The following is a 57,671-nucleotide window of genomic DNA, read 5'->3' as shown; positions in this document are numbered from 1 at the left end:
CAGCGACACCGGGCCGCCCTGGAAGACCACGCCGGGCTCGCCGGTGAGATCGGCCCAGCCCTCCAGGATGTCGCCCACGTCCACCGGGGTGGGGCGGTTGAGGACGACGCCGAGCGAGCCCTCCTCGTCGTGGTCGAGAAGGAGCACCACCGCACGGTCGAAGTTCGGGTCCGCCAGGGCGGGCGTTGCCACGAGCAGCCGCCCTGTGAGCGAGGACACCTCGGTCATGCCAGACATGATCTCGCATCTTCCCTTCGCATGGGGAGCCAATCGATGCCGGGGAGTGAATGCAGCTCAGGGCGCAACGGCGCGCGGCCGAGCGCACGGCCGGGGCGGTGACGGGACGTGGCCGACGGGGAACGGTTCGTGTTGTGACACAGCTATGACCTAGCTGGGCGGTCCTTGGGCTTACGGGAGGGGGGTAATCGGCGATTACCCTGTCTCTCCGGCCCCTGCGCAAAGTGATCGGCCGACCCCTGCCCGACTCATCGGAACGCGAGATACATGACCGTCAACGACGATGTCCTGCTTGTCCACGGCGGCACCCCGCTGGAGGGCGAGATCCGTGTCCGCGGCGCGAAGAACCTCGTGCCCAAGGCCATGGTCGCCGCCCTGCTGGGCAGTGCGCCGAGCCGACTGCGCAACGTTCCGGACATCCGTGACGTGCGCGTCGTACGCGGCCTGCTCCAGTTGCACGGGGTGACGGTCCGTCCGGGTGAGGAGCCCGGCGAACTGGTCCTCGATCCGACGTACGTGGAGAGCGCGAACGTCGCTGACATCGATGCCCACGCCGGTTCGAGCCGCATCCCGATCCTGTTCTGCGGCCCTCTCCTGCACCGTCTCGGCCACGCCTTCATCCCGGGCCTGGGCGGCTGCGACATCGGCGGCCGGCCCATCGACTTCCACTTCGACGTGCTGCGGCAGTTCGGCGCGACGATCGAGAAGCGCGCGGACGGCCAGTACCTGGAGGCTCCGCAGCGGCTGCGCGGTACGAAGATCCGGCTGCCGTACCCGTCCGTCGGCGCGACCGAGCAGGTGCTGCTGACGGCCGTACTCGCCGAGGGCGTCACCGAGTTGTCCAACGCGGCCGTCGAGCCGGAGATCGAGGACCTGATCTGCGTACTGCAGAAGATGGGCGCGATCATCGCGATGGACACCGACCGCACGATCCGCATCACCGGTGTGGACAAGCTGGGCGGTTACACCCACCGTGCCCTCTCGGACCGCCTGGAGGCCGCGTCCTGGGCGTCGGCGGCGCTGGCGACCGAGGGCAACATCTATGTCCGCGGCGCGCAGCAGCGCTCGATGATGACCTTCCTCAACACCTACCGCAAGGTGGGCGGTGCGTTCGAGATAGACGACGAGGGCATCCGCTTCTGGCACCCCGGCGGCCAGTTGAAGTCCATCGCCCTGGAGACGGACGTGCACCCCGGCTTCCAGACGGACTGGCAGCAGCCGCTGGTCGTGGCCCTCACGCAGGCCACCGGCCTGTCGATCATCCACGAGACGGTCTACGAGTCCCGTCTGGGCTTCACCTCCGCGCTGAACCAGATGGGCGCCCACATCCAGCTCTACCGCGAGTGCCTGGGCGGCTCCGACTGCCGGTTCGGCCAGCGCAACTTCCTGCACTCCGCGGTGGTGTCCGGCCCCACCAAGCTCCAGGGCGCCGACCTGGTCATCCCCGACCTGCGCGGCGGCTTCTCCTACCTGATCGCCGCGCTGGCCGCCCAGGGCACGTCCCGCGTCCACGGCATCGAACTGATCAACCGCGGCTACGAGAACTTCATGGAGAAGCTCCAGGAACTGGGCGCGAAGGTCGAACTCCCGGGCAAGGCCCTCGGCTGACCCCACCCCCACCACCACCCGCCCCCGGCCCGAGCAGCCCGCTCCCGGCCGGGGGTCCGGGGGTCGTCCCCCGGGCAGGCACAGCATGGAGAAGCTCCAGGAACTGGGCGCGAAGGTCGAACTCCCCGGCAAAGCCCTCGGCTGACCCCACCCCCACCACCCGCCCCCGGCCCGAGCAGCCCGCTCCCGGCCGGGGGTCCGGGGGTCGTCCCCCGGGCAGCCCGCCCGGCCGGGGCGAGCCCGGGGCTTCCCCCGGGCAAACGCGGCGTGGAGTGGCCCGCCGCTCCCGGTGAGGGGCGGGTGGCGGGGTTGCAGGGCGTCAGGAGCGGCGCATGTTAATGGGGCGGCACCCGGAGTCCGGGTGCCGCCCCATTGGCGTTCTACAGGCCGTACACCGTCCCGTGGCATACGGACGGCAAGGTCACTGGCCCTTGGCCGCTTCCTTGAGCTTGCTGCCCGCGGAGACCTTCACGCTGTAACCGGCCGGGATGTTGATGGGCTCACCGGTCTGCGGGTTACGAGCGGTACGAGCGGCACGGTGGGTGCGCTCGAAGGTCAGGAAGCCAGGGATGGTGACCTTCTCGTCGCCCTTGGCGACGATCTCGCCGACGGTCTCGGCGAACGCGGCCAGCACGGCGTCGGCGTCCTTGCGGGTCACCTCGGCACGGTCGGCCAGCGCGGCCACCAGCTCACTGCGGTTCATGTTCTTACTCCCGTGTTCTTCTTGCCGTTGAGGCGTGCCACGCGGCAGAGCCGCATGTCGGGCACGGCCATGCCGATGCTGCCAGGGTCCTCGGAGAGTCCCCGGACCCGGGTCCGTCGTCAGACCCTCGCGCCCAGGGACGCATCCTGCCCCTACCTGCGGCGGGAAAGCCAATCCGGCACCCGTAGGAGTCGCGAGAACACCCTAGGGAGTCACACGAAAAGAGTGCCCGAACGTGGCCGACACCCTAGACGGCGACTCCGGGTGCCGGGTTCCACGACGCGCCGGTACGACGCCCCGCCGTGGGGATGCTCACAAGGCTATGCACATCACCCACGGCCACGCATACCCGCCCCGCGGCCTACGACGCCGCGCCCACCGACTTGGCCGCCTCCCGCACCGCGCCGGCCACGGCGCCCGCGACCTTGTCGTTGAACACGCTGGGGATGATGTAGTTCGGGTTCAGCTCGTCCTCGGTCACCACGTCGGCCAGCGCCTGCGCGGCGGCGAGCATCATCTCGGTGTTCACCGTGCGGGACTGCGCGTCCAGCAGACCGCGGAAGACACCCGGGAAGACCAGCACGTTGTTGATCTGGTTGGGGAAGTCGGAGCGGCCGGTGGCCACAACTGCGGCCGTCTGGCGAGCGATTGCCGGGTCGACCTCGGGGTCCGGGTTCGCGAGCGCGAACACGATCGCACCCTCGGCCATGGCCGCCACGTCGTCCCCGTCGAGGACGTTCGGGGCGGAGACGCCGATGAAGACGTCGGCGCCGTGCACGGCCTCCTTCAGGGTGCCCGTGAGGTTCTCGGGGTTGGTGTTGTCGGCGATCCAGCGCAGCGCCGAACCGACCGGGGCGTCCACCAGGTCCTCGCGGCCGGCGTGCACGACACCCTGGATGTCGGCGACGACGGCGTTCTTCACACCGGCGGCGATCAGCAGTTTGAGGATGGCCGTACCGGCCGCGCCCGCGCCGGACATCACGACGCGGATGTTCTCAATTGCCTTGCCGGTACAGCGAAGTGCGTTCTTCAGGGCGGCGAGGACGACGATCGCCGTGCCGTGCTGGTCGTCGTGGAAGACGGGGATGTCGAGGGCCTCGCGCAGCCGCGCCTCGATCTCGAAGCAGCGGGGCGCGGAGATGTCCTCGAGGTTGATGCCGGCGAACCCGGGGGCGATCGCCTTGACGATCTCGACGATCGCGTCGGAGTCCTGGGTGTCCAGGCAGATCGGCCAGGCGTCGATGCCGGCGAAGCGCTTGAAGAGGGCCGCCTTGCCCTCCATGACGGGCAGCGCGGCCTTCGGGCCGATGTTGCCCAGACCCAGCACGGCGGAGCCGTCCGTCACGACCGCAACGGAGTTGCGCTTGATGGTGAGGCGGCGGGCGTCCTCGGGGTTCTCGGCGATCGCCATGCACACGCGGGCCACGCCGGGCGTGTAGACCATGGAGAGGTCGTCACGGTTGCGGATGGGGTGCTTCGACGCCATCTCGATCTTGCCGCCGAGGTGCATGAGGAAGGTACGGTCCGAGACCTTGCCCAGCGTGACGCCCTCGATGCCGCGGAGCTCCTCGACGATCTCGTCGGCGTGCGCGGTCGACGTGGCCGCGATGGTGACGTCGATACGGAGCTTCTCGTGGCCGGACGCGGTGACGTCGAGGCCGGTAACCGAGCCTCCGGAGGACTCCACAGCGGTGGTGAGCTGCGAGACTGCGGTTCCGCTCGCGGGCACCTCCAGCCGGACCGTCATCGAGTAGGAGACGCTGGGCGCCGTTGCCATGGCCGACTTCCTCTGCTTTCACCGTGTCTAGGGCAATGCCGTCCGATCGTCGCACCTACCGTCGAGTAGGCGTTAGCCAGGCCGCATTGAGAACGTTTTGTTCTCAACAAAAGAGGCCCACATCACATCGGATGTGGGCCTCTCGAACGTTCAGTGACACCGACCCGCCATGCTCGCCTCGCGGCAAGTGGTCGCTCGTAGCGACGAAGGTTGGGCCCGGGGGCTTGGATCGGGCCGGTGCCACACCCAGGCTAACAAACGGATCCCGCAAGGCCATTCCCGTACGGACGGTTCACAGGAAACCGGGACACGGGCAGCCCGGGACGGGGCGCCGGCCGCTCAGTCCCGGAGCAGATCCGGCACCCCGGCCGCGTCCGGCTGGTCCCGCTCCCCGGAGACCACCGTCAGCTGCTGGGTGGCCCGGGTCAGCGCGACGTACAGCACCCGCAGCCCGGCCGGCGACTCGTCCGCGATCTCCGCGGGTGAGACGACCACCGTGGCGTCGTACTCCAGGCCCTTGGCCTCCAGGCTGCCCAGCGCCACCACCCGGTCGCCGAGCCCGGCCAGCCAGCGGGCGGCCTCCCCGCGCCGCTGCATGGCGACGACCACGCCGACCGTGCCGTCCACCAGGTTCAGCAGCCGCTCGGCCTCCGCGCGCACGGTCTTCTCCAGCGAGTCGCGCACGACGCTGAAGCGGGGCTCGACGCCGGTGGACCGTACGGCCGACGGGGACTGGGAGCCGGGCATGGCGAGGGCGAGGACCTTCGCGGCCAGTTCGGCGATCTCCGCCGGGTTGCGGTAGTTCACGGTCAGCTGGAAGCGGCGGCGCGGGCGGGTGCCCAGGGCCTCGTCGCGGGCCTCGGCCGCCTCGTCCGGGTCGGACCAGGAGGACTGGGCGGGGTCGCCGACGACCGTCCAGGTGGCGTGCCGGCCCCGGCGGCCGACCATGCGCCACTGCATCGGCGTGAGGTCCTGTGCCTCGTCGACGATGACGTGCGCGTACTCGGTGCGTTCCTGCGCCAGCCGCTCGGCCCGCTCGCGCTGCGACTCCTCGCGGACCGGCATCAGCTCCTCAAGGCCGGTGAGCTGGTCCAGCGGGTCCAGGTCGCGTCTCTTCTTCGGCCGGGCGGGGGCGCCGAGGACGGCCTGGAGCTCGTCGAGCATCGCGATGTCGTGCACGGTGAGGCCGTCCCGCTTGAGGGAGCGGGCGACCTTGCGGACCTCGCCGGGGTTCAGGATCCCCCGGGCCCAGCGGCCGAGCCGCCGCTCGTCCGCCATGGCCGCGAGGACGGCCTTCGGGGTCAGCTCGGGCCACCACGCGTCGAGGAACGCGAGGAAGCTGTCCTCCGTGCTGACGTCCTCGTCGAACGAGGACCGCAGCTCGGCGGCCAGCTCGGGGTCCGTGTGCCGGGTGCCCGCCCCGGACTGGGCCCACAGGGCGTCGAGGAGCAGCTTGCGGGCGCGGGGGCGGAGCAGGTTGACGGGCGCGGTGCCGCCCAGGGCCGTATGGCGGATACGCTCCAGCGCGCCCGCCTCCAGCTCCAGCCGCCGCCCGAAGGCGACCACGCGGAGCCGGTCGGGCGGACCGGCGGGGGTGTCCTCGTCCCCGAAGGCGAGCTGCCCCTGAGCGGCGGCCGTGTGCGCGCCGCCCGTGCCGCCGGCCGGCCCCAGTTCCAGAGCCCCCCGGGCCGCCTTCCGCAGCACCTTCAGCATCCGGTACGAGCCCTTGGCGCGGGCCACGGACGGGGAGTCGTACAGGGTGGCCTCGACGCCCTCGACCAGTGAGCCGATCGCGCGGATGGCGACCTGTCCCTCCTCGCCGAGCGAGGGCAGCACGCCCTCGGTGTACGCCACGAGCAACGGGGTCGGCGAGACGATCAGGATGCCGCCCGCGTACCGGCGCCGGTCCTGGTAGAGGAGGTACGCGGCCCGGTGCAGGGCCACGGCCGTCTTGCCCGTGCCCGGTCCGCCCTCGACGTAGGTCACGGAGGCGGCGGGGGCGCGGATCACCAGGTCCTGCTCGGCCTGGATGGAGGCGACGATGTCCCGCATGGTGTGCGTACGGGCCTGCCCGAGGGCGGCCATCAGGGCGCCGTCGCCGATCACCGGCAGCTCGCCGCCGTGCAGGGTGGCCTTCAGCTCGGGGCGCATCAGGTCGTCCTCGACACCGAGGACCCTGCGCCCCTTGGAGCGGATGACGCGCCGGCGGACGACCCGGCCGGGGTCGACCGGGGTGGAGCGGTAGAAGGGGGCCGCGGCGGGCGCCCGCCAGTCGATCACCAGGGGCGCGTAGTCCTGGTCGAGGACGCCGATGCGGCCGATGTGCAGGGTCTCGGCGATGTCGGCCGTACCGTCCTCGCGGACGGCTCCCTCGGCGGGCTCGACCGCGGTGTACGCGCCGTCGGGGCCCTTCTTGCCGTCCTTGCCGAGCAGCAGGTCGATCCGGCCGAACAGGAAGTCCTCGAACTCGTTGTTCAGCCGGTTCAGGTGGACACCCGCCCGGAAGACCTGCGCGTCGCGCTCGGCGAGCGCGCCGGGGGTGCCGACCTGGCCGCGCTTGGCCGCGTCGTGCATGAGGAACTCGGCCTCGTGGATCTTCTCCTCGAGGCGCCGGTACACCCGGTCCAGGTGTTCCTGTTCCACGCTGATCTCTCGGTCGCGCAGGGAGTCCTGCGCCGAGTCCTGAACCGAGCCGACCGCGGTTTCCTGTTGAGCCTGAGCGGCCACCGGGCCCCCTTCTGACGTGCTGGGCAGCCGTCAACCGTACGCGAAGAGGCCCCCTCTAGGCGAGGGGCCCGCCCGGCCGACCACCCCGGAAACACACGGGCCCGGCACGCGCACCCGCGACAACGCCGCGAATGCGCACACCGGGCCCCGAACACCCGTGCAGGAACAGGCCTACGCGTCGACCTGAACCAGCTTCTTGCCGTCGAAGGTCATGATCTCGAAGTGATCGATCTCGTTCGTCTTGAAGGCGGCGCCGCCCTGGGCGTAGAGCGGTTCCTTGGCCATCTCCGTCTTGGCGTTGGGGATGCCGTAGCCCTCGTTCGGGACCGACCAGGAGGTCATCGTCTCGCGCTCACCGTTCTTGCCGACGGCGATGAGCGAGCACTTCAGCGGGCCCTTGACGTTGCTGATCTGGACGACGCCCGCGGTGCCCCAGGGCTTCTCCTTCATCGCCACGGTCGCGGTCACCTTGGTGCTCGCGTCCGTCGCCGTGACCCTGTCGGACATCGTGTTGAACGTGTCCTTGGCGGTGGCCGACAGCGTCGTGCCCTGCTGGGCCGAGTCACTGCCGCCGTTCACCGCCATCACGGCCACCGGCCCGGTGATGATCAGCGCGACGGCCGCGGCGAGCATGAAGAAGCTCTTGCGGCGCTTCTGGGCGTGGCGCTCGGCGACCTCGTCGACGAGGTTGTCCATCAGCCGCGGCGTGGGCTTGGCGGACAGGGATTCGCCGATCGCGGGTGTCCCTGCCCCGGTGCCCGGCAGGTCCGCGAGGGCGGCCAGCATCGGCTCCATCCCGGCGAGCTCGTCGAGCTGCTGGGCGCACCACTCGCAGGTCGCGAGATGTGCTTCGAAAGCGGTTGCTTCCGCGTCGTCGAGGATGCCGAGGGCGTAGGCGCCGACGGTTTCATGCTCGTTGGGCACCGGGCCCTGCCTGGGGCTCATGGGTCCAGACATACCCGGACCTCCCGCTCCGAATCCCCCGTAGACACTCATCACGCCGTCACCCCCCGCTCTTCCAGTGCGAGCTTCATCGACCGCAGGGCATAGAACACCCGAGAGCGGACCGTGCCGCTGGGAATGCCCAGCGTCTCAGCCGCCTCGTTGACGGTACGCCCCTTGAAGTACGTCTCGACGAGGACCTCCCGGTGGGCAGGGGTCAGGTCGTCGAGCGCGTCCGACAGCGTCATCAGCCACAGCGCCTTGTCGATCTCGTCCTCCGCGGGGATGACCTCCAGCGGCGACGGATCGACCTCCTGCGGCCGGGCCTGCCGGCTGCGGTGACCGTCGATGACGATGCGGCGTGCGACCGTCACCAGCCAGGGGCGTACCGATCCGGTCGCTCGATTGAGCTGGCCGGCGTTCTTCCAGGCACGGATGAGCGTCTCTTGCACGACGTCCTCGGCGCGTTGCCGATCACCGGCGACCAGCCGAAGGACATACGCAAGGAGTGGTCCGGCGTGCTCGCGATACAGAGCACGCATCAGCTCCTCATCTGGTTCCGAGGGCTGGGACATGCGATGTCGGGCCCTCGATCCACGTTCATTGGCCACGGCCGCATCCTTGCGCACGCCCACCTCCGGTGTCCGGGGGTTCCCCCAGTCGGTCGCTCGCCCACACGTACGGATGTGGCCCGCGGTGTGTTCAAACCCGAGTGACATATTTCTCTGGGGTGACGTGACGAGGGGGACATGCACACACATTCCCACCGCATGATCTTTACATTTCCGACACATCGTCGAGGAGAACGGGGGCCGACCGGAGCTGCCCGCGCCGCGCCGGAGGTAAACGCGGTGTTGTCGAAATCACTTCGACGCCAGACCGGTGCTTAACGCCCAGAAAACACCTACCGGACACTCAGGCTCGGGCAAGTGCCGCCCGCCGACGGTGCCTTGCGACCCGTTCCCGGTTCCCGCAGACCTCGCTCGAACACCATCGCCGGCGCCGCCCGCGGGACGTGTCCACGTACATGATGGGGCAGTTGTCCCCCTCGCACTCCCGCACCGCCGCCCACGCGACCGGATCGGTCAGCAGTTCCACGGCGTCCCGGGCGACCGCCGCGAGCAGCGCCGCGCAGCACGGCGGACCGTCCAACTCCCGTACGAGTGCGCCGCTCTCCGTACGCACCGCGCGCGGGGCCGGGGGCGCGGGCCGGGCGAACTCGTTGAGACGGGCGAGCGCGAGGTCGTACGACCGGCTGTCGGTGCCGGGCCCGGACGTACCGGAGTCGGCGTCGGCGCGCATCAACCGCTCGACGCACCCCCGCAGTTCACGGAAGCTCGCGAGCCAGGAGCCGTCGGCGTGCGCCAGCGGGGTGCCCGGCGGTACGAGTCCCGAGCCCGTGACCCAGGCGCGCAACGGCTCGACGGAGTAGAGCCGTTCGCCGGGGTGAGTGGTGGAGAGGAGATCCAGGGAGATCCGCCCCGCGTCGAACCGCAGCTCGTACCGGTCCGTGGCCGTACCCAGTGCCATGTGCCTGTCACCGCCTTGGGCTGGGGAACCGTTCCCTCTCCCACAGTGCCTGCCCGCGCGCGGGGCCGGAACCCCTCGTACCGGCGGCGGACACGTCCCGTCTTCGTTCCCGGGCCCTCCCACCCCGTCCCACGGGGTGCCCGTCCGGCCCCTGAGCGGCGGGGACGACGGTGGCGGGCGCACGGTCCGTCCCGTTCCGGTCCAGATCCGCCGTCAGGCCTCGCCGCCCCCGCTCACGGCCGGGACTCTTTGTCCTGCGAAACGCACCGAGAGCCGCCCCAGGGGAACCACGGGGGACGGCGGTTCAGAAGGGAACAGTTCATGAGCGTGCGCACCAAGACCGTCGCCATGGCGACGGCCGCGCTGCTGGGCGCGGGAGCCATCGGCATCGCGCTGGCGCCGGCGGCGAACGCCGCCCCGTACCACGGCATCGACGGCGGCGGCGCCGTCACCGACGACTGGCAGGACGAGGAGAACCTCGGCGTCGACGACTACGCCGAGAGCAACGCCACGGCCCTGTGGCAGACCATCCTGTACGCGGACGGCGCCCAGTGGCAGGACGACGACGGCGACTGGCACAACTTCAAGAAGGGCCAGATCGACGGCTCGTTCGGCCCGGAGACCGAATCGGCCACCCAGTGGTGGCAGGAGCACTACCACCTCAGCGACAACGACGGCGTGGTCACCGACGACAGCTGGACCTTCGCCCAGCGGTGGCTCTCCGGCCCCTCCTCGGGCGGCGGCGTCCACTACGCGGGGGACGCACGGCCCGTCGACTTCAAGCGGGTCAGCGGCAAGTACCGGGTGCGGATCAAGGGCACCGGTCCCTGGAAGAACGCCTACTACGACCAGCGCGGCTGAGTTCCGAACGGTCCCGGGGGCGGCCGGCCGTACGGTCGTCCGACCCCCGGGGCAGCACCCACAGCAGCCCCGCCACCAGCAGCACGATGACGGCGAACGCGACCAGCGCCGCCGTCCGCCACCGCCCGCGCCCGCCGCCGGGCGGCTCGGGACCTGTCGCGAAAGCCTCGTCCTCCGACGGCTCGGCCGGCCCGGCGGGCATCGCCGCCTCGGGCGGCGTCCAGGCCTGGTCGGCCAGCTCCCACAGCACCAGCAGCCGCGCCGGCTCCCCGCCCGCGAGCCGGCCCAGCGCCTGCACCGCCGCCCACGGCGGCAGCTTGGTACCGCTGAGATACCGCTGCCAGGACGACTTGCTGTAGGCGGTCCGCCGGGCCAGCTCCGCGAGGCTCAGCCCCGTACGGTCCTTCAGCACCCGCAACTGCCCGACCAGGTGCCGTACCTCTCCCGGCAGCGCATCCGGCAGGGACCGCCAGCGTGTCATCGTCGCCCCCCGTGCTCGCCGTGCCACCGCCCGGTTGCGGCCCCCCCGCCCGTGCACGGCAACGCCAGCGTGCCGTCCGGCCGCAGGCCCGCGGCAGAGCGCACACGGGCCACCGGGAGCACTCGCACCCGCCCGTGCAGGGCGCGCGAGACGGCCAGACCCGCACGGGGGAGGAACAGACCCGAGTGGTGAGGCCTCCCCGGTGTCCCTCCCGTGCCCGTCAGGCGTCGGAGTACTTCGCGTCGGCCGCCGGATCGAGGGCGAGCCGGTAGCCCCGCTTCACCACGGTCTGGATCAGCTTCGGCGCCCCGAGCGCCGTACGCAGCCGGGCCATCGCCGTCTCCACGGCGTGCTCGTCCCGCCCGGCCCCCGGCAGGGCCCGCAGCAGCTCCGCCCGTGCCACCACCCAGCCCGGCCGCCGCGACAGTGCCCGCAGCAGGGACATCCCGGCCGGCGGTACGGGCTTCAGGTCGCCGTCCACCAGCACCGCGTGCCCCCGGATCTCCACCCGGTGCCCGGCGACCGGCAGCGCGCGCGCCCGTCCCGGCAGTTCCTGGCAGAGCAGCTGGACGAGAGGTCCGAGCCGGAACCGCTCCGGCTGGACCGTCTCGACGCCCCGCGCCTGGAGCGGCACCGCGGTGACCGGCCCGACGCAGGCCGGCAGCACATCGCCGCTGAGGGCGGCGAGCAGCTCGTCCAGCAGCCCCCGTTCCTCGGCCCGGGACAGCAGCGACGCGGCGGCGGGCGCGCTGGTGAAGGTCAGCGCGTCCAGCCCGCGCGAGACGGTGGCGTCCAGCAGCCGGTCAAGGGGAGAGAGGTCCTCCGGCGGCATCCACCGGTACACCGGCACCGGCACCACCTCGGCTCCCCCCTCCCGCAGCGCCTCGACGAAGCCGGGCAGCGGCTCACCGTGCAGCTGTACGGCGACCCGGCGCCCGTCGACACCCTCCTCCAGCAGCCGGTCCAGCACCTCGGCCATGGACTCGCTCGACGGCGACCACTCCTCGGTCAACCCGGCGGCCCGTATCGCACCCTTGACCTTGGGCCCGCGCGCCAGCAGCTCCACCCCGCGCAGCCGCCCGAGCAACTGCTCGCCGAGCCCCCACCCGTCGGCGGCCTCGACCCACCCCCGGAAGCCGATCGCGGTGGTGGCGACCACCACGTCCGGCACCTGGTCGATGATCTCCTTGGTGGCGGCGAGCAGTTCGCCGTCGTCGGCGAGCGGCACGATGCGCAGGGCAGGCGCGTGCAGCACGGCCGCCCCGCGCCGCTGGAGCAGCGCCCCGAGCTCGTCGGCCCGGCGCGCGGCCGTCACACCCACGGTGAACCCGGCGAGGGGGCCGTGCCGGTCGTGGTCCGGTCGCTGCGTTTCGTCGTACATGGCTCTCCTAGCTGACCTGCATGCCGAACGAGCCTGTCAACGGCGCGTGACAGGCTCGGTTCGGGTTGATGTCGCCGGTGTTACGTCACACCTCCGCGTAGCTGAGCTGCGGTTTCGCCTCGGCGGCGGCCGCGGTACGGGCCTGGCCGGCTGGGCGGCGAAGGTATACGGCCCAGGTCACAGCGAAGCAGAGACCGTAGTAGGCCAGGAAGGCGACGAACGCGCCGGTGCCGGAACCGTAGGAGAGGAAGGACTGCCGGAAGGCGAGGTTGATCCCCACTCCGCCGAGCGCGCCGACCGCCCCGATGAGCCCCATGGAGGCCCCGGACAGCCGCCGCCCGTGGGCCGCCGCCGCCTCGCCCTCGAGCCCCTTGGCCAGGGCCTTCGCCTGGAAGATGCCGGGGATCATCTTGAACGTCGAGCCGTTGCCGAGCCCGCTGAGCACGAACAGCACCACGAACACGGCCACGAACAGCGGCAGCGACTTCGCGATACTGGCCCCGACCAGGACCGCGGTGGCGGCGGCCATGCCCACGTAGTTCCACAGCGTGATCTTCGCCCCGCCGTACCGGTCGGCCAGCCGGCCGCCGACGGGCCGGATCAGCGAGCCCAGCAGCGGCCCGATGAAGGTCAGATACGCGGCCTGCATCGGCGTCCGCCCGAACTGGTTGGTCAGCACCTGCCCGAAGGCGAAGCTGTAGCCGATGAACGACCCGAACGTCCCGATGTAGAGGAAGGACATGATCCAAGTGTGCGCGTCCTTCGCCGCGTCCTTCGCCGCGCCCGTGTCGTTCTTCACGGAGGCCAGGTTGTCCATGAACATCGCGGCGAGGACGGCGGCGACGACGATCAGCGGGATGTAGATCCCCAGCAGCACCCGCGGCCCGCCGCTCGCCCCGATGATCGCGAGGGCGACCAGCTGGATGACCGGCACGCCGATGTTGCCGCCACCGGCGTTCAGGCCCAGCGCCCACCCCTTCTTCCTGAGCGGGAAGAAGGCGTTGATGTTGGTCATGGACGAGGCGAAGTTGCCGCCGCCGATGCCCGCGAGCAGCCCGACGAGGAGGAAGGTGCCGAACGACGTCCCCGGCTTCATCACGGCGAACGCGGCGATCGTCGGGACGAGCAGCAGGCTCGCCGAGACGATCGTCCAGTTCCGCCCGCCGAAGACCGCGACCGCGAAGGTGTAGGGCACCCGTACGACGGCACCGACCAGCGTCACCACCGACGTGAGCAGGAACTTGTCGGCGGGGGTCAGCCCGTACTCGGGGCCCATGAACAGCACCAGCACCGACCACATGGTCCAGACCGAGAACCCGATGTGCTCGGACAGCACGGAGAAGAACAGATTCCGCCGGGCGGTCTTCTCCCCACTCTCGTTCCAGAAGGCCTCGTCCTCCGGATCCCACTCCTCGATCCAACGACCTCCCCTGCCGCGCGAGGCGGGGGCCGTACTGGCCGTACTGGGGGCTGGGGCTGGGGCTGTCATGACGCCTCCACGGTGCTCCGGGGCTCGGTCTGCCATCGGCTCGACTGACTCCACCCGAAGGTAGGAAGGGCGCGTTTCCGGTCTGTGGCTGTGGGTGACCGGAAGGGAACTTTGCTCTCACCCCGTGGGGATGCGGGATGAGAGGTTCCGCGAGTTGCCCGCGCCGCTGCGCCACGCAGCCGCCCTTGACACCGTCACCTCGTCACCGTCACCTCGTCGGCCGCACTGGCCGCACTGGCCGCACTGGCCGCACTGGCCGCACTGGCCGCACTGGCCGCTACGACGATGTCCGCCGTGCCGTCGCCGTCCAGGTCGGCGGTCAGGACGTGCCGGGGGTTGCTGCCGGTCGTGGCGGTGATGGACTGGGTGAAGGTGGTGGTACCGCTGCACGTGCTGCCGGCACCGGAGGCGTTGCCGAGGGGCGACGATGGCGAGCACCTCGCCCATGGCCAGGAGGGCGAGTCGGGTACGCGGCCGCACCTCCCTCGGCCTCCACCCGACACGAGCAGCAGAGGGAGCGGGTTCATCGGGTGTCGGCGGCGACACGGAAGCCGACGGTGACGTACCCGCCACTGCCCTCACGCCCCTCGCCCCGGTAACGCGTCGTGCAACTGCGTCCGGTGGAGTACCAGGACCCACCCCGCACCGCGTTGACCCGCTGCCCGGCCTCGCCGCCGTTCGTGGCCGTGATCAGGGATGACGTCCACTCGAAGACATTGCCGGCCATGTCGTGGGCGCCGTACACGCTGACTCCGTCGGCGTAGCTGCCGACGGCGGAGGTGTTGCCGTCGGCCGCGACCAGCGCGTCGAACAGGTCGGTGAAGACGAACCCGGTGTACGTGGAGTGGTCGATCCAGCCACTCAACCCGCCGGTCGAGGTGACCGTGAGGATCTCCGAGACGAGGTCGCTCTCGCCGTAGCGGGTGGAGTTCTCGTCGTTGTACGTCGCCTCCTCGTCACCATGGGCGACGAGGTAGGCGGCGGCGCAGACGGCGTTGTAGTTGTAGCGGCTGGTGAGGGTGGTGCCGTCGTACGTCGTCCAGGCGCTGTTGCCCCACGGGTAGGTGTACGAGGACGGCCCGCGCGCCGCGTTCTCCCACTCGGCCTCGGTCGGCAGCCGGAACGTGACACCGTCCGCCTGCCCGGAAAGCCAACCACAGAAGCCCTCGGCCTGCTCCAGAGAGACCGACAGAACCGGATGCACCCCCTTCCCCTCCGGATACTCGCCGCCATTCCAGTACGGCGGCGCGTCCCCGCCACCGTCGTCGAGGAACTCCTTCCACCGCGCATTGGTGACCGCGTACGCCCCCAACAGGTACGCGGCGGAGATCGGCGAGGCCTCCCCCGCGCCGACGTTGTTGCTCAGATCAGCGGCAAAGACGAACGAGGGGTCGGCCGGTATCTCGAGGAGACTCTGCCCGGCCCCTGCGGACGACACACCGCGAGAAACCCCCGTGCCCCCGGGGGCGCTGCCGGCACCAGCCCCGCCCAAAAGCGCGACGGCTCCACCACCGCCGCAAACGAGCAACTCCCGCCGACTGAGCTGCGGCTGGGGCTCCTGCCCAAGATCTGCCACCTGCTCAGGTAACTGCTGAGGTCCCGTCATGAACGCCGGAAGCAAGCGTCGATGACTGTGGATGGCGTGTCATTGGACTGTGCGAGGACAAAGACTCGTACGGGCGGTGCCGGAGCTACATGACGAGGAGCGCGTAAGCCAGGTGACATGGTTCGAGCAGTGGCAACTACGGCCGCACCCAGCCCTCCCTCAGACGGGCCACCCGTGGAAGGAATGGGCATGATGCAGAAGCACAGATCAGGGGGCTACACGGACCCCAGCTCGGCGTGCACGCTCTACCGCCTCGGGAGAGGCAGCTCGCTCGTTGCTACTTCCTGAGTGTCCGCCCACTGGCTGATACAGCAGGAACAGGCGTCTGGGGCCAGGAACCGCGATGACCCCGGCGAATCGGGGATCACCAGCGAACCAGACGTCGCCCACCTGCCTTGTCTTCTCCGTCTCGTACCCTCGCCCGAGGCGACGGCGCCACCACACAGACCGTGCATGGCCGCGAAGGATGACGGGCACGACGTTCTCCGGCTGATCCGGATCCGGGAAGGCGAGCCAGACATCACCAAGCTTCGCTCCGGGAATCTGCCCGATACCGCTTTCGGGTGTCCTGTACGTCTGCCAGGGGTACGCCTTCAGAACTCGCCGCACCCGAGCAGCAGAATCAATGTATTGACGCTGAAGAAAAGCGCGGTACAACGCATACAAAACAATAGGCAGCATGAACCACATCGTCCACTGCCCGATGATTAGCATGAGAACGAAGCCACCGACACACATGGCAGGCCAAACGACCTGGCCAACAATAGCGAAGGTCAACAACTTTACCCAAGCAGCCTGCGTAGCAGAATCGTCCCAGGCAGAAACAGAGGCCGCTGGATTACGCGTACGCCCCATGTCACGCCTCGTCCTCTTCTACGATTAGCGGATTCTCAAAAGTGACCATGCGAGCCACCTCCCGTAGTAGGTCGCGGTAGTGATCAGCACGGTGCACTGCAGGCGTTGAAAGAGTCAGCACGGCCAGCTTCGCTGCATGCGGGTACGGAACGTGCACGGCAAGCTGAAGCAGTTCCCGCGGTGCGTCGGCAACCTGGGCGCTCACCAGAGTCTCCACAAGGGACGCCGGACCACAGGACAGATCGAGAACCTCCACATAACGGGCGCCAAGTACTCCTGCGGCGATTCGGGCAGCAGTCACGCCACGCGGCGCCCAGGCGGTCTCCGTCCAACCGAGCGTGAAGAGCGACGGCAGCAGGGATCCGTCACTCTCGTCATCACGATGCAGACCCACTGAACAATGGACCACACCGCTGAGTGCCAGCACATGAAACATGCGCTGAACCGGTGCGAGCAGCGAGACGAGTCGCCGACGCCCGTCGGCAGACTTCGGTGCTTCCACGAGTACACGTGGTGGGCTCGCATTCTCCGCAACCTCGAGCCCTTCCTCTGGTTGGACGAGCTCGTTGAGCGGCAACGGAACGAACCCCGCGGGCAACGCGAACCAGATGTCGGCGTCGAGCATCCGGGCGGACGAGTCGATGACGATCACTTTCGAATTCATGACGCTGCCGCCACTCCCCCGAAGAGGTAGTGGAGAACGCCAGCCGTGGCCGATCCGTCGACCGTCCCGGTCCTGACGCCGTCCAGCGTGGAGGTAACAGCCTTGACCGCATCGCTGTCGCTACCAAGCGAATCGTAGAGGCTGCCGGCCACCCCGTACACGGCCGTGCCGGCTCCGAGCCAGGTCGCGGTGTTCTCCACCACCGGCAGCACATCACCCGTACGCGCACCGAAGACGTTCGCCCGCTCCAGCAAGCTTGTCGAATCGGAGATGGCCAACGCCTCGTCCCGGATCGTAGAACCGACCGTGGTGACCTTCTGCCCCAGGGCGAGCGCACCCTCAGCAGATCGGGCAGCGGCACTCAGCGCTTCGGGAGCCTTCATCAGACCCCTGGCCACCGCACCAAGCCCGGGGACGACACCCAATGCATCTCCGGCGACCGAGATGGCGTTGCCCCAGAAGTCCGCGTCGAACTCCCCCTTCGTAAGCCCATCCTTGAGGGAGGCCCAGACCTCGTCGTCCTGCAACCGAAGAGCGAGAGCGGTTCCGCTGAGCACCGCTGCGGCCACCATAAGGAGGGGAACGGCTAACGGTCCTGTCGCGAAGATGGCGATCACGCCCAGAACCGCAACCACACCGCTGAGGATGTCGGGCAGGTTGTCCCCCAACCAGCCCGTGAACTTGTCCCAAGCACCCGGCTCATGCGGCGCCAGCTTCTTCGTCGCGTGCCGGATCTTCCCAGCTCTGTACCGTGCCCTCTCCTCGTGCTCCTCGGCCAGTTTCTTCGCCTTGGTGATGATTTTGTCGAGGTCGGCCTGGGCGGTTTGGACTGCTGTGTTCGCGTGGGTCAGGGTCTTCTGGGCGTCGTCTTGGCGGGAGCCGTTCTTGTTCAGGTCAGGGTCGTTTTTCGCCTTGGTCGCGTGGCCCTTTGCCTTGTCGAGGGCGTCCTGGGCGTCCTTGGCGTCGTCGTTCAGGCGCTTGGCTCGGCGTTGGAAGTCGTCGAGTTCGCCTTCCCAGCCGTTGAGTTGGCGGGCTGCCTTGTGGATCGAGTGTGCGGCGTTCTTGAGGTTGAGGGCCAGCGGGCCGCCCTGGAGTTCCTCGCGGAAGGCTACGGCCGCGTCGCCCTGCCAGTAGCTGCCGTCCATCAACTTGGTGACGAGGCCGTGCGTCTCCTCGAGGGCCTTGGCGCAGGAGGCGAGCTTCTTGTGCAGGTCCCGTACGGTGTCCGTGTTCCCCGGCGTCGGATTGAAGCCCAGGTGCGTGTACGGGTTCGGGAGGTCCGGACCGTACGGGGTCGGCTTCAGTCCCTGGGGGAGGTCGCCGCTGCGGTGCGCGGCGGAATCGGGATACGGGTTCGCCTCGACGCCGGGAGCCGTCGTCACTTTCCGGTCCCGTTCCTGCCGTGCTTGCCCTTCTTCAGCGCCTCCTCCAGCGCCTTGTCGACCTCCTGGTAGCTGTCCTTGCTCTGACCGATGATCTTCGCGAGGTTCTCGGTCTGCTCACCGATCTGCTCGGTGCCGTACTTCCAGTCCTCCTGGAAGTCCTCGCAGGCCGAGTCCAGGTCGTCCGTGCCCAGGTCGGTGACGGTCGCGTCGCCGAGCGCCTTGCGCAGGCCCTTCAACGAGTCACTCGACTTGTTCAGCAACTTCATGAAGTGCTTCAGCTCGTCGTCGTCGACGGCCAGCCGGTCTGCCACGTGCTCAGCTCTCCTGGGTCGGCCCCGCACGAAGCGGAATCGCGCTATCCGGTCATCGACCCAGGCAACCGCCCGTCCCCACTTGAGGGAACGGGCGGACTACGCGTTGGCGCCCTCTGTCACCGGTTGACGGCCTGGATCTCCTGCACGACGACATTCTGGGTCGCCCCGAAGGTGCCGTCGGGCAGGGTGTCGCCGCCGCCGTCGCTGCCGGTCCAGTGGATCTTCCAGGTGATGGTGGCCTTGAGGGGGTACGAACCGTCCCCGGAGGAGCGCAGGTATTTCACTCCACAGGGTGGCGTCTCGTCGGACTTCCCCTTGGCATAGGGCTCGCCGATGCTGCCGTCCTTGATCTGGCAGACGCCTGACGCCGGGTACGTCTCCGCGTCCGACGTGCCGGGGTCGATCTTCAGGGAGACCGGTTCGGCGGTCGTCGTCGCCGAGATACCCAGCACCGGGATCGAGGCGGTGACGGAGACGGGCTTGAACTTGGCGCCGTCCAGCCAGGCCCAGGTGGGCAGGTTCACCTTGGTCTTGTTCGCCGGGGCCAGTGTCACCTTCGTGCTCGGGACGCGGATCTCGTTGTACGCCAGCTCGGCGAGAATCTTCGGCGTGACGGCGTTCTCGACGTTCGCCGGCGGGGGGTCACCCTTGTCGACCCAGAAGAAGGGCTCCTTGCACTTGTCCCAGCCCGGCGGGAAGTCCTTGTTGACGTACGAGTCCCACCAGTAGCCCTTGTCGGCCCTGTCCTTGTTGAAGTCCTTGTACGGGTGACCGTCGACATACCGGGCACGCTGCTCGGCATCCCACTCGTAACCTGTGGAACCCGCCTCCCAGATCGGCTCCAGGTAGGCCTTGAGCTGGGCCGGGGTGTATTTCGGCGCGTACCAGCAGGCCGGCGGGGTCCAGGAGGTGGTGGAGGTGACGGGGCCCACCGAGTCGCCGGAGCCGTTCTTCGAACGGTCGTAGACGATGACGCCCACGGTCGAAGAAAGATTGCCGTCGTCGGTGGCGTTTCCGTTTTGCTTGGTCTGCCCGTTGCTGCCGTGCTTGTCGCGCTCAGCGAAGGCCACATGGGACGCGAGGACGGGAACACTTACAAGGGTCAGGACCGTCGTGATCCTCGCCAACTTCCTTAGGGCTGGCACGCCTTGTCCCCCCTGTTCGAAACGATGTCGGTCGTCTGCCAGACGCCGTCGGCGTTCCTGGCGAGTGTCGTGTGGTAGAGCACGTAGGCGTTCGCAGTCGTCGGCGTCCTATCGACCTTCTTCGTTTTATTGTTCTTGATGAAAGACTTGCTCTCATCGGAACAATAGGTGACGTACGCCTCTTTCGATCCTGAAAGCGTCACCTTGCGGTCGAAGTACCGGGTCTCACCGATCCACGTGTCCTTGTCCTTGATATATCCCTGCACGTACGTGATCGACGAACTAAGGGCCTTGTCTGTGTTGTAGAAGCCAAGCGCCTTCGTGCTCGCACTTCCCTTGAAGATGGCCTCGTCCACGGAATTGATGCTCAGAGCGCTGTCCGCAAGGACCGCATCTTTCGTCGCATCGCCAGTCTTCGTGTCCTCGAAGACGTTCTTGGCGTCGGATGGGAAAGTGATCTCCGGACGGCTGGCAGTTACAGACGCCGACGCGCTCGCCGAAGCCGACGACTTACCCCCCGTGTCCGCTCCCGCGATCTTGTCGTTGCCCTTCGATCCGCCGTCACCACCCCCGCCGCAACCGGCGAGGAGAAGCGCGGCCATCGTGCCAGCGGTGGCTGTCGTGAGCAGGCGGGGGCGGCGGGTCACGGTGGGCTCCTGGTGGGGCGGTCGGGGTGGGTGAAGCAGTCGATACGGTATCGAGGCTGCCAGTTGGGGCACCAGAGCGGGTTGGTGTGGCCAGGGGTCGGTGCCGTCTCGTGACATTGCAACAGCGAGGAGTTCTTACTCGCCCGCGTACGCCGACGTTCACGCTGTCCCCGAACGCTTCAGCCCGTTGCCGCGAGGTAGTCGTCACCAGCGAGCCAGCCGACCGAATCCCCCGTCCGGCCCGCGCAAGCGGGTTCCCGCAGCCGCCGCGCCCAACTTCCGCCCCGCTTCAGGGGCTTCGCCGGGAGCTCGCACGGTGCGTACCGTTCGGCCACAGCCGAGGGGGCCGTCTCGCGGCGATGTCCTCGATCCAGCCCAGGGCGAGGATCGTCAGGGCGATGAGGGGCCAGACCAGGGTGAACATCCAGAGCATGTATGTGGTGTCCAGTGCGGCCACCGCGCGGTCGCTCTGCATGAAGGGGAGGTTGTACGCCTGGTCGATGATCGGGACTGTGGCCATGATCAGCAGGTTGTGCCAGAGGTAGATGGTGACGGCTCGGTTGTTGGAGAGGGTGATGAGCCTGTCCCAGCGGCGCAGGCGGGCCGGTAGTTGCTGCCATGACGGGGAGTACTGCAACAGGATGACGACGAAGCCGAAGGACCAGCTCGCCTGTGCCAGGGGGATGTCGTTCAGGTCCCAGCCGTCCGGGCCGAGGTGGCCCGATGCCCACCACAGGGCGAAGGACATCAGGAGGGCGGAGGAGGAGACGGCCAGGTAGCGGGGGACGCGGCGCAGCCGGCCCTCGTGGTGGGCGAAGCCCAGGACCCAGCAGCCGCCGTAGACCGCGAAGTCGGTGACCGCGTTGCCCGTTTCACCGGGGATGGTGAGCAGGCCGGTGCCCAGGACCGCCGTCAGGCCCAGGGGGGCCAGCAGCGTCGGCCACGGTGCCCTGCGGAACGCCCACAGCAGGAGGGGGGACGCCGCGACGAACCACAGGTACGCGCGCAGGTACCACAGCGGCCCGACCGCCTGCACCGCCCAACTGTCCTCCAGCAGGCCCGACTCGGAGCCGATGTGCCAGGGGAAGGGTGGGGCGCCCAGGGGGAGCACGTAGTCCACCAGGCTCAGTACGCCCCAGGTGCCGCCGTTGTCCGGGTCCTTCACCGGGTTCCAGCCGCCCGCGAACAGCAGCGCCAGCGCTAGCGCGCTGAACGTCCACAGCGGCGGGAGCAGCCTGCGTACCCGGTCCCGGATCACCTTCGGCGCCGGGCGGTTCAGGGAGCGGGCCATCAGGGAGCCGGCCAGCGCGAACATCATGCCCATGGAGGGGAACAGGACCGTCAGCCACGCCCAGCCGAAGAGGTGGTAGACCACCACGCGGACCAGGGCGATCGAGCGGAGGAGGTCCAGGTAGCGGTCCCGGCCGCCCGGTTGCTTCCGGGCGACGGGGGATGCGGCTACGGCTTCCGTGCCGGTCATGCCACCGGCCTCCGATCGCTGTTGCTTCTGCCGGGCGTCCGTGGGCCCGGCACCCGGCCGCCGCTCGGTGCCTCGACGACTCCCGTGCGCCGCAGTTTCTGCCAGCGCAGGCGGCCGCCGGTGAGTGCCGTGATCCAGGACTGGAGGAGTACGACGTACATGAGCTGGCGGTAGAGGATCTGCTGGAGCGGGAGCGAGATCAGGTGGGTGAGGCGTTCGCGGTCCAGGCGGAAGGCGTACGCGGCGCACACGGCCTGGATGGCGAGGACGCCCAGCCAGGCCGCGATCGTCCGCCCAGTGGGGCCGAAGACGATCCCGTAGAGGAGGAAGACGTCGATCAGGGGGGCCAGGAGGGGGGCGAGCACCATGAAGAGGGAGACCAAGGGGAGGCCGACCCGGCCGAAGCGGCCCGAGGGGCCGCGGTCCAGCAGGGCCCGGCGGTGTTTCCAGATGGCCTGCATCGTGCCGTACGACCAGCGGTAGCGCTGGGACCACAACTGCTGCACGGACTCCGGGGCCTCGGTCCAGGCGCGGGCCTTCTCCGCGTACACCACCCGCCAGCCGTCCCGGTGCAGGGCCATCGTGATGTCGGTGTCCTCGGCGAGCGTGTCGTCGCTCATGCCGCCGACCCGCTCCAGGGCGGACCGGCGGAAGGCTCCGACAGCGCCGGGGATCGTCGGCATGCAGCGCAGGATGTCGTACATGCGGCGGTCGAGGTTGAAGCCCATCACGTACTCGATGTGCTGCCAGGCGCCGATGAGCGAGTCCCGGTTGCCGACCTTGGCGTTGCCGGCCACCGCGCCCACCCGCGGGTCGCCGAAGGGCTGCACGAGTTCCCCGACCGTGGACGGCTCGAAGACGGTGTCGCCGTCCATCATCACGATCAGGTCGTGACTTGCGTTCGCCAGGCCCCGGTTGAGTGCCGCGGGCTTGCCCGCGTTGCGCTGGCGGATCACCCTGACCTCGGGCAGGCCCATCGCCTCGACGATCCGGGCCGTGCCGTCGGTCGAGCCGTCGTCGACTACGAGAATCTCCACGGGGTGCTCGCTCGCCGTCAGGGAGCGGACGGTGTTCTCGATGCACTTGGCCTCGTTGTACGCGGGTACGAGTACCGACACCGGTTCGGTGACCGGCGGACCCCAGCAAAAGCCGCGGCGGCGCACCCGGCGGGCGTGGGCGCCGGAGAGCAGGAACATGAGGACGAAGCGGCCGATGACCAGGCAGCCGACGACCGCGAGGCCGGCCACCATCGTGCCGGTGATGTCGTCGGAGGCCTGGACCAGGAAGATCCATGCCCTGCCCTTCCAGAGGTCGAGGCCGGTCACCGGCGTGTGGGCGCTGGGTGCGTTCAGGGCCTCGGTGAGGTTGTCGAAGGTGTAGCCCTGTTGCTGGAGCAGGGGGAGGAACCGGTCGAGGGCCTGGACCGTCTGGTGACGGTCGCCACCCGAGTCGTGCATGAGGACGATCGCGCCCTTGCCGTGGTGCGGGGTGGCCCGGCGGATGATCTCCGCGACGCCGGGCTTGCGCCAGTCCTCGCTGTCGGTGTTGTTGACGACCGTGATGTAGCCGCGGGTGCCGATGTACCGGGTCACCGGCCAGGACCTGTCGTCCATGGCGTCGGCGAAGGAGGAGTACGGGGGACGGAAGAGGGACGTACGGATGCCCGCCGCGCCCGTGATCGCCAGCTGGTTCTGGGACAGCTCCCGGTCGATGCGCTTCCTGGACTGGTAGGAGAGGTCGGGGTGGTTGAAGGTGTGCAGGCCGACCTCGTGGCCCTCGGCGACCATGCGCCGGACCAGGTCCGGGTAGCGGGAGGTCATGGTGCCGGTGACGAAGAAGACCGCGTGCGCGTGGTGCTCCTTCAGCACGTCCAGGACCTTCGGGGTCCAGGTCGGGTCGGGGCCGTCGTCGAAGGTGAGGACCAGGCGGTGGTCGGGGACGCGCAGGCTGGTGGTGCGGCCGCCGCGGGTGTCGATGACCGGGCCGCCGTCGAGGATCTTCTCCGGCACCGTGTCGGCCGAGGCCTCGGGGCGGATGCGGTGGTCGGCGAGGATCTCGCTGTGCACATAGCCGCGCAGCATCAGCATCGCGATCAGGGCGAGGAGCAGGAGGAGGGGCAGCAGCAGACGCAGGGGCAGGCGGCGGCGCGGTCGGTCACGAGCAGCCGGCGAAGGAGAGGGAGAGGCAGAGGGAACGGGCGCGGGTGCGGTTCCGGCTCCGTGGCGGCGGATGCGGGGTGACATCAGAGGTGGCGCCCCCGTCACACGGAGGTCGGGGAGGCGGCGGCTGGGGCCGGTCCGACCGGGCCGTCGGCCAGCGTGCCCGTGCCGAGTCCGGTGCCGGTTCCGCCGCCCGGTCCCGTACCGGTTCCCGTGCCCCCGTCGCCGCCCGTGGACGGCGAGGGGCTGGCGGAGCCGACGGCGGGGCCGGTCGGGGTGGGCGGGGCGGTCGAGGGCGTCGGCGCCGTGGGCTCGGGGTCCGGGGAGGAGCCGCCCGCACCGGAGGTGGGGTTGGTCGCCGTCGGCCGCGGGTCGGAGGAGGCGCCCGGCTGTCCGGCGGTCCCCGTGGCGCCGGTTGCGGTCGCGCTGCCGCCCGGCGACGGGGCGGCACGGCCGGGCACCCTCGGGCCCGTACCGGGTGCGGCACCGGTGTGGCCGGAGGGCCGGGCGGAGTCGGCCGGTGCCGGGGATATGTCGACCTGGCCGGCCGGCTTGTCCTCGTTCTGGCCGGGCACGGGCAGCCAGGGCGCGTCCGAGCTGCCGGACAGGAGTGTGGCGACGATGACGACGGCGTAGACCGCGCAGGCGATGCCGGCGGACATGCCGAGACGGCGGAAGGTGCGCCTGCGGCGGCCGGACGCGTCGACGAAGACCGGCCCGTCGGCGGGACGCGGACGCTCCTCCGCGATCCGGTCGGCGTCGAGCTGGACGGTCACCTCGCGCGGGTCATGCGCATTCGAGTCGTGCGCAATCGAGTCGTGCGCAATCGGGCCGTGCGCATTCGGGCCGTGCGCATTCGGGCCGTGCGTATTCGGGCCGTGCGTATTCGGGCCGTGCGTATTCGGGTCGTGGACCGACGGCCAGGGGACTCGTACCGCGGGCAGCACTTCGGTCGGCCCGGCGTCGGGCACCGCCCCGCCCGGGAGGACGTCCGTCGTTCCGGTCTCCGGGAAGCTCTGGATGTCGTCCTCGGCCACCGGCGGCTCCTGGGCCCCGAGTTCGGCATCGGGCCATTCCGTCCGGGCGTCTTCCGGCCACTTCTTCGCGCGCACCTGCGTTCCCCCCACGGGAAAGTTTCCGGGTGCGCATACGACCCCGAGCCCGCGCCGCCGGACCCGGCCCCCACCGGTCCGCGCGCCCCCCTTGTCTCACCGTGCTCGGCTGTCCCGAACGTAGCGCCGGCGCGGGCCGGGAACTTCGGAAGTTTCAATGGTGAACGGAAGTGACCGATTCACTGATCGATTCGTCGATGGCTGGAATCCATGCTCTTTCGGGTCGCGCCAACCAATCCCGTTCCGCGGCCAGTTCCGCCGCGGCCCGTCGAACCGCGTCGAACGCGGGATGCGCGAGCCCTCTGCGCCACACCAGCGACACGGGTGACAGTGGTACGGGATCGACGAGCGGCCGCACCACCGTGCGCGGCAGGGCGGAGAAGCCGGTCACCGCGAGCACCGGGTTCCCGGTCTTCGCCATGAGCCGCTCGAACTCCTCCTCCCCCACGGCCAGCGGCGCCGGTGGCGCGACCTCGATGCCGCGTCCGGCGAAGAGGCGGTGCGCCAGGTCGGTCCACTCCGGCGTGCGCGCGTTTCCCGCGCCGGCGTACACGGTCTCGCCCGCCAGCGCGTGCAGCGGTACCGCCGCCAGCGGCGCCAGCCGGTGCGCCTCGGGCAGCACGACCGCCATCGGCTCGTACCGTACGAGCTGGTGGTCCAGCCCGGCCCGCAGCGCCGGGTCCAGGCCCGCGAACCGGCCGAACGAGACGTCCAGGCGCCCGGCGAGCAGTTCGGCCGCCGCCCCCGTGAGCCCGCTCTCGTAGCGGGCCATCAGCTCGTGCTCGGGGGCGAGTTCCCGCGCCCGGTGCAGCACGCGCCGGCCGGTGTCCAGGTTCGGGGAGTTGAGGTCGACCAGGAGGGGGCGGGCCTGCCCGAAGGCGGCGAGCAGGTCGTCCTGGGCGGCGAGGACCCGCCGGGCGAGCGGCAGCAGACGTTCGCCGTCGGCGGTCAGCGCGACCTGCCGGGTCGTACGGACGAACAGCTCGGCGCGCAGCTCCCGTTCGAGGCGCCGCACATCACGGCTGAGGGCCTGCTGGGCGACGTACAGACGGGACGCGGCGCGGGTGAAGTGCAGCTCCTCGGCGACGGTGACGAAGGCGCGCAGGAGGCGGGGGTCGAGGTGGGCGGGAGTGGGCACCGGGAGAACTTACAACAGGAACGCGTGAATCGGCTCCGATCAGGTGTTGGACCTCTTGATCCATTCCGGGCGACCGTTGGCCCATGCCGCAGCCAGCCATTGAGGAATCCCCCGACACCCCCGACACCCCCGAAGCCCCCGAAGCCCTCGCACCCGCCCGCCCCGGCCCCTACCGCCGCCTGTTCACCCACCCCGGCACCCGCGCCTTCACCGCCGGCAATCTGATCGCCCGCCTGCCGATGGGCATGTTCGGTGTGAGCGCGGTGGTCATGATCGCCGGGTCGCGGGGCTCGTACGCGCTCGCCGGCGCCGTCACCGCGACCGGCCTCGCGGCGACGGGGGTGGCCGGTCCCTGGATCGCCCGGCTCGTCGACCGGTACGGGCAGGCCCGGATCGCCGTACCCGCGACGGTCACCGCCGTGCTGGGCGGACTCGCCCTGCTGCTGTGCGTGCGCCTGGGCGCACCGGACTGGACCCTGTTCGCCGCGTACGCCGCGACCGCCACCGTCCCCAACATCGGCGGCATGTCCCGGGCACGCTGGGCCCACCTGCTGCGGGACGATCCCGGGGCCCTGCACACCGCGAACTCGTTCGAGCAGGCCGCCGACGAGCTGTGCTTCATGCTGGGCCCGGTCCTGGCGTCCTTCCTGACCGGCACGTTCTTCCCGGAGGCGGGCACGCTCGTGGGCGGGGGGCTGCTGCTGACCGGAGTGCTGCTGTTCGCGGCGCAGCGGTCGACCGAGCCGCCGCCGAGGGCGCGTACGAAGGCCGCGTCGCCGCTGCGCACCCCGGGCGTACCGCTGCTGCTGGCGTGTTTCGTGGCCACCGGCGCGGTGTTCGGCTCGATGGAGGTCGTCACGATCGCGTACGCCGACGCTCAGGGCCACCGCTCGGCGGCCGGGGCCGTGCTCGCGCTCCAGGCGGCGGGCTCCTGTGCGGCGGGCCTGCTGTACGGGGCGCGGAAGCCGGGCGGGCCCGCGGAGCGCCGGCTGCCGTGGTGTCTGCTGGCCATGGCCGCGCTGATGTCCCTGCCGCTGCTCGCCGCCCGCACGGCCGGGACGCTGCCGGCGCTCGCGGTGGCCCTGCTGGCGGCGGGCATGGCGACCGCCCCGACGATGGTGACCGCGATGACGCTGGTCCAGGACCGCACCCCCGGGGACCGTCTCAACGAGGGCATGAGCCTGGTTGTCACCGCCCTGCTGACCGGCATAGCCTGCGGCTCGGCGGCCGGGGGCTGGGCGGCCGAGCACACCGCCCCGGCGGCGGCCTTCGCGGCACCGGTCGCGGCGGCCGTGACCGCCCTGCTGATCAACGCGACGGGGACCGCTCTTCGTTCGCTCCGTCGAACCGCTTGCAGCAATTCCCGTCAGACCCATTGACCCTCCCGGAGCGCACACATACCTTCCCCCATCGAAGCGCTTCGACGCCGGTCATCGAATCGATTCGATGGGCCGACGGCTGACGGCTGACGGCTGACGACCGATGACCGGCGAACCGAGAACCATCCGACTCCGACTCCCCTGGAGGCACTGGATGTTGACGGCACGAAGGCGGGCGGCGGCCGCGGCGGTGATCCTCTCCGGATCGCTGCTCCTGGCCTCCTGCGGCGACTCGGACAGCGGCGCGTCCGACGGCAAGACGCTCCGGCTCTGGCACTACGAGGCACCCGACAGCGCGATGGGCCAGGCCTGGAACGAGGCCATCAAGGAGTTCGAGGCCAAACACCCGGGCGTGAAGGTGAAGTTCGAGGAGAAGGGCTTCGAGCAGATCCAGAAGACGGCGCCGATGGTCCTGAACTCCTCGGACGCGCCCGACATCATGGAGTACAACAAGGGCAACGCGACCGCGGGCCAGCTGTCGAAACAGGGCCTGCTGACCGATCTGACCGCCGAGGCCGCCAAGCGCGGCTGGGACAAGAAGCTCAGCGCCGGTGTGCGCACGACCAGCATGTACGACACCGACGGGGTCATGGGCTCCGGCAAGTGGTACGGCGTGCCCAACTACGCCGAGTACACGATGGTCTACTACGACAAGGACCTCTTCGAGAAGTACAAGATCGCCGAGCCGAAGACGTTCGACGAGCTCACGGCCGCCATGGACGCCTTCGCCAAGAAGGGCGTCACCCCGCTCGCCAACGCCGGCGCCGAGTACCTGGCGCAGCAGTACCTCTACCAGCTCGCCCTCTCCAAGGCCGACCGCTCCTGGGTCGACAAGTACGAGCTGTACAAGGGGAAGACCGACTTCCACGACGCGGCCTGGACGTACGCGGCCGAGACCTTCGCCGACTGGGTGAAGAAGGGCTACATCAGCGAGAAGTCCACCAGCACCAAGGCCGAGGACGCGGGCGTCTCCTTCATCCAGGGCAAGGCGCCGATCCTGTTCTCCGGCAGCTGGTGGTACGGCCGCTTCCAGACGGAGGCCAAGTTCGACTGGGACTCCACCCTGTGGCCCGGTTCGAACCTGACGCTGGGCTCCGGCGGCAACCTCTGGGTGGTCCCCAAGAACGCCAGGAACAAGGAACTCGCCTACGACTTCATCGACATCACCATGTCGAAGAAGATCCAGAACCTGCTCGGCGACAAGGGCGGCGTCCCGGTCGCGGCCGACACGTCCGCCATCACGGACCCGAAGTCCAAGGAGCTCATCTCCGACTTCAACACGCTGAGCCGACGGGACGGCCTGGCCTTCTACCCGGACTGGCCGGTGAACGGCTTCTACGACGTCCTGGTCTCCGAGACGCAGAAGCTGATGACGGGCGACGAGAAGCCGGACGGCTATCTCGACGCCTTGCAGCAGGCGTACGACAAGGGCGCTCCGAAGCAATGACGGTCACCGTCGAACGGGGCACGCGGGCCGTCGGCAAGCACACCCACGCCGGCCCGCGCCGCCCCCGTACCCGCGACTCGTACGCCCTCTTCCTGCTCCCCGGGATTCTCGCCTTCCTGGCGGTCATCGTCCTGCCGTTCCTGATGAACACGGGGGTGAGCTTCACCGACTGGCAGGGCGTCGGCAGCCCGAAGTGGACCGGTCTCGCCAACTACCGGGAGTTGATGGACGATTCGGAGTTCTGGGCGTCCTTCCGGCACAGCCTGTTCATGGTCGTCGCCATGGCGGCCGTGCCGACGGCGCTCGGTCTCGTCCTGGCCGCCGCGCTGTTCGACCACATCGGCAAGCACTTCGGATCGAAGTGGGTCGCGGTGCTGCGCGCCTGCTTCTACCTCCCCCAGGTGCTGCCCATCGCGGTCGCCGGGATCGTCTGGAGCTGGATCCTCGCCCCCGACAACGGCTCCCTCAACGAGCTGCTGAAGGCCGTGGGGCTGGGCAGTTGGCAGCAGGACTGGCTCGGCGATCCGGACATCGCGCTGTACAGCGTGATGGGCGTGATGGTGTGGGTGCAGATCGGCTTTCCGCTGGTGGTCTTCATGGCCGGCCTCCAGCGCGTCGACCCGCAGCTGCATGAGGCGGCCGAGCTGGACGGGGCCGGGTGGTGGCGCCGTTTCTGGCACATCACGCTGCCGCAGATCCGGCCGGAGACCTATGTCGTGCTGACCTGGTGCACGATCGGCGCGCTGAAGGTGTTCGGCGCGGTGTACGTGCTGACCAAGGGCGGTCCGGGCGGGGCGACGGACGTCCCCTCCTATTTCTCCTTCTCCACCTTCTTCGAGAAGACCCAGGTCGGCTACGGCGCCGCGATCTCCACCGTCCTCACCGTGATCATCCTGGCGCTCTCCCTGATCGGCCTGAGACTCCAGACCCGTGCCGAGGACGCCGAGGAAGGGGTCCGCGCATGACCGCCGCCCTACGCCGCTACCCGGTGCTGGTGGCCCTGTGCCTGGCCGCCCTGTTCATGGTGGTGCCGTTCGTGATCGTGGCCGTGAACGCGGTCAAGTCGCCGGCCGAGTACTCCGCGCACGGCCCGCTCAGCCTGCCCGACGGCCTCTATCTGGACGGTCTGAAGGACTTCTGGCAGCGGGTCGACTACGGCCAGAAGCTGGTCAACTCCGTGCTGATCAGCGGTTCGGTGGCCGTTCTCGCCGCGGTCCTGTCGGTGCTCAACGCGTACGCGATCGGCATCGGCCGGATCAAGGGCCGCACCTGGGTGCTGGCCTTCTTCGTCCTCGCGAACATGCTGCCGCAGGAGGCGCTGGTCTACCCGGTCTACTACCTGAGCAAGCAGCTGGGCCTGTACGACACCCGGCTCAGCGTGATCATCCTGTTCACGGTGATCCAGGCGGCGTTCGGCACGTATCTGCTGTCCTCGGTCCTCGGGCAGTTCCCCCGCGAGATCATCGAGGCCGCCCGGATCGACGGCGCGAACAAGTGGCAGGTGCTGTGGCGGATCGTGGTCCCCGTCAGCCGCCCCACCCTCGGGGTCCTGCTGGTGTTCTTCTTCATCTGGACCTGGAACGAGTTCCTGCTCCCCCTGGTGATGCTGATCTCCAACGACAACCAGACCGTGTCGGTGGCGCTCGGCGTGCTCCAGGGCCAGCGCCTGATGGACGCCACGATGACCAACGCGGCGGCCCTGCTGGGCGTACTGCCCGCGATCGTCTTCTTCCTCGTCTTCCAGCGGACGCTCACCCGCGGCATCGCCGTGGGCGCGGTCAAGTGAACCATCAAGCAAAGGGGTGCGCGCGTGAAGTTCACCGACGGCTACTGGCTGCTGCGCGAGGGTGTCACTGCGGCCCACCCGGTCGAGGTCCTCGACGTCACCGCCTCTGGGGACGCCTCCTCCGGGGGAGGCACGCTGGAGATCCACGCGCCGACCCAGCCCATCCGCCACCGCGGCGACCTGCTGAAGGGACCGGTCGTGACGATCACCGCGCACACCCCGATGCCCGACGTCATCGGCGTGACCCTCACCCACTTCGACGGGGAGCAGCCGTCCGGACCCGAGTTCGAGCTCACCGGGACGGAGGCCCTGGCCCACACCGAGTACGACGAGGAGCACGCGACCCTCACCTCCGGCGCGCTGTCGGTCCGGGTGGCCCGCACCGGCCCCTGGCACGTCGACTTCCTCGCCCACGGCCGCGTGCTCACCTCCAGCGGCCCCAAGGGCATGGGCATCATGCGGGACGGGACCGGCGCCCACTATCTGCGGGAGCAGCTGGGGCTCGGTGTGGGGACCAGCGTGTACGGCCTCGGGGAGCGGTTCGGGCCGCTGGTGAGGAACGGGCAGGTCGTCGACATCTGGAACGCCGACGGCGGCACGGCGACCGAGCAGGCGTACAAGAACGTCCCCTTCTATCTCACCGACGCGGGCTACGGCGTCTTCGTCGACCACCCGGGCAAGGTGTCCTTCGAGGTCGGCTCGGAGGCGGTGTCCAGGGTCCAGTTCAGCGTCGAGGCACAGCAGTTGACGTACTACGTGATCCACGGGCCGAGCCCGAAGGACATCCTGCGCAAGTACACCGCCCTCACCGGGCGCCCGGCCCTGCCGCCGGCGTGGTCCTTCGGGCTGTGGCTGTCGACGTCGTTCACCACGTCGTACGACGAGGAGACGGTGACGTCCTTCATCGACGGCATGCGGGCGCGTGAACTCCCGCTCTCCGTCTTCCACTTCGACTGCTTCTGGATGCGCGAGTTCAACTGGTGCGACTTCCAGTGGGATCCGCGGGTCTTCCCGGATCCGGAGGGGATGCTGGCGCGGCTGAAGGACAAGGGGCTGCACGTCTCGGTGTGGATCAACCCCTACATCGCCCAGCGCTCCCCGCTGTTCGCGGAGGGCAAGGCGCTCGGGCATCTGCTGCGGCGGCCGGACGGCAGCGTGTGGCAGTGGGACCTGTGGCAGCCGGGCATGGCGCTGGTCGACTTCACCAGCCCGGCGGCCCGCGGCTGGTACGCGGCGAAGCTCCAGGCGCTGCTCGCGCAGGGCGTCGACTGCTTCAAGACGGACTTCGGGGAGCGCGTCCCGGTCGACGTGGCCTGGGCGGACGGCTCGGACCCGGAGCGGATGCACAACTACTACACCTACCTCTACAACCGCACGGTCTTCGAGGTGCTGCGCAAGCACCGGGGCGAGGACGAGGCGGTGGTCTTCGCCCGCTCGGCGACCACGGGCAGCCAGCGGTTCCCCGTGCACTGGGGCGGCGACTGCGAAGCCACGTACGAGTCCATGGCCGAGTCGCTGCGCGGCGGGCTGTCGCTCGGGCTGTCCGGCTTCGGCTACTGGAGCCATGACATCGGCGGCTTCGAGGGCACGCCGACGGCCGCGCTGTTCAAGCGGTGGCTGGCCTTCGGGCTGCTATCCTCGCACAGCCGGCTGCACGGGTCCTCGTCGTACCGGGTGCCGTGGCTGTTCGACGAGGAGTCCGTGGACGTGCTGCGGCTGTTCACCCGCCTGAAGCTGAGCCTGATGCCCTATCTGTACGAGGCGGCCCGCGCCGCCCATGCCGAGGGCGTGCCGGTGATGCGGGCGATGGTGCTGGAGTTCCCGGACGATCCCGGGTGCGCGTACCTGGAGCGGCAGTACATGCTCGGCCCGGACCTGCTGGTGGCGCCGGTGTTCAGCGACGAGGGGGACGTGACCTACTACGTGCCCGAGGGCACCTGGACCCACTTCCTGAGCGGGCGGACGGTGACCGGGCCGCGCTGGGTGCGCGAACGGCACGGGTTCTCGAGCGTGCCGCTCCTGGTCCGGCCGGGGGCGGTGATCCCGGTGGGTGCGGTGGCGGAGAGGCCCGACTATCCGTATGCGGACGGGGTGACCCTGCGGGTGTACGGGCTGGAGCGGGGCGCGCAGGTGACGGTGCCGGTCGGGGACGTGACCTTCACCGTCGTACGCGAAGGGGACACGCTGCGGGCCTCGTGCGGTGATCCGGTGGCGCCGTGGGCGCTGACGGCCGGGGAGCGCACGGCCCGCGCGCAGGCCGGTACCGGGTTTCTCACGCTGGAGATGGGCTGATGGTGAAGATCACCGATGTGGCGCGGCGTGCCGGGGTCTCCCCCAGCACCGTCTCCTACGCGCTCAGCGGCAAGCGCCCCATCTCCGAGGAGACCCGGCAGCGGATCGAGGCGGCCATCCACGAGCTGGGCTATTGGCCGCACGCGGGCGCCCGCGCCCTGGCCAGCAGCCGGTCGAACGTCCTGGCGCTGGTGATCCCCTTACGGGCCGGCATCCACGTCCCGGTGGTCATGCAGTTCGCGGTGTCCGTGGTGACGACGGCGCGCCGGCACGACCACGACGTCCTGCTCCTCACGCAGGAGGAGGGCGAGGACGGCCTGCGCCGGGTCGCGGACACGGCGCTCGTCGACGCGCTGATCGTGATGGACGTCCAACTCCACGATCCCCGGCTGCCGTTGCTGCGCTCGCTGGACCGGCCGTCCGTGCTGATCGGGTTCCCCGCCGAGGCGGACGGGCTGACCTGTATCGACCTCGACTTCAAGGCGGCCGGCGAGGCGTGCGTGGAGCATCTGGCGCGGCTCGGACACCGGGTGGTGGCGTTGGTGGGGTCGCCGCCGGAGGTGTACGTGCGGGGGACGGCGTTCGCCCAGCGGGTCGTCCAGGGGTTCACGGCCGCCGCCGACCGCGGCGGGCTGTCGAGCTCCGTCCACCCCTGCGAGGCCTCGCCGACGGCCGCCCGCCTGGTCGCCGAGCAACTGCTCCGTGAACAGCCCGCGCTGACGGGGGTCGTCGTCCACAACGAGCCCATCCTGGAGCCGCTGATCGACGCCTTCGAACAGCTCGGCCTCCGTGTCCCCGGCGACCTCTCGGTCACCGCCATCTGCCCCGACGAACTCGCCGAGTCCGTCCGTGTCCCCGTCACCTCCGTCGCCCTGCCCTCCGCCGAGGTGGGCGAGCGGGCGGTACACCTGCTGATGAGGAAGCTGGACGGGACCCCCGTACCCGAGGCGACCCTGCTGCCGCCCCGGATGACCGACCGGGCGAGCACGGCGCCGCGCACCGCCTGAGTCTTCGCACTGCCCCTATCCGAAGGAGCCGTGACATGAAAGGCAAGAGAAGAGGACGGAGAACCACGCTGCTGACGGCCTTGGCCCTGATCGCGGGCCTCGGCGCCACCGTCCCGGCCCACGCCGACCCGGCGTATCCCTTCCGCGATCCGGATCTGCCGGTGGACGCCCGGGTCACCGACCTGCTGGGCCGCCTCACCCTCGACGAGAAGATCTCCCTCCTCCACCAGTACGAGCCCGCCATCCCCCGCCTCGGCATCCAGTCCTTCCGCACCGGCACAGAGGCCCTGCACGGCGTGGCCTGGCTGGGCAGAGCCACCGTGTTCCCGCAGGCCCTCGGGCTGGCCTCCACCTGGGACCCGGCACTGATCCGGCAGGTCGGCTCGGCCGTCGGCGACGAGGCGCGCGGTTTCCAGCAGCAGCGTCCGGCCGGCTGGGGCCTGAACCTGTGGGCGCCCGTGGTGAACCTGTTGCGCGACCCGCGCTGGGGCCGCAACGAGGAGGGCTACTCCGAGGATCCCCATCTCACCGGCGCGATCTCCACCGCGTACGGCACCGGTCTGACCGGCGGCGACCCCGACCATCTCAAGACCGCCCCCACCCTCAAGCACTTCCTCGCCAACAACAACGAGGAGCACCGCGACACCACCTCCTCGGAGCTGCGCCCGCGCGTGCTGAAGGAGTACGACGAGCAGGCCTTCAAGCCCGCGATCGAGGCGGACGCGGCGACGGGTGTGATGTCGTCCTACAACCTGGTCAACGGCCGCCCGGACACGGTGAACCCGGCCCTCGACGACACCGTCCGCACCTGGACCGGGCGGGACCTGCTGAACGTCACCGACGCCTACGCGCCCGGGAACCTGGTCGGCAGCCAGCGGTACTACGGCACCCAGGCCGAAGCGGACGCGGCCGCCCTGAAGGCGGGCATCGACAGCTTCACGGACAACGACACGGACGCCGGGCCGACCACGGCGGCGGTCAGGTCGGCGCTGTCCACGGGCCTGCTGAAGGAGTCGGACGTCGACACCGCCGCCGGTCACATCCTGAGCATCCGGGTCCGGCTGGGCGAGTTCGACCCGGGCGGCGGGAAGTACGGCTCCATCGACGCCTCCGTCATCGACAGCCCGGCCCACCGGAAGCTGGCGCGCGAGGCGGCGGCGGAGGCGGCGGTGCTCCTGAAGAACGACGGCACGCTGCCCTTGCGGAAGTCCGGCAGCACCGCGGTGGTCGGCCCACTCTCCGACACCCTCTACGCCGACTGGTACTCCGGCACACTGCCCTACTCGGTGACCCCGAAGGAGGGCATCGAGGCCAAGCTCGGCACGCCGGTGGCGAGCAGCGAGGGCGTGGACCGGATCGCGCTGAAGGACACGGCGACCGGGAAGTACGTCACGGCCGGCACCGGGGACGCGGGCGCGCCGCTGAAGGAGACGACGGACTCGGGTCTCCCGGCCCAGTTCGACGCGTTCGACTGGGGTTCGGGCATCGTGACGCTCCGCTCGGCGGCCAACGGCAGGTACGTCGGCTACAACTGGTCGAACTTCGTCAACGACCAGACGCAGCCCGGCGGCTGGTTCGTCCAGCAGCAGTTCAGGCTGGAACGGCAGGACGACGGCACGTACCTGCTGCGGTACGCGGGTTACGAGACCGCCGAGTCCTGGTGGTCGAACCCGGTCTACCTCGGCCCGACCGGCACCGACGGGACGCTGGGCCTGGTCCCGAAGGAGCAGGCGGCCCACTACGCGAAGGACGTCGTCCGGGACGGCGTGGCGGACGCCGTCTCCGCGGTCAAGGGCAGGGACCGGGCGGTCGTCGTGGTCGGCTCGAACCCCTCCATCAACGGCCGCGAGGCTCACGACCGCACGGACACGGGCCTGGCGCCCACGCAGGAAGCCCTGGTCAGAGCGGTCCGCAAGGCCAACCCGCACACGGTCGTGATCGTCGAGAACAGCTACCCGACCACCCTCGGCGCCCTCCAGAAGGAGGTCCCGGCCCTGCTGTGGACCACCCACGCGGGCCAGGAGACGGGCAACGCCCTCGCCGACCTGCTCTACGGCGACGCGAACCCCTCCGGCCGCCTCACCCAGACCTGGTACCGCTCGGACGCCGACCTCCCGTCGATCCTCGACTACGACATCATCAGGTCCGGCCGGACCTACCAGTACTTCAAGGGCCGGGCGCTCTACCCGTTCGGGTACGGGCTGTCGTACACGAGCTTCCGCTACGGCGGCCTGCGGAAGGTGTCCGACGGCTACGAGGTACGGGTCACCAACACCGGTCGGCGGTCCGGCGCCGAGGTCGTACAGCTCTACGTCCACCAGCGCGCCTCCCGTGACGCACAGCCCCTGAAGCAGCTGAAGGCCTTCGAGCGGGTGTCGCTGAAGCCGGGCGAGACGCGGACGGTCAGGCTGCGGGTACGGGCGTCGGACCTCGCCCACTGGGACGTCACCCGCTCGAAGTGGGTGGTGGAGACGGGCGCGTACGACGTCATGGCGGGCGCGTCCGCGACGGACATCCGGGCGCGGGCCACCTGGGCCGTGCACGGCGAGACGATCCCGCCCCGCGACCTGTCGAGGACCACCCGCGCCGAGAACTTCGACGACTACGGCTCCGGCATCCACCTGGTCGACGAGTCGAAGGCGGCGGGTACGGCGGTGTCGGCCGCGTCCGACGGGGCGTGGCTGGAGTTCGCGGACACGCGGCTGGGGTCGGGTGCCTCGCGATTCAGCGCGCGCGTCGCGGGGCCCGCCGGCACGGTCGAGGTGCGGCTCGGGTCCCCCACCGGTCGGCTCATCGGCACGGCGACGACAGGCGGCACGGGGTCGGCGTACGACTACGCCACGGTTGGCGCCCGGCTGACGGCAGCGGGGAAGGACCGGGCCGACGTCTACCTGGTACTGAGCGAGGGGCTACGGCTGTCGACGTTCAGCCTGCGCTGACCGGTCGGGCCAGCGCGGCGGGCTTGGTGCCGTCGAGGCGCTCTGTGTGCTGTACTTGGACGCAAGGAGGGCCCCCGCAACGGACCGGTAATCCGCGCGGAGGCCCAAGCTCAGCAAGAGCTCGCCGGATGCCCCCACCGTGGAAGGGGACATCCGGCTACTTGCTGAGCCACCAGAGCAGCCACCTCCTCGCGTGCTTCGCCGCCCGCTCCGGCAAGCGCCGGATCAGCCGCATGACGAGAGTCGGCTCTTGCTCACGGTGACACCCCATCTGGAGGCGTCCTCCCTTCGACGTGAGGCGACCTCACACGGTCCCGGGACCGCTCTCGTCGGGCCGGGCCCCGAGGGGACGGGACCCGGTGTGAAGGGAGGACGCACCCATCGGTGCGTCACAGCGCAAGGTTAGCGGATCACATGCCGCTACCGTCACCGTCGGCGTTCAGACCGCTACCACCGGTCAAGCCGGTACGGCGGCGGTCCGTGCGATTCGGCGCAGGGCCAGCAGGCCCCGGATCGCACGGATCCGCCAGGCCGTGAAGGCGAGGATGACGACGCCGGTGAGGGTCGGCCACTTCCAGTTCCCGGAGCCGTCCTGGATGGCGGTGCTCGCGGAGGGACCGTCGACGCGGGCGGCCAGGGTGGCGTCGGGCTGCTTCTCGAAGATGCCTTCGACCGCGACGCCGCTGATGCTGACCGAGTGGTCGTCGGCCTCGAACGAGCCGTCGCAGGCCCATCCGTCCGTCCACAGGTCCTTCCAGCCGCCGCTTGCGGGCACGCATTCCGTCACATGGACGGTCCCGGCGACACCGGCCATCTCGGCGTACCCGTGCAGGGCACCCATGATCGCCAGGAACAGCCCGAAGACCAGCCCGACGACGGCGAGCGATATCTCGCGGGGCAGCGGCGGCAGGAGGCGGAGGAGGAACATGGGCGGTGGAATCCTTCGCGATGCGGACCAGGTGGAAGCAATCCGCAGAGCGCGGCGGGGTGTTCACTCATGCGGCAGGCTCGATGGACAAGAGCCCGCTGTAGCTGGACTTGAACCATGACAGTTCGTCGCTCACAGCTCCCCCGCCACCCTCCTGATGAACCGATCCGACTCCTCAACGCTGAGCGCCTGCATGCGGATCATGCCATAGCGCTGCGTCAGCGTACTGAGCTTGTCGCCGTCGGAGTACAGGGCCCCTGTCGACTGCCCGTCCACAAAGGCGTACCGCTCATGGTCGACGGTCTCCGCAAGCACCATCGGACCGCTGAGCGCCGCCGTGGGAGCCGTTGAGAAGGGGAGCACCTGGATCGAGAGGTGCCGCTGCTTCCCCACCTCGAGCAGGTGGTGACACTGCCTGTGCATAACGTCCTGGCCGCCGACCGCCGAACGCAGCGCGGCCTCGTGGATCACAAAGCTGAAGTGCGTCGGAGGCTTCCTCGTCAGCTTCTCCTGCCGTTGCAGTCGTGCCGCCACGCGCTCTTCCACCGTCTCATCGTCCAGCGGAGGACAGTTGCTACTGATCAGCGCTCGCGCGTACTCCAGAGTCTGCGACAGACCGGGAACAAGCATCGGCTCGTACCACTGCACGGCAATCGCCTCCGCCTCGATCGCCATGTACTCCTGCGACCGCGCGGGAAAAGGCTCCGGCTTCAGGAACTCATGCGCGGCCGCCAACTTCCCCCGCGCCCCGCACATCTGGTCCGCGACCTGCAACAACCGCAGGGTCGGCCGCCGCCTCCCGCACTCCATCGACTTGACGTACTCGTAGCCGGCCTCGTCGGCGAGCGTCTGGCGGCTGATCCCCGCCTCCTCACGCCACAGCTTGATCTGCCCGCCGCAGTACCGCCAGTTCGGCTGTGCCTGCTGGGTCTCCGCCGAAGCCACTCCCCCACCGCCTCCCGCCGCCACACCGTGTACAGGCACGCTGGGTCGCGGCGACCAGCCTGAGCACGGCGAACGACGGAGATTCACACCTGCGGGCCGGTCACTCGTCCTGGGCGAGGTGCTCCACCGCGTAGGCCACGTGGTACTGGCCGTAGCCGAAGCGTTCGCCGAGGGCCCGGTAACGGGCGTACTGCCGCTTGGTGAGTGACCCCCACACCGTGTGCAGGACTCTCAGCAGCAGCCGGAATCCGAGGTCGGGGTCGGCCTGGACGACGACCTGCTCCAGAGCGGTCACGTGCTCGGGCTCCAACTGGGGTGCGGCTTCCCGCAGTTCGTGCAGGACCGCGTCCGCGAGGTCGGCCCGCACCGGGGGCAGGGCGGGGGTGTGCTCGGGGGCGACCTCGGTGAGCCGGGCCCGGCACGCCTCGGCGATCCGGCGCAGCCAGTCCGGTCCGTCGGTTACGCAGCGGCCGGGGGCGGTGTTCGACGCGGCGGCCCAGACGGTGGTGAGGGTGTCGCCGGACAGCGGAGACCGCAGGAGCCGGACGGTGTCCTCCCACAGCACGAGTGCCTGGACGCCGGGGACGCGACAGCCGTCGGCGGTGACGGTCTGGTGGAGGAGTTCGGGCGCGGGGACGCTGCGCTCCCATATCGGGTCGAACTGTCGGGCGAGTTCGGAGAACCCGAAGTCCTCGTCGAAGAGGCGCCGGGCGACCTCCAGGGGCCGCCACACGACGGTGAGCCCCCCATAGACGACGTCGAAGGGGTACCCGAACGGTTCACCGAGGTCGCAGAACCTCTCGCAGCGCTCCTCCGGGACCGGCACGGCGGCCGTCTTGAGCGCGCGCAGGTAGAGCCGGAACCCGAGATCGAGGTCGGCCCGGGTGGCGACCTCCTCCAGCGCCGCCGCCAGGCCGGGGAGCTCACCGGCCGATGCCCGGATCTCCGCCAGGATCGCGTCCCGGACGGTGGCGACGGCCGGCAGGCGCCAGTACGACCACGAGGGGCCCGGCTCGCGGCCCACCATCACCCGGGGCGGACGGGCCGCGCAGGCCGCGTCCATCCGCGCGAGCCAGTCCCGCACGCCGGTTCCGTGCGCCCGCGGATCCCACACGCCTCCCGTGGCGGCGAGCCACACGGCACCGAGCACCTCGTCGGACAGCGGGGAGTCCAGGAGCTTGCCCAGGTCCGCGCGGAGCTCCTCGGCATAGCCGAAGTCGTCGTGGAACACGTCGAACCCGAGGCGGTGGCGTTCGTCCTCGCTGAGCCGCTCGATGCCCGACATGTCGACGGGCGTCTCACCCTCGTATGCGCCGAGCTTCTCCGTGACGAGGGCGAGTGCCGCCTCCTCCGTCCCGGGTGGCGTCGACAGGGCGAACGACTCCGTCAGGCCGCTGAGCCCGAAGTCGCTGTCGTGCTTCTCGAAGTAGGGGCCGGACTGCTGCCGCACGGTCTAGACGCCTCCGAAGGTCACGGTTCTGCCCGCGCCGAGTTCCGCGGCGAGGCGCGCGGTCAGCAGCTCGCCCTCCCCGCGCAGACGTTCGTACGCGGCGTCCTGCCGGGCGTCGTCGCGATCGCCGAGCCAGGTGTTCATGACGGCGTCGATGTCCTGCGCCCACCGGTACAGGTCGGCCACGAGGTCGTCGGACAACGCGAGCGCGGCGGCGGGGTCGTCCGGGAAGAAGTCGCCGAATCCGTCGGCACGCAGGGGGCCGTAGGCGTATTCGCCCATGACGACCAGGTCGAGCGGGTGCGGGGGCTCGCCGTGGGCGTCGACGGTCCAGTGCAGACGCCGGCATCCCCAGCACACGGACTTCGCGGTGCGACGCTGCTCGTCCCAGTAGCGCACGACCCATTCGGGCCCGAGGTTCCGGGCGACCCGCCGGGCGAGCTCCATGCCTTGCCCGACGTGCGCACGCAGGGCCGGGCGGTCGGTGAACCCGTCCCGGGGACGAGCCCGCGACCACGCGTCGAGCGCGCGCACGGTGTCCTCGGGGAGTCCGAGGGAGCCGGCCGGCACCGTGCGGGTGACGGCGCCGGGATCCGCGTGCGGTCCCCACTCCGTCTCGTGGAGGGGCGACGGGCCGCCGTCGGCTCGGACGAGGAGCGGACGCGGCTCACGGGCACGGTTCAAGGACATCACTCGAAGTGCTCTCCCCCAGCTGTGCGGGATCTGCGAAGGTGTGCACGACAAAGGCCCCGCCGCTCGTGAGCGACAGGGCCTCGGCCACATGGGATGAGTGGAGATGGCGGGAATCGAACCCGCGTCCAACGGTGCGGAATCAGGGCTTCTCCGTGTGCAGTCCGCTTCGATTTTCTCGGCCCCGGAGATCACGCGGACAAGTCTCCGACGGGCTCAGTCACTGTTTGGTTTCCCTCTTCACCCCGTGACCGGGATCAAGGTTTAGTCCCCTAGCTGATGCCAGGATCCGGGTCGGGAACAGCCCCGGGCTGACACTCCTATGAGAGTTCGCTAGCTGCTAATTAGGCAGCGAGGGCGAACGAGGAGGAATCGCGCTTGGTGTTGGCGATTATTGTTTGCGACATATGGTTTACGAGATCATTGCCGCTTCCTCGACACGCTTCCCCTGCTTCGACAGCCGCTGTCGAAACCGATCATCCCCATGTTTAATTAACATCAATCCCCTCCGGCAGGCCGGAGAGGCTCGCGCACCTGCTGTGCGGTGCAAGTGCCATCGTACGTGACCAACGCGGGTCCGTGCCAGCTTATTCCCGCTGGCCGCGCTGCTTGCGCTTCGCCGCCGCGATCGCCCGGTCCGACTCCCGCCGGTCCTGCTTCTCGCGCAGGGTCTGCCGCTTGTCGTACTCCTTCTTGCCTCGCGCGAGGGCGATCTCGGCCTTCGCGCGGCCGTCCTTGAAGTACAGGGCGAGGGGCACGATCGTGTGACCCGTCTCCTGGGACTTGGACTCCAGCTTGTCGATCTCCTCGCGGTGCAGGAGCAGCTTGCGCCTGCGGCGCACGGAGTGGTTGGTCCAGGTGCCCTGGCTGTACTCGGGGATGTGGGCGTTGTGCAGCCACGCCTCGTTCCCGTCGATCTGGACGAAGCCGTCGGTCAGCGAGGCGCGCCCCTGGCGCAGCGACTTCACCTCGGTGCCGGTGAGGACGAGCCCGGCCTCGTAGGTGTCGATGATCGCGTAGTCGTGCCGTGCCTTCTTGTTCTGCGCGACGATCTTGCGCTTGCCGTCCTTCGCCGCCTTCGCGGCCCCTCCGCCCTGCTTGGGCTGGGACTCCTTCGGTACGTACATTCCCTTACTCATAGTGCCGTCCATTTTCGCACTACGGAGGGGGTACCGGGGAAGCCGTTTACGACGGGTCGCCCAGGCCGGTGAGGACCGTCTCCGCCCGCTGGAGCGCGTTCTGCCCGGCCTCCAGGTCGGGGGTGATGCCCCGGCCGTCGACGGCACGGCCGGAGGGGGTGCGGTAGTGGCCGACGGTCAGCTCGGCGACGGAGCCGTCGGGCAGCTTGCTCGGCATCTGGACCGAGCCCTTGCCGAAGGTGCGGGAGCCGATGACGACCGCGCGGCCGCGGTCCTTCAGGGCGCCGGTGAGCATCTCGGCCGCGCTCATCGTGCCGCCGTCGACCAGGGCGACCAGCGGTCTGGCGGTGTCGCCGCCGGACGCGGCGTGCAGGGAGTGCTGCTTTCCGTCCACGTCGTAGGTGGCGACCAGGCCGCCGTCGAGGAAGGCGGAGGCGGCGGTCGTGGCCTCGGTGACCAGGCCGCCGGAGTTGCCGCGCAGGTCGAGGATGAGCCGGCCGTCGGCCGGGGCCTCGCGGACGGCGGTGCGGACGGTGTCGCCGGAGCCCTTGGTGAAGGCGGCGACCCTGATGACGGTCACCCCGCCGGCGAGCTTGCGGACGGTGACGGAGTCGGTGGAGAGGCGGGCCCGGCGCAGTGTCTCGCTCCACGCGCGCGTGCCGCGCTCCAGGCCGAGCCGGACGGTGGTGCCGGCGGGGGCGTCCTGGGCGTCGCCGCGCAGTAACGAGACGACCTCGGTGACGGGCAGTCCGCCGACCCGCCGCCCGTCGATGCTGCGCAGCCGGTCGCCCTGGCGGATCCCGGCGCTGGACGCGGGCGACCCGGACTGCACCTTGGTCACCTCGATCCGCCCGTCGCGCTCCCGCCGCGCCCACAGGCCGACGCCGGTGTACTCGCCGTCGAGGGCCTCCTGGAACTCCTCGTACTCGCCCTCGGAGTACACGGCGCCCCAGCGGTCCCCGCTGCGGCTGACCGCGCGCTCGGCGGCCTCCATGGGGGACTTGCCGTCGGCCATGGCCTCGGCGGCGGCCTTCTCGACGTCGTCGTGCCCGGTGGCCGCGCGGGCGGCTCCCTGTGTGGCCCTCCGTCCGGAGGCGCCCGAGTGATCGCCGTCCGGGAGGGCGCCGGTGGCGGCTCCGGCGGCGAGCACGCCCGCGAAGACCAATGTCAGGGCGGCCCCGCGGCCGAAACGGCGGGGCTGGCAGAACAGGTCGCGGCCTGACATGCGGGTGAGTCTAGGACAACGCGAAGGGCCGTACGCTCGGTTGAACGTACGGCCCTCTTGGCATGCGTCACACCTTCAGGTACTTGCGCAGCGCGAAGAACGCGGCCAGCGCCGGCATCAGCAGGCTTGTGGCCAGGATGAGCGGCAGCTTCGTCAACACGGCGTCCCAGCCGATGAAGTTGATCAAGTTCAGCTTCTGCGACAGGGCGAGGCCGTGGTCGATGAGGAAGTACCGCGCGACGACCAGGAATCCGCAGGCCACCGTGCCGCCGATCAGTCCGGCGACCGCGGCCTCGGCGATGAACGGCGCCTGGATGTAGAAGCCGGAGGCGCCGACCAGCCGCATGATCCCGGTCTCCCGCCGACGGCTGAACGCGGAGACGCGCACGGTGTTGACGATCAGCATCAGCGCGACCACCAGCATCAGCGCCATGACCATCCGGGCGGCCCAGTTCATGCCGTTCAGCAGCCCGAACAGGTTGTCAAGGATGCCTTTTTGGTCCTGCACGGACTGCACGCCGTCGCGCCCGTCGAAGGCGGTCGCGACGACCTGGTACTTCTGCGGGTCCTTGAGCTTGATCCGGTACGACTCCTGCATCTGGTCCGGGGTGAGCGAACTGGCCAGCGGGGAGTCGCCGAACTGCTCCTTGTAGTGCTTGTACGCCTGGTCCTGCGACTCGTACGTGACCGTCTCGACGACCGTCATCTTCTTCAGGTCGGCGAGGATCTGCTTCTTCTGGTCCTCGGTGACCGCGCCCTTGGTGCACTTGGGGTCGGAGTCGGCGTCGCTCTTGTTGCAGAGGAAGATCGAGACGTTGACCTTGTCGTACCAGTAGCCCTTCATCGTGCTGACCTGGTCGCTCATCAGCAGCGAACCACCGAACAGGGCCAGGGACAGGGCTACGGAGACGATCACCGCGAAGGTCATCGTGAGATTGCGGCGGAGACCCACACCGATCTCCGACAGTACGAACTGGGCGCGCATGGCGTCTGGTAAGCCTTTCCGTGGATCCAGGACGTGGGGATCGTCAGTGCTGGTAGCCGTAGACGCCGCGTGCCTGGTCGCGGACGAGGCGGCCCTTCTCCAGCTCGATGACGCGCTTGCGCATCTGGTCCACGATGTTCTGGTCGTGCGTGGCCATCACGACTGTCGTACCGGTGCGGTTGATCCGGTCGAGCAGCTTCATGATGCCGACGGAGGTCTGCGGGTCGAGGTTGCCGGTGGGCTCGTCGGCGATCAGCAGCTTGGGTCTGTTGACGAAGGCCCGCGCGATGGCCACGCGCTGCTGCTCACCGCCGGACAGCTCGCCCGGCATCCGGTCCTCCTTGCCGCCGAGCCCGACGAGGTCGAGCACCTGCGGCACGGACTTGCGGATCTCGCCGCGGGACTTGCCGATGACCTCCTGCGCGAAGGCCACGTTCTCCGCGACCGTCTTGTTGGGCAGGAGCCGGAAGTCCTGGAACACGGTCCCCAGCTGGCGGCGCATCTGCGGCACCTTCCAGTTGGAGAGGCGCGCGAGGTCCTTGCCCAGCACGTGCACCTGTCCGTGGCTGCACCGCTCCTCGCGGAGGATCAGCCGCAGGAAGGTGGACTTTCCGGAGCCGGAGGACCCCACCAGGAACACGAACTCGCCCTTCTCCACTTCCAGGGACACTTCCCTGAGTGCGGGGCGGGTCTGCTTGGGGTAGACCTTGGAGACATTGTCGAATCGGATCACGGATGCACCACGGGTCGCCGGGGGTAGATGTGCGTGACCATACGCGAACCGGGTACGGAAGCGCAGTCGCCGGTCGCGGTTGCGGGGGTCTTGTGCACATTTGTGCCGGGTAAGGTTTGCGTCCCGCCGCTAGAGACCTGCACCACCCCTTTCGGAGCGCCCGCGCAACCTCCGGAGGAACCTGGCACAGTGGAGGGGGAACGTTCTCCGTTCCGGAAACGTTATATGGGTGATGGCCGGTGCAAGGAGGGCGAGCGCATGACGTACGACCGGTTGGTGTGCGCGAACTGCGCGGCGCCCGTGAGCGAGGGCCGGTGCCCCGTGTGCCGCGCCAACCGCGAGCGACTTCAGCAGGAGAACTTCTTCGCGGGACTGAACCCGATGACGCTGATAGCGCTGCTGGCGGTGCTGATCGCCGCGGTGGCGCTGCTGGCGCACCAGACCGCGTGAGGATCCCCTCCCAGTACGCCTGAAGGGCCCGGAGCGCCAAGCTCCGGGCCCTTCATCGCAAGCAGTGGGCACGCATCGTACCCGCTCGGCTACCGTCAGGCAGCCGCACCGCCCCGGCCGCCGACGAGGCGCGGCAGGACGCGGAAGCCGACGCCACCGGCGATCATGGTGGCGGCGCCGATGATCAGGAACGCGGTCTGCCCGGCACCGGTCTCGGCGAGCTCCTTACCGCTGCCCTGGGCCTTGGCGCCGGAGCCCGTGTTCGAGCTGGTGTCGGTGAGGGCGGAGGTGCCCTCCTCCTGGGCGGAGGTGCCGGAGCCGCCGTCGGGGTCGTTGTTGTTGCCGTTGCCGTGGCTGCCGCCGCCGTTGCCGTGGCTGCCGCCCTGCGAGGGCTCGGAGGTGGGCTTGGTGGGGTTCTCGGACGGCTGGGCCGTCGTCGGGTCCTCGGTGGGCTCGGTCGGCTCCTCGGTGGGGTCCGTCGGCCCGTCGGTCGGGTCCGTCGGGACCGTGGTCGGGTCCGTCGGGATCGTCGTGGGGTCCGTCGGGATCGTCGTGGGATCGGTCGGGCCCGGGTCCGGCGTCGGGTTCTCGTCGGCGCACAGAACACCCAGCACGCAGTCCGACTCCGTGGCGGAGGCGGCTCCCGCGGCGGTCAGCGAGGCACCCGCGGCGATCACGGCGCCGGCGGCTATCCGCGCGATCCGGATCCGCGTCTTCTTCGTCATATGGTTGCTACCCCCAGTAGCTGTTGGTCAATGAGCGGCGCATGGGGTCGGCCGTGATCGACGGAGGCAGCTGACGAAGTTCAAGTCACCGCGCGAGTCCCCCGGTTCACATGCGCCCCAGAGATACGCATGCCACGCTTCACCCTTCCGATTTTTCAAAGCAACGTCAAGGCCGTTGCGCGCGCGATGTCCACCGGTGGGCCGTATGCCGGGAGTTGCGGTGTGTAAGTGTGATGTAGAACCCAGACAAAACAACAACTGCCGCCCGGTGGGCGGCAGTTGTCAAGTCGACAAAGTTACTTCTCTTGCTGCTTGCGCCAGCGAATACCGGCCTCGAGGAACCCGTCGATCTCACCGTTGAACACGGCCTCCGGGTTGCCGACCTCGTGCTCCGTGCGCAGGTCCTTGACCATCTGGTACGGGTGCAGCACGTACGACCGCATCTGGTTGCCCCAGGAGTTGCCGCCGTCGCCCTTGAGGGCGTCCATCTTGGCCTGCTCCTCCTGCCGGCGCCGCTCGAGCAGCTTCGCCTGGAGGACGTTCATCGCGGTGGCCTTGTTCTGGATCTGCGACCGCTCGTTCTGGCAGGAGACGACGATGCCGGTGGGAAGGTGCGTGATGCGGACGGCGGAGTCCGTGGTGTTCACGCCCTGACCGCCGGGGCCGGAGGACCGGTAGACGTCGATGCGCAGCTCGGTCTCGTCGATCTCGACGTGGTCGGACTGCTCGACGACGGGCAGGACCTCCACGCCCGCGAAGGAGGTCTGCCGGCGGCCCTGGTTGTCGAAGGGCGAGATGCGCACCAGCCGGTGCGTGCCCTGCTCGACGGAGAGGGTGCCGTAGGCGTAGGGGATCTGCACGGCGAAGGTGGTGGACTTGATGCCCGCCTCCTCCGCGTACGAGGTCTCGTACACCTCGGTCTTGTAGCCGTGCTGCTCGGCCCACCGCAGGTACATGCGCTGGAGCCGCTCCGCGAAGTCGGCGGCGTCGACACCGCCGGCCTCGGCGCGGATGTTCACGAGCGCCTCACGGGCGTCGTACTCGCCGGACAGGAGCGTGCGGACCTCCATCTCGTCCAGCGCCTTGCGGACGGCGGCGAGCTCGGACTCGGCCTCGGCACGGGTGTCCGGGTCGTCCTCCTCCTCGGCCATCTCGAAGAGCACGGCGAGATCGTCGATCCGTCCGCGCAGCGTCTCCGCCTTCCTGACCTCGGCCTGGAGGTGGGAGAGCCTGCTGGTGATCTTCTGCGCCTCGTCCGGGTTGTCCCACAGGGACGGCGCGGCCGCCTGCTCCTCGAGCACGGCGATGTCTGCCCTCAGCTTGTCGAGGTCCAGAACGGCCTCGATCGACTCCATGGTCGAGGAGAGGGACTTGATCTCTTCGGATACATCGACGACTGCCACGCCATCCAGCGTAACGGTTCCTTCAGGCAACCCCGGCCGAAAGAGGCATCCGGCGCCGGTGCGGGGCCCTCCGGGGGCCGCCGCCCCTGTCGGCCCTGAACGGGCCTCGTCCTCAAGCGCCGGACGGGCTCGTTCTCCTCACGGTGTCGAAGAGGTGTGCGTGTTCTGCGGGGAGGTCTCCGAGTCGTCGCCCGACGTCGCCAGCCACGCGCCGACCCCGAGCGCGGCCGCGAGCGTGACCGCGGCCACTCCGAGGGTGATCTTGCGCCGCCGGGCGGCCGCCCGGTGCCGTGCCGAGCCGGGGCGGGGCGCTCCGGAGGCCCGGGGAGCGCGTGCGGTGCCCCGGGCTCCTCCGGCCAGCTCGTCGGGTCCCGGTACGCGCATCGAGGTGTGGGTGTCGCGGTTGGAGTCCGGCTTGGCTCCGGGCACCAGGGACACCGCCCCGCGCCGCCGTACCGGCTCGCCTCCGGGCTCCGCCGGGAACGCGGGCTCCTCCGCCGCGGCCTCCTCGGAGAGCTCCGCGTCCGGCTCGTCCACCTCCAGCGGGGGCATCCCGGCCAGCACCGGCAGCTGCTCCCGCAGCCGGGCCGCCAGCTCCGACGCCCGCAGCCGCGAGGCCGGTGCCTTGGCCAGGCACTGCACCAGCAGCTGCCACAGCTCCTCGGGGATCCCGGGCAGCGGTACGACCGTCTCGGTCACGTGCCGCCGCAGTACGGCCCCGGGGTGCCCGCCGCCGAAGGGGGTGAAGCCGGCCAGCAGCTCGTACAGCACCGTGGCCAGGGCGTAGATGTCGACCGAGGCGCGCGGCGGCAGGCCCTCCACGATCTCCGGGGCCAGGTAGTCCGGGGTGCCGATGATCTTCGTGGCCCGGGTTCGCTTGGGCGAGTCGATCAGCTTGGCCACGCCGAAGTCGGTCAGCAGCGCCGGGTGGGCGCCGCCGGGCCCGAGCGGGCCCTGCATGTCCAGCAGCACGTTCTCCGGCTTGACGTCCCGGTGCACGACGCCGGCCTTGTGCGCCGCCGCGAGCCCGTCGGCGACGTCCGCGACGATGGCCACCGCCGCCTCGGGCGCGAGGCGGCGCTCGCGTTCGAGCCGGGTGCGCAGATCCGTGCCCCGGACCAGGTCCATGACGAGCGCGAGGTCGTTGCCGTCGACCACGAGGTCGCGCACCGAGACGACGTTCGGGTGCTCCAGGCCGAGCAGGGCCGTGCGCTCCTGCACGAAGCGTCCGACGAGTTCCTGGTCGGACGCGAGGTCCTCGCGCAGCAGCTTGATGGCGACGGGCCCGTCCGGTCCCTCGCCCAGCCACACCGTGCCGGCGCTGCCCCGGCCCAGGATCTGGTGGGCGGTGTACCGGCTGCCGATCTTGCGTGCCAAGACTGCTCCTACTGACGCGTGTTGTCGTTAAAAGTACGCGTCCGAGGAGCCAACCTTCACCGCGGAGACGGAAATCACCCGCCAGATGTCGACAAATCACCAACCCGGCGATCAGTTACTGCCGGAACCCCCGAGATCCTTGACCCATCGGGTCGCCGTGTGGAACCAGTGGCTCAGCTCCTGCCAGTAGCCCCGGCCCGTGCCGATCCAGTGCTGCAAGGGGCTCAGCTCCCAGATCAGCCAGCCCGCGACGAACAGGATGACGATCGTGAACAGGCATCCCTTCAGGCAGCCGAGACCGGGGATCTTCATCGGGTTGGCGCTGCGCTGCCGCGGCTCCCGCGGCTCCCGCGCCGGCCGCCGGGGCTCCGCCGGAGCGGGCGGGGCGTACTGCTGCGGCTGCGGGGTGGCGTACCGCTGGGGCTGCTGCTGGCCGTACCCGGGCGGCGGGCCCTGCTGCTGACGCTGCCGGGCCTGGCGCTGCTGGGGCTGCTGCGGGCGCGCCTGCTGCTGCTGGGGCTGCTGGTTGGGGCGGGCCACCTGGCGCTGCGGGCGGCGGCGCAGCGGGTCCTCGTTCGGGTCGAGGTACTGGACCTGGGTCTGCTCGTTGCGGTCGCGGGCGGCGCGCAGCTGGTTCTGCCAGGGGTGCGGCTGCTCGGGCGGCTGCTGGCCCTGCGGCACCGGGGGCATGACCGCGGTCGGGTCGGCGGCCCCGGTGTGCGGCAGTACGGCGGTGGGGTCGGCCGCGCCCGCCGGGCCGCCGGTGTGGGGCAGGACGCTGGTGGCCCCGTTGGGGTCGTACGCTCCGGGTGCCGAGCCTGTGGGCAGCACCTGCGTGGGGTCGGCGGCCCCGGGCGCGCCCGCTACGGCGGTCGGCGCCGGGTCGGGGGCGAGCAGTGCCCCCACGCCCTCGGCGGCGGCGATCTGCGCGCTGTTGGCGTGCACGCCGATGCCCTCGGCGACGACGCGCAGGCCGCGCGCCAGGTTCTCGGCGCTGGGCCGTTCCGCCGGGTTCTTGCGCAGGCAGCGCTCTATGACCGTCCACAGCGGGTCGGGGACGGTCGAGGGGCGGCGCGGTTCGGCGCTCAGGTGCTGGTGCAGGACCTCCAGGGCGCTGCCGCCGGAGAACGGCGGGCGGCCGGTGACCAGCTCGTACAGCAGGATGCCGGCGCCGTAGATGTCGACGGCGGAGGTCTGCGGGCGGCCCTCGGCGCTCTCGGGGGCGATGTAGGCGGGCGTGCCGACGAACTCGTGGGTGCGGGTGAGCCCCGGGGAGTCGGCCAGGCGCGCGATGCCGAAGTCGGTCAGCAGCGGGTGCATCTGGCCTTCGTACTGCTGGAGCAGCACGTTGGCCGGTTTCAGATCACGGTGGACGACGCCGTCGTCGTGGCTGGCGGCGAGCGCGTCGGCGATCTGCGCGGTCATCAGCGCGGCGGCGACCGGGGTGAGGGGGCCGTTCTCGCGCAGGTAGCGGTGCAGGTCGGGGCCTTCGACGAGGTCCATGACCAGCGCCAGCAGATCGCCCTCGACCACCAGGTCGCGCACCCGGACGATGTTGGGGTGGGTGAGCCGGAGCAGGACGGACCGCTCCCGGAGGAACCGCATGACGACGTCGGCGTCGTTCGCCAGCTCTTCCTTGAGGACCTTGATCGCGACGGTCTCGCCGGGCTGGCCGGCCACGGCCGCCTCGGCGCCCGCGGTCTCCCGCTGGCGGGCTCGCCAGACGGTGCCCGTGGCGCCGCGTCCGAGCGGCTCCTCGAGCAGGTACTTGCTGCCTACCGGCCGCACGTCATGCGCTCCCTGTTGCTTGCCTTCTCCGCTTACCTTTTCCGACCCACTGTAGTGCCGTCCTCCCATGCACTACGTAAGCGTTCCGGTGCACGTTCGAAGGAAAGACGCTCGCCTCGGTCTCCAGGTTGCCGCCGGCGGACGTGACCGATCTCAACTGATCGCCGGTGCACAACTGGTCAGGCACTTTTAGGGGCAGAGCTGACCAATCAAGATCACTTGACGCCGGGCGAGGGGCGCGCTGTCAGTGGCAGGTGCGAGGATGCGTGCAGTACTGGCCGACGTGCTCGTGTGTGGTGGGGGGAAGTCCGCGCCCGCGCAGAAGGGACCGCTGACGGCGATGCAGATCCGGCTGACCGTCGTAGACCCGCTGGGCCCGTCCCCGCAGCGGGGCCGCGCCGCGAGCCGCGACGTGCTGGTCACGGCGCCCGCGGGCACGGCCCTGGCCGCGGTGGCGTCGGCGCTGGCCTCGGCGGTCACCGGCGACGGGGGCCGGGAGGCCGCCGGCGCCCCGGTCGTGCTGTACGCGGGCGTGGAGCGGCTGGACGCCGGCCGCGCCACTCTGGGCGAACCCCCACTGGTCGACGGCGCGGTGCTGTCCGTGGGTGCCCCCGCCGAACCGGAACCGCACCCCGAGCTGGACGACGCCCCGACCCAACTGCACGTGGTCGCGGGCCCGGACGCGGGCGGCGTCCACCTGCTGCACGGCGGCCAGGTCACCATCGGCCGCTCCGCCGACGCCGACGTCCCGCTGGACGACCCCGATGTCTCCCGACTGCACTGCGCGGTCACCGTCGCCGCCGACGGCCGCGTCTCGGTCGCCGACCTGGGCTCCACCAACGGCACGGCGCTGGACGGCACGCACGTGGGCGACCGGCAGGTGCGGTTCGCCCCTGGGGCGCTGCTGCGGATCGGTGAATCGGCCCTGCGGCTCACTCCGTCCGGGGGGCCGGGGGCCCGGGTGGAGACGATGCCCGACGGGGAGGGCTGCGTGCGGGTCGCCCCCGGGGACGCGGCGGCTCCCGCGCGCGAGGGACACGACGGCACGCCCCTGGGACACACGCAGCACGCCTACGGCTCGGCGGGCTGGGGCACCGCCGACGCGACACCGGACGCCCGGGAACCGGGGGCGGAGCCGGTCGTGCCGGGGCAGGGCGGGGCGCCCCGGATCGAGAGCCGGGACGGCGGGGACACGCACGCGGGCCCCTTCGGGGTCGGCGGGTTCGGCGGGGCCTTCGCGGCGCACGGCACGGCGGACGGTCCCGCCGCACCGGGCCCGGCCCCCGGCGTCCGCAAGGCCACCCCTCTCCGTGGCACCGACATCCCGCAGGGCGTACGCAGGCGCGGCGGGCTCGGCGCGTGGGCGCGCCGGCTGACCGGCGGACGCGGCGAGCCGGCGGCGGACCCCCAGGTGTACGACCAGCAGGGCGCCGACGAGACCGTCCCACCGCCGGCTGGCCTCCTCCCGCAGCAGCCGGACATCTGGCCGGACCCGGCGGCACTGCTGCTCACGGCACTGGGCCCCGGGCCCCGGCTGTGGGAGCGCGGGCCGGGCCACCCGGAGACCCTCACGGTCCGGCTCGGCACCGCCGACCGGGCCATGCCGGACGGCTCGGGCCTGCTGCCCGCCGTCCCGGTGACCGCCGACCTGCGGGAGGCCGGGGCGCTGGGCCTGGCCGGACCGCGCGCGCGGCTGTCCGGGCTGGCGCGCGCGGTGCTGGCCCAGCTGGCCGCGCTGCACTCCCCCGACGCGCTGGAGATCGTCCTGCTCAGCCCGGACCGCGCCCGGCCCCTGGAAGAGCGCACCGCGGAGTGGTCCTGGCTCGGCTGGCTGCCCCACGTGCGGCCCGGCCACGGCCAGGACTGCCGCCTCCTGCTGGCCTACGACCGTGAACAGGCGGCGGCCCGCACCGAGGAGCTCCTGCGCCGCCTGGACGACCCGGCGGTCCGGCAGGCGGGCGGCGCGAGGCCGACGGCCGCGGGAAGCGGCACCAACAACGGCACCGGCCCCGGCGGATATGCCGCACCGGAGGCCGCGGGCGCGGCAGCCCCCCGCCCGGCCCGGCGCCCCTCCTGGGCGCGGGACGACCTCGGCGCGGACCCCGGCGGCTTCCCCGGACCGTTCACCGTGGTCGTCGTGGACGGCGATCCCGGCGGCGCCGCCCTGCGGGAGTCGGTGGCGCGGCTGGCCCTGGAAGGGCCCCGGGCCGGGATCCATGTGGTGTGCCTGGCCGAGACGGCACCGGCCTCGCCCGCCTCGCCGGTGACGGACACGTACGAGGCGGCGTGCGCGGCGGCGCCGACGTTCCGCGCCTGCGGGGCCGTGGCGCTGCTCAGCGGCGATGTCGCCACCGCCCTGCGGCTGACGCGCATCGCCCGGACCGACACCCCCAGCGCCCCCGCCGGGCCGGTGGGCCCCGGCACGGTCGCCGCCGTCGACGCGGTCTCCGTCGCCTGGGCGGAGCGGTTCGCGCGGGCGCTGGCACCGCTGCGGACGGACGGCACGCTCGGTGAGGGGCACGCACGCGTGGCGGCACCGCTGCCCCAGTCGGCGCGGCTCCTGGACGAGCTGGGCCTCGCCAGGGCGACCCCGGCCTCCCTGATGGCGCGCTGGGCGGACGCGGCCGACGACAAGGAGTCGCTCGGCGGGCGGGCCTGGGCGGTGCTCGGCGCCGGGCCGCGCGGGCCGCTCTGCGCCGACCTCGTCGCCGAGGGGCCGCACCTGCTGGTCGAGGGGCCGCCCGGCAGCGGCCGTACGGAGCTGCTGCGGGCCGTCGTCGCCTCGTTCGCCGCCGCCGAGCGCCCCGACCGCCTGGGCATCGTCCTGATCGACGGCCGGGACGGCGTCGGCACCGGCGGAGCGCACGGCGAGGGGCTGCGCACCTGTACGGAGATACCGCACGTCACCACCCACCTCACGGTCAACGACCCGGTCCGCATGCGGGAGTTCGCCCAGTCCCTGAGCGCCGAGCTGAAGCGGCGGGCCGAGTTGCTCGGGCGGGCCGACTTCGCCGAGTGGCACACGCACCGCGAGGTCTCCGGCCGGATCGTCGCGCAGCGCACACCCGCCGGGCGGCCCGCTCCCGGGACCGGCGGAACCAGCGGGGCCGGGGACCTGGAGGCACCGCCGAGCTCGACCATGCGGCTGCGGCCCGGGGCGGCCTCCCGGCGGCAGACCGAGGCGACGCCGCCGCCGCTGCCCCGGCTGGTGGTCGTCGTGGACGACTTCGACGCGCTGGTCTCCCCCGCGCTCGGCTCCCCGGGCCGGCCCGCCGCCGGCTCGGTGATACGCGCGCTGGAGGCGGTGGCCAAGGAGGGCGAGCGGCTCGGCGTCCACCTGGTGGCCGCCACCGGCCCCGGGGGCCGCGCCGCGGAGTCGGAACCGGCCCGCCGGGCCACCCTCCGCGTCACCCTGGACGCGCCGTCCACCGGCCCGGACGAACCGGCGCCGGGGCGCGGGCGGCTGGCTCACGCCGACGGGCACATATCCCCCTTCCAGGGCGGCCGGGTGACCGGCCGCATCCCCCGCACCGCCACCCAGCGCCCCACGGTCGTCCCCCTGGACTGGCACCGCATGGGCGACCCGCCGGCCCGCCGTCCCGTCCGCGAACTGGGCAACGGCCCGACGGACCTGGCCCTGCTGGCGAGTGCGGTGGAGCGGGCGGCGCGGCAAGTGGCGGCCGCGGAAGTCCCGTCACTTCTGTAACTCTCCGTAGTCCGCATACGGGCCTAATCACGAGCCGGTCACGATCTCCCGGTTGACACCGCAGGCGCTCTTGCCGCCTTCAAGTCACCCGGCGTAGACCGGACGCCACGGGACAGTGCTCATACGTTCAACGAAGAACGAAGAACGGGGCAGTGATGCGTAGCAACAGCAACACCATCCGGACAAACAGGGCCGTCACGACATTCGCCGCCCTCCTCGCGGGAGCACTGGCACTCACCGCCTGTAGCGGCAGCGACGACAAGAAGGACGACGGCGGCAGCAGCGCCACCGAGAGCGGCTCCACCGTCTCCCTCCCGAAGCTGAACGGCGCGAGCCTGGAGGTCGCCGCCGTCTGGACCGGCACCGAGCAGAAGAACTTCAAGCAGGTCCTCGCGGAGTTCGAGAAGCGCACGGGCGCCAAGGTCACGTTCGTGCCCGCGCAGGACCCGATCATCAACTTCCTCGGTTCGAAGATCGCCGGCGGTCAGCCGCCGGACATCGCGCTGCTGCCGCAGCCCGGCGCCATCAAGCAGGCCGTGGACAAGAAGTGGGCCAAGCCCCTCGGCGCGGACGCCGTCAAGGAGCTCCAGAAGAACTACTCGCAGGGCTGGCAGGACATCGGCAAGGTCGGCGGCAAGCAGTACGGCGTGTACTACAAGGCCGCCAACAAGTCGCTGATCTGGTACAACGCCAAGGCCTTCGAGGGCGCGGGCGCCAAGGAGCCGAAGACCTGGCAGGACCTGCTGAAGACGGCGCAGTCGGTGTACGACTCCGGTATCACCCCGTTCTCGGTGGGCGGCGCCGACGGCTGGACCCTCACCGACTGGTTCGAGAACGTCTACCTCTCCCAGGCGGGCCCGGAGAAGTACGACCAGCTCGCCCAGCACAAGATCAAGTGGACCGACCCCTCGGTGAAGCAGGCGCTCACCACGCTCGCCCAGATCTGGGGCAAGAAGGACTATGTCGCGGGCGGCGCGAAGGGCGCGCTCCAGACCGAGTTCCCGGCCTCCGTCACCCAGACCTTCACCGGCGGCGACCAGCCGAAGGCGGCCATGGTCTACGAGGGCGACTTCGCCCAGGTCAACATCGGTGACACCAAGGCGAAGGTGGGCACGGACGCGAAGGTGTTCCCGTTCCCGGCGGTGGGCTCGTCCGCCCCGGTGGTCTCCGGCGGTGACGCGGCCGTCATCCTGAAGGACTCCAAGGCGGCCCAGGCGCTGGCCACCTTCCTGGCCTCCCCGGACGCGGCGTCGATCCAGGCCAAGCTCGGCGGCTACCTGTCCCCGAACAAGAGCGTCCCGAACTCGGACTACCCGAACGAGGTGCAGCGCACGATCGCCAAGGCGCTGATCTCCTCCGGCGACGACTTCCGCTTCGACATGTCCGACCAGGCCCCGCAGGCCTTCGGCGGCACCCCCGGCAAGGGCGAGTGGAAGGACCTCCAGGACTTCCTGATGAACCCGAAGGACGTCGCGGGCACGCAGGCGAAGCTGGAGAAGGACGCGGCGGCGGCCTACGGGAACGGGAGCTGATCCGGCGATGTCGTCGGCAGCGGCGGCCGGGGCCCCACCGGGTCCCGCCGCATCCAAGAGCCGCAAGAGCGTGACTGGTACGCGCAGAACCGTGGCAGCCCTCTTCCTGCTGCCCGCCCTGGTGCTGCTCGGCGCGCTCGTGGTCTACCCGATCGGGTACTCGGTCATCCGCAGCTTCTACAACGCGAACGGCGACGGCTTCGCCGGAGTCGACAACTACAAGGCCCTGTTCACCGACGACGGCATCCGCACCGCCCTGAAGAACAACATCATCTGGGTGGTGTTCGCGCCGACGGTCTCCACCGCGCTCGGTCTGATCTTCGCGGTGCTGACCGAACGGGTGCGCTGGGGAACGGCGTTCAAGCTGGTCGTCTTCATGCCGATGGCGATCTCGATGCTGGCGGCCGGGATCATCTTCCGGCTGGTGTACGACCAGGACCCGGACAAGGGCGTCGCCAACGCGGTGTGGGTCGGCGTCCACGACACCTTCGCCCAGTCGTCGGCGTTCCCGAAGGCGCACCCGGGCCGCGAGTCGCCGCTCAAGCCCGACGGGGGCGGCTTCATCACGTCGGCACCCGTGCACACCGGCCAGGCCGTCACCCTGCCGCTGGTCGGCGTGGCCCCCGACCAGATGCCGGACAGCGCGAAGAAGGCGGTGGCGGCGAAGCCGGAGCCCGGGAAGATCACCGGCACGACCTGGCAGGACTTCACCCGCGGCAAGGGCGTCGGCAAACTGGGCGCTCCCGATCCGTCCGAGCTGGGCTATTCCGGCATGCGGATCGAGGCGGTCAAGGACGGCAAGGTGGTGGCCTCCGCGAAGGCCGCCGGCGACGGCACGTTCACCCTGCCCGCCGCGGCGGACGGCGCCCAACTCCGATTGCCCGCGAGCAACTTCAAGGAGCCCTACAACGGCGTCGACTGGCTCGGCCCGTCGCTGGTCACCCCGGCCATCATCGGCTCGTACGTCTGGATGTGGGCGGGCTTCGCGATGGTGCTGATCGCGGCCGGGCTCGCGGGCGTACCCCGGGAGCTGCTGGAGGCCGCCCGGGTGGACGGGGCCAACGAGTGGCAGGTGTTCCGCAAGGTCACCGTCCCGCTGCTCGCGCCGGTCCTCGCGGTCGTGGTCGTCACCCTGATGATCAACGTGCTGAAGGTCTTCGACCTGGTCTTCATCATCGCGCCGGGCTCCTCCCAGGACGACGCGAACGTGCTCGCCCTGGAGCTGTACCGCAAGGGCTTCGCGGAGAGCCAGCCAGGCATCGCGAGCGCGATCGCGGTGTTCCTGCTGCTGCTGGTGATCCCGGTGATGCTGTTCAACATCCGTCGGCTGAGGCGGGAGGTGCGGCGATGAAGACGCGTCGGCCGTGCATCTGCTGGGGGTCCGGGGGTCGCCCCCCGGGAAGGCACAGCAACATCCGTCGGCTGAGGCGGGAGGTGCGGCGATGAAGACGCGTCGGCCGTGCATCTGCTGGGGGTCCGGGGGTCGCCCCCCGGGAAGGCACAG

At 70.5% G+C, this 57,671-nt stretch carries 46 protein-coding genes and 1 other RNA gene (1 of these 47 only partly in view); 13 read left to right on the top strand and 34 right to left on the bottom strand.

Annotation, left to right across the window (positions count from 1 at the left end; genetic code table 11):
• Positions 1-228: the 5' portion of a YqgE/AlgH family protein gene (locus tag ABZ915_RS05085; protein ID WP_361796037.1), read on the bottom strand. It extends 345 nt beyond the left edge of the window; only the first 228 of its 573 coding nucleotides appear in the window; its start codon is at positions 226-228; the stop codon falls past the left edge of the window.
• A 276-nt stretch (positions 229-504) separates the two neighbouring features.
• On the opposite strand from ABZ915_RS05085, the gene murA reads away from it, so the two are divergent.
• Positions 505-1,845, top strand: a complete 1,341-nt coding sequence (murA, locus tag ABZ915_RS05080; RefSeq protein ID WP_361796034.1) for a UDP-N-acetylglucosamine 1-carboxyvinyltransferase — start codon at positions 505-507, stop codon at positions 1,843-1,845.
• Between the two features lie 421 nt (positions 1,846-2,266).
• Here murA and ABZ915_RS05075 read toward each other — a convergent pair whose 3' ends face one another.
• From ABZ915_RS05075 to ABZ915_RS05050, 6 genes are all read right to left on the bottom strand, one after another.
• Entirely contained in the window at positions 2,267-2,548 is a 282-nt protein-coding gene (locus ABZ915_RS05075; protein ID WP_361452885.1) for an HU family DNA-binding protein, read from the bottom strand.
• Positions 2,549-2,909: 361 nt separating this feature from the next.
• The gene (locus ABZ915_RS05070; protein ID WP_361796031.1) at positions 2,910-4,325 is read right to left on the bottom strand and encodes an NAD-dependent malic enzyme; all 1,416 of its coding nucleotides are present in this window, start codon (positions 4,323-4,325) and stop codon (positions 2,910-2,912) included.
• A gap of 339 nt (positions 4,326-4,664) precedes the next feature.
• Positions 4,665-7,052, bottom strand: coding sequence for a UvrD-helicase domain-containing protein (locus tag ABZ915_RS05065; RefSeq protein WP_361796028.1), 2,388 nt, complete (start codon positions 7,050-7,052; stop codon positions 4,665-4,667).
• A 171-nt stretch (positions 7,053-7,223) separates the two neighbouring features.
• Complete coding sequence (locus ABZ915_RS05060; RefSeq protein ID WP_361796025.1) at positions 7,224-7,997, bottom strand: zf-HC2 domain-containing protein; 774 nt, start codon at positions 7,995-7,997, stop codon at positions 7,224-7,226.
• A gap of 50 nt (positions 7,998-8,047) precedes the next feature.
• Positions 8,048-8,569, bottom strand: coding sequence for a sigma-70 family RNA polymerase sigma factor (locus tag ABZ915_RS05055; protein ID WP_010039908.1), 522 nt, complete (start codon positions 8,567-8,569; stop codon positions 8,048-8,050).
• A gap of 340 nt (positions 8,570-8,909) precedes the next feature.
• Positions 8,910-9,524, bottom strand: a complete 615-nt coding sequence (locus tag ABZ915_RS05050) for an ABATE domain-containing protein (protein WP_361796022.1) — start codon at positions 9,522-9,524, stop codon at positions 8,910-8,912.
• Between the two features lie 321 nt (positions 9,525-9,845).
• Here ABZ915_RS05050 and ABZ915_RS05045 point away from each other — a divergent pair, with 321 nt between their 5' ends.
• The gene (locus ABZ915_RS05045) at positions 9,846-10,385 is read left to right on the top strand and encodes a peptidoglycan-binding protein (RefSeq protein ID WP_361796019.1); all 540 of its coding nucleotides are present in this window, start codon (positions 9,846-9,848) and stop codon (positions 10,383-10,385) included.
• Here ABZ915_RS05045 and ABZ915_RS05040 read toward each other — a convergent pair.
• From ABZ915_RS05040 to ABZ915_RS04975, 14 genes are all read right to left on the bottom strand, one after another.
• Positions 10,336-10,866: a helix-turn-helix transcriptional regulator gene (locus ABZ915_RS05040; protein WP_361796016.1), complete on the bottom strand. Its 531-nt coding sequence runs from the start codon at positions 10,864-10,866 to the stop codon at positions 10,336-10,338. The genes ABZ915_RS05045 and ABZ915_RS05040 overlap by 50 nt on opposite strands.
• 220 nt (positions 10,867-11,086) lie before the next feature.
• Complete coding sequence (locus ABZ915_RS05035; RefSeq protein ID WP_361796013.1) at positions 11,087-12,247, bottom strand: uroporphyrinogen-III synthase; 1,161 nt, start codon at positions 12,245-12,247, stop codon at positions 11,087-11,089.
• Between the two features lie 85 nt (positions 12,248-12,332).
• Complete coding sequence (locus ABZ915_RS05030) at positions 12,333-13,736, bottom strand: nitrate/nitrite transporter (protein WP_361796010.1); 1,404 nt, start codon at positions 13,734-13,736, stop codon at positions 12,333-12,335.
• 194 nt (positions 13,737-13,930) lie between these two features.
• Positions 13,931-14,263 carry a VCBS repeat-containing protein gene (locus tag ABZ915_RS05025; RefSeq protein WP_361796007.1) on the bottom strand — a complete coding sequence of 111 codons (333 nt, stop codon included), beginning with the start codon at positions 14,261-14,263 and terminating at the stop codon, positions 13,931-13,933.
• Positions 14,260-15,174, bottom strand: a complete 915-nt coding sequence (locus ABZ915_RS05020) for an SUMF1/EgtB/PvdO family nonheme iron enzyme (RefSeq protein ID WP_361796004.1) — start codon at positions 15,172-15,174, stop codon at positions 14,260-14,262. Before ABZ915_RS05020 ends, ABZ915_RS05025 begins: the two co-directional genes overlap by 4 nt.
• Before the next feature lie 1,024 nt (positions 15,175-16,198).
• Positions 16,199-16,861, bottom strand: coding sequence for a hypothetical protein (locus ABZ915_RS05015; RefSeq protein WP_361796001.1), 663 nt, complete (start codon positions 16,859-16,861; stop codon positions 16,199-16,201).
• Positions 16,858-18,243 (bottom strand): hypothetical protein, encoded by a 1,386-nt coding sequence (locus ABZ915_RS05010; protein WP_361795998.1) that lies wholly within the window; start codon positions 18,241-18,243, stop codon positions 16,858-16,860. The genes ABZ915_RS05015 and ABZ915_RS05010 overlap by 4 nt, the downstream gene beginning before the upstream one ends.
• Complete coding sequence (locus ABZ915_RS05005; protein ID WP_361795995.1) at positions 18,240-18,557, bottom strand: hypothetical protein; 318 nt, start codon at positions 18,555-18,557, stop codon at positions 18,240-18,242. The genes ABZ915_RS05010 and ABZ915_RS05005 overlap by 4 nt, the downstream gene beginning before the upstream one ends.
• Before the next feature lie 119 nt (positions 18,558-18,676).
• On the bottom strand, positions 18,677-19,687 hold the full coding sequence (locus ABZ915_RS05000; protein WP_361795992.1) for a hypothetical protein: 1,011 nt from the start codon (positions 19,685-19,687) through the stop codon (positions 18,677-18,679).
• Between the two features lie 5 nt (positions 19,688-19,692).
• On the bottom strand, positions 19,693-20,307 hold the full coding sequence (locus ABZ915_RS04995) for a hypothetical protein (protein ID WP_361797683.1): 615 nt from the start codon (positions 20,305-20,307) through the stop codon (positions 19,693-19,695).
• A 334-nt stretch (positions 20,308-20,641) separates the two neighbouring features.
• Positions 20,642-21,832, bottom strand: coding sequence for an acyltransferase (locus ABZ915_RS04990; RefSeq protein ID WP_361795989.1), 1,191 nt, complete (start codon positions 21,830-21,832; stop codon positions 20,642-20,644).
• On the bottom strand, positions 21,829-23,919 hold the full coding sequence (locus ABZ915_RS04985; RefSeq protein ID WP_361797680.1) for a glycosyltransferase: 2,091 nt from the start codon (positions 23,917-23,919) through the stop codon (positions 21,829-21,831). Before ABZ915_RS04985 ends, ABZ915_RS04990 begins: the two co-directional genes overlap by 4 nt.
• Before the next feature lie 173 nt (positions 23,920-24,092).
• On the bottom strand, positions 24,093-25,103 hold the full coding sequence (locus ABZ915_RS04980) for a hypothetical protein (protein WP_361795986.1): 1,011 nt from the start codon (positions 25,101-25,103) through the stop codon (positions 24,093-24,095).
• 154 nt (positions 25,104-25,257) lie between these two features.
• Positions 25,258-26,241 carry a LysR family transcriptional regulator gene (locus ABZ915_RS04975; RefSeq protein ID WP_361795983.1) on the bottom strand — a complete coding sequence of 328 codons (984 nt, stop codon included), beginning with the start codon at positions 26,239-26,241 and terminating at the stop codon, positions 25,258-25,260.
• A gap of 83 nt (positions 26,242-26,324) precedes the next feature.
• Between ABZ915_RS04975 and ABZ915_RS04970 the strand changes: the two genes are divergently transcribed.
• From ABZ915_RS04970 to ABZ915_RS04940, 7 genes are all read left to right on the top strand, one after another.
• Complete coding sequence (locus ABZ915_RS04970; RefSeq protein WP_361795980.1) at positions 26,325-27,620, top strand: MFS transporter; 1,296 nt, start codon at positions 26,325-26,327, stop codon at positions 27,618-27,620.
• 154 nt (positions 27,621-27,774) lie between these two features.
• Positions 27,775-29,067: an extracellular solute-binding protein gene (locus ABZ915_RS04965; RefSeq protein ID WP_361795977.1), complete on the top strand. Its 1,293-nt coding sequence runs from the start codon at positions 27,775-27,777 to the stop codon at positions 29,065-29,067.
• Complete coding sequence (locus tag ABZ915_RS04960; protein WP_361795974.1) at positions 29,064-30,032, top strand: sugar ABC transporter permease; 969 nt, start codon at positions 29,064-29,066, stop codon at positions 30,030-30,032. Before ABZ915_RS04965 ends, ABZ915_RS04960 begins: the two co-directional genes overlap by 4 nt.
• Positions 30,029-30,853 carry a carbohydrate ABC transporter permease gene (locus ABZ915_RS04955; RefSeq protein WP_361795971.1) on the top strand — a complete coding sequence of 275 codons (825 nt, stop codon included), beginning with the start codon at positions 30,029-30,031 and terminating at the stop codon, positions 30,851-30,853. Before ABZ915_RS04960 ends, ABZ915_RS04955 begins: the two co-directional genes overlap by 4 nt.
• A gap of 24 nt (positions 30,854-30,877) precedes the next feature.
• The gene (yicI, locus tag ABZ915_RS04950; RefSeq protein WP_361795968.1) at positions 30,878-33,145 is read left to right on the top strand and encodes an alpha-xylosidase; all 2,268 of its coding nucleotides are present in this window, start codon (positions 30,878-30,880) and stop codon (positions 33,143-33,145) included.
• Entirely contained in the window at positions 33,145-34,152 is a 1,008-nt protein-coding gene (locus ABZ915_RS04945; RefSeq protein WP_361795965.1) for a LacI family DNA-binding transcriptional regulator, read from the top strand. The genes yicI and ABZ915_RS04945 overlap by 1 nt, the downstream gene beginning before the upstream one ends.
• A 35-nt stretch (positions 34,153-34,187) precedes the next feature.
• The gene (locus ABZ915_RS04940) at positions 34,188-37,091 is read left to right on the top strand and encodes a glycoside hydrolase family 3 C-terminal domain-containing protein (protein ID WP_361795962.1); all 2,904 of its coding nucleotides are present in this window, start codon (positions 34,188-34,190) and stop codon (positions 37,089-37,091) included.
• A gap of 457 nt (positions 37,092-37,548) precedes the next feature.
• Here ABZ915_RS04940 and ABZ915_RS04935 read toward each other — a convergent pair whose 3' ends face one another.
• The 9 genes from ABZ915_RS04935 to ftsE form a co-directional block, all read right to left on the bottom strand.
• Positions 37,549-38,019, bottom strand: coding sequence for a hypothetical protein (locus ABZ915_RS04935; protein ID WP_361795959.1), 471 nt, complete (start codon positions 38,017-38,019; stop codon positions 37,549-37,551).
• Between the two features lie 132 nt (positions 38,020-38,151).
• Positions 38,152-38,964 (bottom strand): helix-turn-helix transcriptional regulator, encoded by an 813-nt coding sequence (locus ABZ915_RS04930; RefSeq protein ID WP_361795956.1) that lies wholly within the window; start codon positions 38,962-38,964, stop codon positions 38,152-38,154.
• Positions 38,965-39,064: 100 nt separating this feature from the next.
• Positions 39,065-40,414 (bottom strand): hypothetical protein, encoded by a 1,350-nt coding sequence (locus ABZ915_RS04925; RefSeq protein ID WP_361795953.1) that lies wholly within the window; start codon positions 40,412-40,414, stop codon positions 39,065-39,067.
• Between the two features lie 3 nt (positions 40,415-40,417).
• Positions 40,418-41,104 carry a hypothetical protein gene (locus ABZ915_RS04920; RefSeq protein ID WP_361795950.1) on the bottom strand — a complete coding sequence of 229 codons (687 nt, stop codon included), beginning with the start codon at positions 41,102-41,104 and terminating at the stop codon, positions 40,418-40,420.
• A gap of 98 nt (positions 41,105-41,202) precedes the next feature.
• Positions 41,203-41,588: a transfer-messenger RNA gene (gene ssrA, locus ABZ915_RS04915) on the bottom strand.
• Between the two features lie 103 nt (positions 41,589-41,691).
• Positions 41,692-42,243, bottom strand: a complete 552-nt coding sequence (gene smpB, locus ABZ915_RS04910; protein WP_361795947.1) for an SsrA-binding protein SmpB — start codon at positions 42,241-42,243, stop codon at positions 41,692-41,694.
• A gap of 46 nt (positions 42,244-42,289) precedes the next feature.
• Positions 42,290-43,468, bottom strand: a complete 1,179-nt coding sequence (locus ABZ915_RS04905) for a S41 family peptidase (RefSeq protein ID WP_361795944.1) — start codon at positions 43,466-43,468, stop codon at positions 42,290-42,292.
• Between the two features lie 67 nt (positions 43,469-43,535).
• On the bottom strand, positions 43,536-44,453 hold the full coding sequence (gene ftsX, locus ABZ915_RS04900) for a permease-like cell division protein FtsX (RefSeq protein WP_361795941.1): 918 nt from the start codon (positions 44,451-44,453) through the stop codon (positions 43,536-43,538).
• Between the two features lie 43 nt (positions 44,454-44,496).
• A complete protein-coding gene (ftsE, locus tag ABZ915_RS04895) occupies positions 44,497-45,186 on the bottom strand; it encodes a cell division ATP-binding protein FtsE (protein ID WP_132851613.1) in 690 nt (229 codons plus the stop codon).
• Between the two features lie 258 nt (positions 45,187-45,444).
• On the opposite strand from ftsE, the gene ABZ915_RS04890 reads away from it, so the two are divergent.
• Positions 45,445-45,636 carry a hypothetical protein gene (locus tag ABZ915_RS04890; RefSeq protein ID WP_361795938.1) on the top strand — a complete coding sequence of 64 codons (192 nt, stop codon included), beginning with the start codon at positions 45,445-45,447 and terminating at the stop codon, positions 45,634-45,636.
• A gap of 95 nt (positions 45,637-45,731) precedes the next feature.
• On the opposite strand, the gene ABZ915_RS04885 is transcribed toward ABZ915_RS04890, so the two are convergent.
• From ABZ915_RS04885 to ABZ915_RS04870, 4 genes are all read right to left on the bottom strand, one after another.
• Positions 45,732-46,361, bottom strand: coding sequence for a hypothetical protein (locus tag ABZ915_RS04885; protein WP_361795935.1), 630 nt, complete (start codon positions 46,359-46,361; stop codon positions 45,732-45,734).
• 296 nt (positions 46,362-46,657) lie between these two features.
• Positions 46,658-47,764, bottom strand: coding sequence for a peptide chain release factor 2 (gene prfB / locus ABZ915_RS04880; RefSeq protein WP_361795932.1), 1,107 nt, complete (start codon positions 47,762-47,764; stop codon positions 46,658-46,660).
• A 138-nt stretch (positions 47,765-47,902) separates the two neighbouring features.
• Positions 47,903-49,141, bottom strand: coding sequence for a serine/threonine-protein kinase (locus ABZ915_RS04875; protein WP_361795929.1), 1,239 nt, complete (start codon positions 49,139-49,141; stop codon positions 47,903-47,905).
• A 111-nt stretch (positions 49,142-49,252) separates the two neighbouring features.
• The gene (locus ABZ915_RS04870) at positions 49,253-50,929 is read right to left on the bottom strand and encodes a protein kinase (protein WP_361795926.1); all 1,677 of its coding nucleotides are present in this window, start codon (positions 50,927-50,929) and stop codon (positions 49,253-49,255) included.
• A 340-nt stretch (positions 50,930-51,269) separates the two neighbouring features.
• Here ABZ915_RS04870 and ABZ915_RS04865 point away from each other — a divergent pair, with 340 nt between their 5' ends.
• The 3 genes from ABZ915_RS04865 (at position 51,270) to ABZ915_RS04855 (ending at position 57,518) form a co-directional block, all read left to right on the top strand.
• Entirely contained in the window at positions 51,270-54,635 is a 3,366-nt protein-coding gene (locus ABZ915_RS04865; RefSeq protein WP_361797677.1) for an FHA domain-containing protein, read from the top strand.
• Between the two features lie 155 nt (positions 54,636-54,790).
• The gene (locus ABZ915_RS04860) at positions 54,791-56,167 is read left to right on the top strand and encodes an ABC transporter substrate-binding protein (RefSeq protein ID WP_361795923.1); all 1,377 of its coding nucleotides are present in this window, start codon (positions 54,791-54,793) and stop codon (positions 56,165-56,167) included.
• 7 nt (positions 56,168-56,174) lie between these two features.
• Positions 56,175-57,518, top strand: coding sequence for a sugar ABC transporter permease (locus ABZ915_RS04855; RefSeq protein ID WP_361795920.1), 1,344 nt, complete (start codon positions 56,175-56,177; stop codon positions 57,516-57,518).
• Positions 57,519-57,671 lie beyond the last annotated feature (153 nt).

It is taken from the genome of Streptomyces sp. NPDC046915 (genome assembly GCF_040644935.1).
Taxonomy (GTDB): domain Bacteria; phylum Actinomycetota; class Actinomycetes; order Streptomycetales; family Streptomycetaceae; genus Streptomyces.
This window is presented reverse-complemented; position numbering and strand designations above follow the sequence as displayed.

What these genes read in the sequence shown, in the direction of transcription:
- murA (WP_361796034.1), top strand. Translation starts at nt 505, where the DNA reads ATGACCGTCAACGACGATGTCCTGCTTGTCCACGGCGGCACCCCGCTG.
- ABZ915_RS05075 (WP_361452885.1), bottom strand. Translation starts at nt 2,548, where the DNA reads ATGAACCGCAGTGAGCTGGTGGCCGCGCTGGCCGACCGTGCCGAGGTG.
- ABZ915_RS05070 (WP_361796031.1), bottom strand. Translation starts at nt 4,325, where the DNA reads ATGGCAACGGCGCCCAGCGTCTCCTACTCGATGACGGTCCGGCTGGAG.
- ABZ915_RS05060 (WP_361796025.1), bottom strand. Translation starts at nt 7,997, where the DNA reads ATGAGCCCCAGGCAGGGCCCGGTGCCCAACGAGCATGAAACCGTCGGC.
- ABZ915_RS05055 (WP_010039908.1), bottom strand. Translation starts at nt 8,569, where the DNA reads ATGTCCCAGCCCTCGGAACCAGATGAGGAGCTGATGCGTGCTCTGTAT.
- ABZ915_RS05050 (WP_361796022.1), bottom strand. Translation starts at nt 9,524, where the DNA reads ATGGCACTGGGTACGGCCACGGACCGGTACGAGCTGCGGTTCGACGCG.
- ABZ915_RS05045 (WP_361796019.1), top strand. Translation starts at nt 9,846, where the DNA reads ATGAGCGTGCGCACCAAGACCGTCGCCATGGCGACGGCCGCGCTGCTG.
- ABZ915_RS05040 (WP_361796016.1), bottom strand. Translation starts at nt 10,866, where the DNA reads ATGACACGCTGGCGGTCCCTGCCGGATGCGCTGCCGGGAGAGGTACGG.
- ABZ915_RS05035 (WP_361796013.1), bottom strand. Translation starts at nt 12,247, where the DNA reads ATGTACGACGAAACGCAGCGACCGGACCACGACCGGCACGGCCCCCTC.
- ABZ915_RS05030 (WP_361796010.1), bottom strand. Translation starts at nt 13,736, where the DNA reads ATGACAGCCCCAGCCCCAGCCCCCAGTACGGCCAGTACGGCCCCCGCC.
- ABZ915_RS05025 (WP_361796007.1), bottom strand. Translation starts at nt 14,263, where the DNA reads ATGAACCCGCTCCCTCTGCTGCTCGTGTCGGGTGGAGGCCGAGGGAGG.
- ABZ915_RS05015 (WP_361796001.1), bottom strand. Translation starts at nt 16,861, where the DNA reads ATGAATTCGAAAGTGATCGTCATCGACTCGTCCGCCCGGATGCTCGAC.
- ABZ915_RS04995 (WP_361797683.1), bottom strand. Translation starts at nt 20,307, where the DNA reads ATGGCCGCGCTTCTCCTCGCCGGTTGCGGCGGGGGTGGTGACGGCGGA.
- ABZ915_RS04990 (WP_361795989.1), bottom strand. Translation starts at nt 21,832, where the DNA reads ATGACCGGCACGGAAGCCGTAGCCGCATCCCCCGTCGCCCGGAAGCAA.
- ABZ915_RS04985 (WP_361797680.1), bottom strand. Translation starts at nt 23,919, where the DNA reads ATGCTGATGCTGCGCGGCTATGTGCACAGCGAGATCCTCGCCGACCAC.
- ABZ915_RS04970 (WP_361795980.1), top strand. Translation starts at nt 26,325, where the DNA reads ATGCCGCAGCCAGCCATTGAGGAATCCCCCGACACCCCCGACACCCCC.
- ABZ915_RS04965 (WP_361795977.1), top strand. Translation starts at nt 27,775, where the DNA reads ATGTTGACGGCACGAAGGCGGGCGGCGGCCGCGGCGGTGATCCTCTCC.
- ABZ915_RS04960 (WP_361795974.1), top strand. Translation starts at nt 29,064, where the DNA reads ATGACGGTCACCGTCGAACGGGGCACGCGGGCCGTCGGCAAGCACACC.
- ABZ915_RS04955 (WP_361795971.1), top strand. Translation starts at nt 30,029, where the DNA reads ATGACCGCCGCCCTACGCCGCTACCCGGTGCTGGTGGCCCTGTGCCTG.
- ABZ915_RS04945 (WP_361795965.1), top strand. Translation starts at nt 33,145, where the DNA reads ATGGTGAAGATCACCGATGTGGCGCGGCGTGCCGGGGTCTCCCCCAGC.
- ABZ915_RS04940 (WP_361795962.1), top strand. Translation starts at nt 34,188, where the DNA reads ATGAAAGGCAAGAGAAGAGGACGGAGAACCACGCTGCTGACGGCCTTG.
- ABZ915_RS04935 (WP_361795959.1), bottom strand. Translation starts at nt 38,019, where the DNA reads ATGTTCCTCCTCCGCCTCCTGCCGCCGCTGCCCCGCGAGATATCGCTC.
- ABZ915_RS04920 (WP_361795950.1), bottom strand. Translation starts at nt 41,104, where the DNA reads ATGTCCTTGAACCGTGCCCGTGAGCCGCGTCCGCTCCTCGTCCGAGCC.
- smpB (WP_361795947.1), bottom strand. Translation starts at nt 42,243, where the DNA reads ATGAGTAAGGGAATGTACGTACCGAAGGAGTCCCAGCCCAAGCAGGGC.
- ABZ915_RS04905 (WP_361795944.1), bottom strand. Translation starts at nt 43,468, where the DNA reads ATGTCAGGCCGCGACCTGTTCTGCCAGCCCCGCCGTTTCGGCCGCGGG.
- ftsX (WP_361795941.1), bottom strand. Translation starts at nt 44,453, where the DNA reads ATGCGCGCCCAGTTCGTACTGTCGGAGATCGGTGTGGGTCTCCGCCGC.
- ABZ915_RS04890 (WP_361795938.1), top strand. Translation starts at nt 45,445, where the DNA reads ATGACGTACGACCGGTTGGTGTGCGCGAACTGCGCGGCGCCCGTGAGC.
- ABZ915_RS04885 (WP_361795935.1), bottom strand. Translation starts at nt 46,361, where the DNA reads ATGACGAAGAAGACGCGGATCCGGATCGCGCGGATAGCCGCCGGCGCC.
- ABZ915_RS04865 (WP_361797677.1), top strand. Translation starts at nt 51,270, where the DNA reads ATGCAGATCCGGCTGACCGTCGTAGACCCGCTGGGCCCGTCCCCGCAG.
- ABZ915_RS04860 (WP_361795923.1), top strand. Translation starts at nt 54,791, where the DNA reads ATGCGTAGCAACAGCAACACCATCCGGACAAACAGGGCCGTCACGACA.
- ABZ915_RS04855 (WP_361795920.1), top strand. Translation starts at nt 56,175, where the DNA reads ATGTCGTCGGCAGCGGCGGCCGGGGCCCCACCGGGTCCCGCCGCATCC.